Genomic DNA, 56,824 nt, shown 5'->3' on the forward strand with positions numbered 1-56,824 from the left:
GTACGCCGGCCGCTTCACACTGGCCAAGCTCGACGCCGACAAGGTGCCGCAGATCTCGACCCAGCTGTCGCAGATGTTCGGCGTGCGCAGCATCCCCTTCTGCGTGATGTTCGTCGGCGGCCAGCCGGTCGACGGCTTCGTCGGCGCGATTCCGGCCGAGAAGATCCGCGAATTCCTCGACAAGCACGTGCCGGCCGCCGAAGAACTCGAGGCCGCCGCCCAGGAAGAAGCCGCGCAGGAAGCGCTGGCCGAGGGCGACACCGAGGGCGCGCTCGAGAAACTCCAGCACGCCGTGGTCACCGACCCGGCCAACGACGATGCCCGCTTCGACTACGTCAAGCTGCTGCTGCAGCTGGGCCGCGGCGACGACGCCAAGGTGGCCTTCGCGCCGGTGATCGCCAAGGCGCCCGCGGTGCGCCGCTTCGACGCGCTGCAGCGCTGGATGAACGCGATCGACTTCGCCGCACCGGTCAACGGCCCGGCGCCGGTGCTGGCCGACTTCGACACCCGCATCGCGGCCGGCAAGCGCGACTTCGAGGCCCGCTTCGGCCGCGCGCAGCTGCTGATCGCCGAACAGCGCTGGACCGACGCGATGGACGAACTGCTGGAAATCCTGATGCGCGACAAGGCCTGGAGCGAGGACCTGGCGCGCAAGACGTACATTGCGATCCTCGAACTCATCGAGCCGCCCAAGCCCAAGGTGGCCGACGGACAGATCCCGCCCGACGATCCGACGGTGGCGACCTACCGCCGGCGCCTGAGCAGCGTCGTGCTGAGCTGAGGCCTTCCGCCCCCTCGTTGTTCCTGAAAGGACCTCCCATGCGCCCCTTCGTCCGGCCCACCGCCCTCACCGCACTGCTTCTGTCCGGTGCCGCCCTGCTGGCGGCCTGTGGCACCACGGTAAGCCTGGACGAACCGATCGAGTCGCGCACCTGGCGCCTGGTGAGCATCGGCAGCCAGCCGCTGCCGGTCGACTCCGATCCGCAGCGCGGCGCGCAGCTTCTGTTCGACGGCGCGCGCGTCACCGGATCGGGCGGCTGCAACCGCCTGACCGGCAGCTACCAGCGCACCGGGCATTCGCTGAAGATCGAACAGCTCGCCGCCACGCGCATGGCCTGCCTCGACAACACGCGCAGCATCATCGAGACCGACTTCCTGGCCGCCATCAAGGCCACGACCCAGTACAGCCTGGCCGGCGGCAGCCGGCTCACGCTGCTGGACCGCAGCGGCCGCACGACCGCGGTGCTCGAGAGCCGCTGAGCGCGGCTCGCTTCGACACTCAGCCGGCGGTCAGCCGGTCCAGCGCTTCGCGGTACTTGGCCGCGGTCTTCTCGGTCACTTCGGCCGGCAGGCGCGGCGCCGGGGGCGTCTTGTCCCAGGGCTTGCCGTTGACCTTGGTTGCCTCGAGCCAGTCGCGCACGAACTGCTTGTCGTAACTCGGCGGGTTGGTGCCGTTGCGCAGCGCCTCGTCGTAGCCCTCGACCGGCCAGTAGCGCGAGCTGTCGGGCGTGAGCACCTCGTCCATCAGCACCAGCGTGCCGGCCTCGTCGAGGCCGAACTCGAACTTGGTGTCGGCAATGATCATGCCCTTGGCCAGCGCGATCTGGGCCGCGGTCTCGTAGATCGCGATGCTGATGTCGCGGATCTGCTGGGCCAGCGTGGGGCCGACCATCTCGACCATGCGGTCGTAGCTGATGTTCTCGTCGTGCTCGCCCATCGCGGCCTTGGCCGCGGGCGTGAAGATCGGGCGCGCCAGCTTGCTGGCGTTGCGCAGGCCCTCGGGCAGCGGCACGCCGCAGACCGAGCGCGATTCCTGGTATTCCTTCCAGCCGCTGCCGGCCAGGTAGCCGCGCACCACGGCCTCGACCGGGATCGGCTTCAGGCGCTTGACCAGCATCGAGCGGTCCTTGACCTGCGGCACCTCGGCCTCGGTCACCACGCTCTCGGGCGCCTCGCCCGTGAGGTGGTTGGGGCACAGGTGGCCCAGGCGCTCGAACCACCACAGCGCCATCTGGGTGAGCAGCACGCCCTTGCCCGGGATGGGCTCGCCCATGATCACGTCGAAGGCCGAGAGCCGGTCGCTCGCGACCATCAGGATGCGATCGTTGCCGACGGCATAGTTGTCGCGCACCTTCCCGCGCGCGAGCAGGGGCAGGCTTTGGATGGAGGAAGTGTGGACGGTCGTCATGGCGGGAGCGTGATGGAAACAGGGGAAGGGTAAGCGGATTGTGCGCGCAGCAAAAAGCCACCGCGAACGGTGGCTCGTTGTCCGTCGCTTTCGCTCAGCGGACTTGTTGTGCGAGCTCTCCGTTGGCGTACTTGGCGGCCACGACCTGCAGCGTGTCGCCCTTGATCTTCGCGGCCTGGCCTTCGCAGCCGAACTCGATGTAGCGCTGCTTGCAGACCAGCTTGGCGGCCTCGCGCGCCGGCTTGAGCCATTCGCGGGCGTCGAACTTCTCGGGGTTCTCGAACAGGAACTTGCGCACCGCGCCGGTCATGGCCAGGCGGATGTCGGTGTCGATGTTGATCTTGCGCACGCCGTGCTTGATCGCTTCCTGGATTTCCTCGACCGGCACGCCGTAGGTTTCCTTGATCTGGCCGCCGTACTGGCGAATGATCGCCAGCAGTTCCTGCGGCACCGACGACGAGCCGTGCATCACCAGATGGGTGTTGGGAATGCGCTGGTGGATTTCCTTGATGCGGTCGATCGCGAGGATGTCGCCGGTGGGCTTGCGCGTGAACTTGAACGGGCCGTGGCTGGTGCCGATGGCGATGGCCAGTGCGTCGATCTGGGTCTGCTTGACGAAGTCGGCGGCCTGCTCGGGGTCGGTCAGCAGCTGTTCGCGCGTCATGGTCGCGTCGGTGCCGTGGCCGTCTTCCTTGTCGCCCTTCATGGTCTCGAGCGAGCCCAGGCAGCCCAGTTCGCCCTCGACCGTGACGCCGACGCGGTGCGCCAGCTGCGCGACCTTCTTCGTCACTTCGACGTTGTATTCGTAGCTGGCGATGGTCTTGCCGTCGGCCTCGAGCGAGCCGTCCATCATCACCGAGGAGAAGCCCAGGTCGATCGCGCCCTGGCACACGTCCGGGTTCTGGCCGTGGTCCTGGTGCATGACCAGCGGGATGTTCGGGTAGCTTTCGAGCGCGGCCTGGATCAGGTGCTTGATGAAGCCTTCACCCGCGTACTTGCGGGCGCCGGCGCTGGCCTGCAGGATGACCGGCGCACCGGTTTCCTTGGCCGCTTCCATCACGGCCTGGACCTGTTCGAGGTTGTTGACGTTGAAGGCCGGAATACCGTAGCCGTTGGCGGCTGCGTGATCCAGCAGTTCGCGCATCGAGACGAGAGCCATGGGAAATACCTCGCGGGAAGATTGGTGGGAAGACTGTAGAAAAACTGCCTCGATTCTACCGAGCGACCTTGTCGGACGGGTCCGACGGCAACCCCACGAACTGCAGGATGGGCGGCAGCACTGGCCCGCCGATCCAGCGGATCGGCGTGGCGAGGGCCCCGATCAGCGTCACATGGCTCAGGTTGTCGAAGGATCGGGTCTGCACTTCGACCCCGTCGGCACGCAGCTTCTGCACCATCTGGCCGGTGTTGCGCACCGGGTCGACCAGGGTGTCCTTGCTCGCGGCCATGAGCAGCGCGCGCGGCGAGGCGGCCGAGACATGGGCAATGGGCTGCGAACTGCGCGGCGTGTTCGGCCAGTCGAAGGCGCGCTGGGCGTCGGGGTCGCCCATTGGCAGGAAATCGTAGGGACCGGCCAGGCCGATCCAGCCGGCCAGCTGCCGCGGGCTCGCGCCCACCGCGCCCAGCCAGCGCGCGTCGAGCGCCAGCATGGCGGCGTTGTAGCCACCCGAACTGTGGCCCATCGCATAGACCTGCTTCGGGTCGGCGCCCAGCCGGGCCGCGTTGTCCAGGCCCCATTTCATGGCGCGGGCGCTGTCCTGCACGAACACCGGGTAGGTGACGCCCGGCGCCAGCCGGTAGTCGGGGATCACCACCACCGCACCGCGTGCCGCCAACGCCTCGCCGACGAAGCGGAAGCTGGCCCGCTCGCCGGTGGTCCAGGTGCCGCCGTAGAAGAAGACGACCAGCGGGCGCCGTCCCTCGGGTGGCGCGGTGGCCGGCAGCGGCCGGTAGACGTCGAGCTGCTGGCGCGGCGCGCTGCCGTAGGCGATGCCGGTTTCCGCCACATAGGTGTCGCTCGGCGTGAGCCGGTCGAGCAGCTTGATCGGGGAACAGGCGGACAGGGCCAGCGCGCCGGCGGCCAGCAGTGCGCTGCGGCGGCGGCGGAGGAAGTGGGAGAAAGGCATCCCCGCTGTACGCAGCCTGGGCGGATTTGGTTTTCCCCGGCTCGCCAGGACACGGCCGCAGCCTACGCCGCTGCGGCGAATCTGCGGCCCGTGCCGTACTAGGTCACGGTGACGCCACGCGCGATGAGTGCGGTGCGGGCGTCCGGGCCGAGAAATCCACCGATGTCGTCGACCAGGCGAAGCCGCGTGAAGGGCGCGAGGTCCTCGGCGGTGAGGCTCGTGATCGCGAAGGCGCCGTCTTCGCCGTCCCACTGCGGGATCAGCTGCAGATAGATGTCGTTGCCGCCGTCGAGCACCAGTGTCTCGACGTGCGCCGCGAGACGGGCCGGGATCGGGAGTTCGCCGAACCAGTCGCGCACCGCGGGAATGACTTCGTACCCGATCTCGTCTGGATCGAAGGATAGCGCGCCCTGATCCCGGGCGAAATCGTAGACATCGAAGCGCGGCATGAGAAGCGCCTGTTCGAACATCAGGTGCTGGATGATGGCCAGCCGGAACGGGAACGACGCGATCTCCAGCACCGACTCGGTCGCCGTGGGCACCTTCCATTTCCCGGAGGGTTTCTTCACCCGTTTCGGTGCGCGATGGCCGATCGCGACCTCGCGGAACGGGTGCGCGGCACCGCGCACGATATTCGCGAGTTCGTCGGTCTTGCTTTTCGCGAAGCGCTCGGCGAAGGCCATGGACCGGAGCTCGCCGCACGCCGTCTCATTGAGGGAGAAAGTGCTTTCCCACGGCCCGACCTTCATCTCGAGAAAAATATATGCCTTGCGCAGTTCTGCTTCGGGGATCGTCTCGAGAGGGTTCTGCCCGCCAACGGTCAAGGTTCCGGTGAAGACGCGGGTGGGACGAGCCTTGCGCGCATCGAGCGGCGTGGATCGCTCCCACGCGGGATCCTCGGCCAGGCGGATCGACAGTTCACTCACTTCGTCGCCGCCCTTGGTGTAGGCACGCACGCCCGCGTCGTCCCATATCACCAGTGTGCTGCGCACCAAGCCGCGTTCGTCCGGCGTCGGGTCCTCGGGTGGCACGACGCGCGGCACCCCGAGCAGGGCCGTGAGCGCCGACACCGTCAGCGCCTCCAGCAGTGTGTTGTCGATGCGGATGCCGGCCGCGGTGACATCGACCAGGTGTGCCGCACCCGTTGCTGGCAAGGAAGGCGATGACGAGCTGGCCGGATGCGCCTTGCTGTCGCGTCTGCGGAACCAGATCATTCGTTCTCCTCAGGGCTCGGCGGCAGCTGATCGCACAGCACCGCTGACGACGGGTTGGAAGCGATGTCGCCGCCAGCGCCGGCTCGCATCAGGAGGCCCGGCAGATCTTCAGCATGTTGGTGCCGCCCGGCGCGCCCATGGGCTCGCCGCAGGTGATCGCGTAGACGTCACCGCTCTGCACGATGCCGCGTTTCTTCAGATGGGCCTCGGCCTGCTCGAGCGCGGTATCGCGGTCGGTCTGCGAGTCCATCAGCAGCGGGCGCACGTTGCGGAACAGCGCCATCTTGCGCTGGGTCGACAGCCGCGAGGTCAGCGCGTAGACCGGGATGTGGGCCGAATGGCGGCTCATCCACAGCGGTGTCGAGCCCGATTCGGTCAGCGCCACGATGGCCTTGGCGCCCAGGTGGTGGGCGGTGAACAGCGCGCCCATGGCGATGGCCTGGTCGATGCGGGCGTAGGTGTGGCCGCTGAAGTCGGTGTCGCGCGCCGTGTCCTCGGCCTGCTCGGCGGCTTCGCAGATGCGGCTCATCTCCTGCACGGTCGCGAGCGGGTAGCGGCCCGAGGCGGTCTCGGCGCTCAGCATCACGGCGTCGGTGCCGTCGAGCACCGCGTTGGCCACGTCGCTCACCTCGGCGCGCGTGGGCACGGGGTTGGTGATCATCGACTCCATCATCTGGGTCGCGGTGATGACCACGCGGTCCATCTCGCGCGCCATGCGGATCATCTTCTTCTGCAGCGCCGGCACCGCGGCGTTGCCCACTTCCACGGCCAGGTCGCCGCGGGCCACCATGATGCCGTCGCTGGCGCGCAGGATCTCTTCCAGGTTGGGGATCGCTTCGACGCGCTCGATCTTGGCGATCATGCCCGGCCGGTGGCCGAACTCGGCCGCCGCCACGTTGCACAGCTGGCGCGCCATTTCCATGTCGGTCGCGTTCTTCGGGAAGCTCACCGCCACGTAGTCGGCCTGGAAGCTCATCGCGGTCTTGATGTCCTCCATGTCCTTGGCCGTCAGTGCAGGGGCCGTGAGACCGCCACCCTGCTTGTTGATGCCCTTGTTGTTCGACAGCTCGCCGCCCAGCACCACGGTGGTGTGCACGGCCTGGCCGCGCACCAGGTCCACCTTGAGCACGATCAGCCCGTCGTTGAGCAGCAGGCGGTCGCCGGCCTTCACGTCGCGCGGCAGGTCCTTGTAGTCGAGGCCGACGGCATCGACGTCGCCGAGCTCGGTGCGCGAGGCGTCGAGCACGAACTTGGCGTCGGGCTCGAGCCAGATCTTGCCCTGGGCGAACTTGCCGACCCGGATCTTCGGGCCCTGCAGGTCGGCCATGATCGCCACCTCGCGGCCGGCGCGGCGCGCGGCCTCGCGCACCATGGCGGCACGGTCGATGTGGTCCTGGGCGATGCCATGGCTGAAATTCAGCCGCACCACGCTGACCTTGTAGTGGATCAGTTGCTCGATCAGCTCGAGCGTGTTCGAGGCCGGACCGAGCGTCGCGACGATCTTGGTGGCATGGCGGGGAAGTCGGGTGGTGTCCACGGGGTTGCGTCTCCTGGGGGTATTCGGGCTTTTGGCACAATTCTCACATGCGGGGATGACCTCGCGCGATATGACACGGTTGCCCAGACAACCCTGGAGGGGCTTGATCTCCGTCATATCCCCTTCCGATGAATACGTTACGGTGCAGGACTGCGCCGTCGTCCTTCCTCTTTTTGCCCGTCTTATGCAGACCCCATCCGATCCCGTTGTCACGCCCTTGCCGCCGGAAGCGCCGCTGCCGCACCGCAAGATCATCCGTTCCTGGCTGATCCCGATCTCGCAGCGCACCACCGTGCGCGCGCTGGTCATGCTCGCCATCGACTACCTGCTGTTCGGCGCCCTGCTGACCGGCACGGTACTGCTCAAGCCGATCTGGCTCAAGCTCTTGGCCGCGCTGCTGGCGGGCTTCGTGATCGGCCGCCTGTTCATCATCGGCCACGACGGCTGCCACCAGAGCCTGACGCCGCACCGGCGCCTGAACAAGTGGCTGGGCCGGATCGCCTTCCTGCCCTCGCTCACCGCCTACAGCCTCTGGGACATGGGCCACAACGTGGTGCACCACGGCTTCACCAACCTCAAGGGCGTGGACTTCGTCTGGGCGCCGCTCACGCAGGCCGAGTACCGCGCGCTGTCGCCGATGCGCCGCGGGCTCGAGCGCATCTACCGCAGCGGCTGGGGCCCGGGCCTGTATTACATGATCGAGATCTGGTGGAAGAAGATGATGTTCCCCCGGCGCTCGGTGATGGGCAACAGCTACCGGCCGATCTTCGGCAAGGACTGCGCCCTGGTGACCGGCTTCGCCGCCCTCTGGATCGCGGCCCTCGCGGCCGCCGCGCTGGCCACCGGCCAATCGGTGCTGCTCACCTTGCTGATCGGCTTCGTGGTGCCGATGGCCTTCTGGTTCAACATGATGGGCTTCGTGATCTACGGCCACCACACGCACGTCAAGGTGCAGTGGCACGACGAGAAGGCGGCCTGGCAACGCGCCCAGCCCTTCGTATCGACCACCGTGCACCTGACCTTCCCGATGCAGGTCGGCGCGATGATGCACCACATCATGGAGCACACCGCGCACCACGTGGACATGAGCATCCCGCTGTACAAGCTCAAGGAAGCGCAGAAGATGCTCGAGCACCTGCTACCCGAACGCATCATCGTCCAGCCCTTCTCCTGGAAGTGGTACTTCTCGACCGCGCGCGCCTGCAAGCTCTACGACTTCTCGCGCCAGTGCTGGACCGACTTCCAGGGCCGCGCGACCAGCGCGATGCGGGCGCCGATGCCGACCGCGGCCTGATCCGCAGCGTCCCATTGAAAAAGCCCGCAATCGCGGGCTTTTTCGTTGGTGCCGGGGTCGATCAGCCGGCCGCGCGCTTCGTCAGGATCTCGAAAGCCGGCAGGGTCTTGCCCTCGAGGATCTCGAGGAAGGCGCCGCCGCCGGTGGAGATGTAGCCCACGTCCTTCTCGATGCCGTACTTGGCGATCGCGGCCAGCGTGTCGCCGCCGCCCGCGATCGAGAAGGCCTTGCTGTCGGCGATGGCGCGGGCGATGGCCTCGGTGCCGTGCGAGAAGGCCTCGAACTCGAACACGCCCACCGGGCCGTTCCAGACGATGGTGCCGGCCTCGCGCAGCTGCGCGGCCAGCAGTTCGGCGGTCTTGGGGCCGATGTCCAGGATCAGGTCGTCCTCGGCCACCGCATCGGCCGCCTTGACGGTGGCCGGCGCATCGGCCGAGAAGGTCTTGGCCGTCACCACGTCGACCGGGATCGGCACCGCGGCGCCACGCGCGCGCATGGCCTCGATCACGGCGGTGGCCTGGTCCAGCAGGTCGGGCTCGGCCAGCGACTTGCCGATCGACAGGCCCGCGGCCAGCATGAAGGTGTTGGCGATGCCGCCGCCGACGATCAGCTGGTCGACCTTCTCGGCCAGGCTCTTCAGGATGGTGAGCTTGGTGCTGACCTTGGAGCCGGCCACGATCGCCACCAGCGGGCGGGCGGGGTGCGCCAGCGCCTTGGTGATGGCGTCGATCTCGGCCGCCAGCAGCGGGCCGGCCGAGGCGATCTTCGCGAACTGCGCGATGCCGTAGGTGGTGGCCTCGGCGCGGTGCGCGGTGCCGAAGGCGTCGTTCACGTAGATGTCGCACAGCGCGGCCATCTTCTTCGCGAGCGTCTCGTCGTTCTTCTTCTCGCCCTTGTTCACGCGGCAGTTCTCGAGCAGCACGATCTGGCCCGGCTGCACGTCGACACCGTCGACCCAGTCGGCCACCAGGCGCACTTCGCGGCCCAGCAGCTCGGCCAGGCGCTCGGCCACGGGCGCGAGCGAGTCCTCGGGCTTGAACGCGCCCTCGGTCGGACGGCCCAGGTGCGAGGTCACCATCACCGCAGCGCCGGCGTCGAGCGCCAGCTGGATGCAGGGCACCGAGGCGCGCACGCGGGTGTCTTCGGTGATGCGGCCGGCATCGTCCTGCGGCACGTTGAGGTCGGCACGGATGAAGACGCGCTGGCCGGCAACCTTGCCTTGTGCACAGAGATCGGTGAAGCGGATGACGTTCATGGCGGGAGAAGAGGTGAGGTGAGAGGAAAGACGGAGGCGTCGGCCATTGTAGTTTTGGCCGTTTCAGGGGGATGCAGGGCCGAGCCCTGCGCGACCCTACCAGCCCAGGCCGAGGTGCAGCGGCAGGTAGACCGCCATGCCGACCACCATGGTGCCCAGCACGCCGCCGCGCCAGAAATAGTAGGCGGCGCCGGCCAGCGCCGCGTAGAGGCGCGCTTCCTGCCAGCTGCTCACCAGGTGGCCCTGGCTCATCACGATCTCGGGGATGACCACCGCCGACAGCGCGGCGATGGGCGCGTAGTGCAGCGCCCGGTGCGCCCATTCGGGCAGGCCCCAGGGGCGATCGAGGATGAAGAAGAAGCAGCGCGTGAGCACCGTCACGCCCGCCAGGCCGAGGATCACCACCAGGGTCCAGGGATCGGTATCTCCGCTCATCGGTCGGCCTCCGCCGGGTTGCGTACGAACTGCTTCTCGAGCCAGAAACACAGCAGCACCGCGACCCCGATGCCGGTCACGATGTTGAGCTTGAGCGGCAGCGCATAGGCGGCCACGGCGGTGGCGCCCGCGATCAGCGCCGACAGCACGCGCAGCCGCGTGGTCGCCATCGAGCACAGGATGCCGACCAGGCTCAGCACGCCCGCGAAGCCCAGGCCCCAGGCCTGCGGGATGAAGTTGGCCAGCGCGATGCCGACCGCGCTCATGCCCATCCAGGCGCACCAGGTGATGAAGTAGCCGCCGGTCAGGTAGGCCTCCTGGGCCTGCTGCTCGGCCGCGTCGACCGGCGGGATCGGATAGCGGTTCGTGAAGACCGCGTAGCTCAGGTCGGCGGTGAGGTAGCCGTGCAGCATGCGGCGCCAGCGCGGCATGTGCATCAGGTAGGGCCGCAGGTGCAGGCTGAACACCACGAAGCGCAGGTTCACGCAGAAGCCCGTGGCCAGCACCACCCAGGCCGGCGCGCCGGCCACCAGCAGCGGAATCGCCGCGAGCTGCGAGCTGCCGGCGTAGACCAGCAGCGTCATCGCCACCGCCTCGAACACGCTCATGCCCGACTTGACCATCGCCACGCCGGTCATCAGGCCCCAGGCGCCGATGCCCAGCGCCATCGGCGCCATGGTGACCACGCCTTCGCGGAACGTGGGCTGGCGGCGAAGCTCCGCGCTCAGGAACATCAGCCGAACACCTGGCCGGGCTTGACGTCGAAGCCGTGCAGAAAGTCGGCCGCGGCCAGGCGCTTGCCGCCGGGGCGCTGCAGTTCGGTCAGGCGGACTGCGCCGCCGTGCACGGCCACGTCGATGCCCGCGGGCGACACGGCGAGCACCGTGCCGGGGGCCTCCGTGGCACCTCCGCCCTGCACCTCGGCCGACCAGCACTTGACGGCCACGCCGTCGAGCACGCTGCTGGCGCCGGGAAAGGGGTCGAAGGCGCGCACGCGGCGCACCAGCGTCGCGGCATCCTGCTGCCAGTCGATGGCGGCCTCGTGCTTCTCGATCTTGTGGGCGTAGGTCACGCCCTCGGCCGGCTGCGCCACCGGCTGCAGCGTGCCGGCCTCGGCCCGGTGCAGCGCGTCGACGATGAGCCGGCCGCCCATGGCCGCAAGCTTGTCGTGCAGGCGCGCGGTGCTGTCGTCGCCGATGGGCAGCGACTCGCGCAGCAGCATCGCGCCGGTGTCGAGGCCCGCGTCCATCTGCATGATGGTCACGCCGGTCTCGGTGTCGCCGGCCTCGATGGCGCGATGGATCGGCGCGGCGCCGCGCCAGCGCGGCAGCAGGCTCGCATGGATGTTGAGGCAGCCCAGCCGGGGCGCATCGAGCACCCACTGCGGCAGGATCAGGCCGTAGGCCGCGACCACCAGCACGTCGAGCCCGGCCGCGACGAGGGTGTCGCGTGCCGCGGCGGCTTCGTCGGGGTACTTGCCGTCGAGCCGCAGGCTGCGCGGCTGCGACACGGGCCAGTCGTGCTGCAGCGCGAACTGCTTGACCGGCGAGGCCTGCAGCTTCATGCCGCGGCCGGCCGGGCGGTCGGGCTGGCTCAACACCAGACAGACGTCGAAACCGGCCGCATGCAGGGTTTCCAGGGCGACACGGGCGAACTCGGGCGTGCCGGCAAAGCCGATCTTCAAACTCAAGGGAAACCTCTCACCAGCGCACGTCGTCGCGCATCACGTCATCGGCGGTGTGGTAGCGCACCACCTCGCCGGTCGGGGCGATGTAGATGTGCAGCAGGCGCGGCGCATTCATCGACTTGAAGCGCCAGGTCCAGACCACGCCGTCGAAGGAGCCCACGCGCGCGACCTCGTAGGGCCGGCCATAGGTGCGCAGCACGTCAGCCTCGCGCCAGAGGCCGGCCTGGATGGTGCGGTCGAACAGCGACTCCTGCAGTTCCTGGCGGGTCGACACGACCCGGCCCTGCGCGTCGACGTCGACGTTGTTCACTTCATGGCCCATCGGGCCGCGGGAGTACTGGAGCCGCTCGCCGCCGCCGGACAGCGGATAGACACCGGTCGGCGTGCCGAGCCGTTGCAGGGCTTCGGCGCGCGTGACGCCCAACGGCAAGCGGGTGGGCTCGCTGGCGCAGCCGACCAGGGCCAGGAGCGCCAGCGCGGCACAGGCCAGGGACGGGCGCCGGCGCGCGGTCACCGGCGGGCGTCCTGTGCGTCGCGCTGCTCTTCGCGTTGCAGCTTGAGCAGCTTGCTCTTGATCCGGTTGCGCTTGAGCGGCGACAGGTACTCGACGAAGACCTTGCCCAACAGGTGATCGAGCTCGTGCTGGATGCACACGGCAAGCAGGCCGTCGGCCTCGATCGACTGCATGTTGCCGTCGGCATCCAGGGCATTCACGCGCACCGAGGTCGAGCGCATCACGCCGTCGTAGATGCCGGGCACCGAGAGGCAGCCCTCTTCGTTGAGCACCTTCTCGTCGCTGGCCCAGACGATCTCGGGGTTGATCAGCACCAGCGGCGCATCGTGCTCCTCGGACACGTCGATGACGACCACGCGCTGGTGCACATCGATCTGGGTCGCGGCCAGGCCGATGCCCTTGGCGTCGTACATGGTCTCGAGCATGTCGGTGACCAGCGTGCGGGTCTGCGCGTCGATGCCCTGCACCGGCTTGGCCACCGTGTGCAGGCGCGGATCGGGAAAGCTCAGGATGGTTCTTTTGGCCATGAAGTCGGAGGGAAATTGTGGCTATTTTCGCCAATTCCAGAGACGCCCGGAGATGCCTGGCGCGATAAGCGTTGCCCTATCAAGGGCTTCAGCGCAAAATTCGTAGCAAATTGTGAGGATTCGTACGCCCGGTGCGGCCTCTGCGTGGACATCGATTCAATCATGAAAAAAACCTGCCTCTCGCGCCAGCGTTCGACCGTCCTCACCGCGCTGGCGACCGTGGCCGCACTCGGTTTCAGCATGAGCGCCGCGGCGCAGAACTATCCGGTGACCTCCCAGCAGCGCGCCACGGCCCAGCAAGCCGCGCAGACCGGTGTGCCGCTCAGCGAGCTGGCGCCCGGCGCGCCCGACGAATACACCGTCAAGTCCGGCGACACGCTGTGGGCCATCTCGCGGCTCTACCTGCGCGGCCCCTGGCGCTGGCCCGAGCTCTGGGGCATGAACCTCGACGACATCGCCAACCCGCACCGGATCTACCCGGGCCAGGTGCTGTACCTGGACAAGACCGGCGGCCGCGCGCGGCTGAGCACCCGGCGCGGCGCGGGCGGCACGGGTGACGGCGGCACGATCAGGCTGTCGCCGCGCACGCGTTCCGAGTCGCTCTCCGGCCTGGCTCTGCCCACGCTCAACCCCAGCCTGATCGAACCCTTCCTCAGCGAACCGATCGTGGTCGACGAAGGCACGCTGCTGGCCGCACCGCGCATCGTCGCCGGCAACGACAGCCGCGTGCTGCTGGCGCGCGGCGACCGGGCCTATGCCCGCGGGGAGCCGAGTACGCCGCTGGTCGATGCCGGTGGACCGCAGAAGACCTTCCGCGTGTTCCGCAACGCCACGCCGCTCAAGGACCCCGGCACCGGCGAGATCCTGGGCTACGAGGCGCAGTACCTGGGCAAGGCCCTGCTGCAGCGCGGCGAGTCGGTCGCCCAATCGCTGGACGACGGCAAGCCCGTGTCGACCGTGGTGCCGGCCACCGTCGACATCGTGGCGGCGCGCGAGGAAATCCGCGCCGGCGACCGGCTGCTGCCCGAGCCGGCGCGCCAGCTCCTGAGCTACGTGCCGCGCGCACCGACGCAACCCTTCGCCGGCCGCATCGTCTCCGTCTACGGCAACGCGGTGCAGTTCGCGGCCCAGAACCAGGTCGTCGCGATCAACAAGGGCTTGCGCGACGGCATCGAGAACGGCCACGTGCTGGCCATCCTCAAGAATGGCGAGACCATCGTCGACCGCACCGGCGGCGTCAAGGAAACGCTCAAGCTGCCCAACGAACGCATCGGCCTGCTGATGGTGTTCCGTCCCTTCGAGAAGGTCTCGTACGCGCTGGTGCTCGAGATCAACGACACGCCGCGCGTGGGCGACCTGCTGGTCAATCCCTGACCCTTCCGCACGGGCCGTCGGCGTGGAACGTGACGAACTCGCCGACTGGCTGCGGCTCGCGCTGACGCCGGGCATCGGCGACACCACGGCGCGCAAGCTGCTCGCCGCCTTCGGCCTGCCGGGCGCCGTGTTCACGCAATCGCCCGCGGCCCTGCGCGACGTCGTCATGCCGGCCCAGGCGGCCGCGCTGCAGGTGCGGCCCGCGCGCCTCGACACACAGCTCGCCCAGACCTGGGACTGGCTGCAGACTGTAGAAGCCGATGGCGCCAGGCGACGGCTGGTGACGCTGGGCGATCCGGGCTATCCCGCGGCCTTGCTCGAAACGGCCGATCCACCCCTGATGCTCTACCTGCTGGGCGCCCCCGCGTTCGACCTGACGCAACTGGATCGCAGCGTGGCCATCGTCGGCAGCCGCAACCCGACGCCGCAGGGCGAACTGAATGCGCGGGCCTTTGCACGCGCGCTGGGCGAGGTCGGCGTGACCGTGGTGTCGGGCCTGGCGCTGGGCGTCGACGGGGCGGCCCACCAGGGCGCCCTGGACGCGGTGGAGGCCGCACAGGGCAGTCCCCGGCTCGCGACAGTCGCGGTGGTCGGCACCGGCCTCGACCGCGTCTACCCGGCCCGGCACCGCGCGCTGGCCCACCGCATCGCATCGAACGGTCTGATCGTCAGCGAGTTCGCGCTCGGCACGCCGCCGCTGCACCCGAATTTCCCCAAGCGCAACCGGATCATTGCGGGGCTCTCACGCGGTACGCTGGTGATCGAGGCGGCACTGGCCTCCGGCTCGCTGATCACCGCCCGGCTGGCGGTGGAACAGGGCCGCGAGGTGTTCGCGATTCCCGGCTCGATCCATTCGCCCCAATCGCGCGGCTGCCATGCGCTGATCCGCCAAGGCGCCAAGCTGGTCGAGTCGGTGCAGGACGTGCTGGAAGAGCTGTCCTTCGACACGCCCGTCTCCGCGCCGCGCGCGGCAGAGGAAGCACAGGCCCCCGTGCGCGCCGATGCGGCCGCACTGCTGCAGGCGCTGGGCTTCGATCCGGCGGGCCTCGATGCCCTGTGTGCGCGCACCGGCCATGGTGCCGCCGTGCTGCAGGGCCTGCTGCTGGAGCTCGAACTGGACGGGCGCGTGGCGCGCCTGCCGGGCGGCCTGTTCCAGCGCGTCGCGCACGGCTGAGCGAACAGCGAAAGATCGACCCCGCCGGCAGGCAGCGCGTGGGCTATATTGAGCCCATGTTTGAAGTGCTTGTGTTCGTCTACGAAAACTACTGGCGCGGCAACGCGTGTCCCGAACCCGAGCAGCTGGGCCGCAAGCTCAGCGCCCACGGTTTCGAGGACGAGGAAATCCGCGCCGCACTGCAATGGCTCGACGAACTGAGCTTCGCGACCCAGGGCGTTCCACTGGAACACCAGGCCGATGCATCGAGCGCGACCGTTCTTGCGCGCACGCCCGGCGAAGCGGCGCTGGCGCCGGCCGCCGACTCGATGCGCATCTATTCCGCCGCCGAACAGGATCACCTGGGCGCGGCCTGCCTGGGCTTCGTGCACTTTCTCGAAGCGGCCGGCGTGCTCGACGGCGGCCTGCGCGAGATCGTGATCGAGCGCGCCATGGCGACCGCAGGCCAGCCGGTGGCGCTCGAGGAACTTAAGATCATCGTGCTGATGGTGCACTGGAGCACCGGCATCGAGCCCGATGCGCTGGTGCTCGACGAGCTGTGCGACGGCCGCCGGGACCGCATCGCGCATTGAGACGCTGACGGTGCGCGGCGCCTGGGCCTTCAGTTCAACAGGCGCTCGGGATTCGCGTCCAGCTTGGCCAGCGCCTCGCGCGTGGCGCGCACGGTGAGCGTCTCTTCCTCGGCGGGTACCAGCAGCCCGGCCTGCAGGTAGGACGCCAGCCGCCCGGCCTGGATCAGGAAGCTGCGGCCGTCGGCCGAGGCGAACAGATGCAGCTGCTTGCGCTCGCTGCGCCAGACGAACTGCACCTGGCTGGCCCGGTTGTTGTGGTCGAGCATGAACCAGTTGCCGACCTGGAGTTCGCGTGCCCACTGCAGCATGTCGTCGTCGATCTTGGCGCCGCGGGTGTCGGGCACGACCTCGATCGACGCGGCGTCCACGCCCAGCAGCAGTTCGATGCTGGCGGCGTCCAGCGGCAGTTCGGCCGTGCCCTCGTCGCTCACGAAGTCCTCGAGGTTGGCCAGCCGGGAGGCCATCGCCTCGATCTTGGCCTGGGGAATCGCCTCGGTCTTCGACATGAAGGCATCGGACAGCGTCACGCCGATGGTCTTGATCTGCGCTTCCTGCGGCTCGCCAACGATGCCCAGCAGCGCCATGCCGGCGCGCAGCCGCTGCAGCAGCTTGGGCAGGTCCTGGATGACGCGGGTGCGATCGTTGCGGTTGGGCTTGGCACTGGCGGCCCAGACCAGCTCGGAGGCCGCGCGCTTGAGCGTGACGGTCTGCTCGTCCTGCGCACCGTACTTGAGCGCGGCGATGGCCAGCACCTCGGCCCAGATCTTGAACAGGAACTCGCGGATCTCCTCGCGCACCGGCATGTCGTTGAGCATCTTGCGCAACTCGATGGTGTACTGGATCGCCATCGTTTCCTTCTGCTCGACCTGCTGCGCCACGCTCATCACGCGCTGCGTGCTGTCGCTCTGCGTCAGGTACTTGTTGAGGAAGGCGACGAATTCGTCGAACACCAGCTTGAACACGCGCTGGCCGGTCTCGGGGTATTGCTCGATGACCTGCACCACGCGGCGGATCTCGCCCTCGAGCGCGCTGCCGGAGATGGCGGCCGCATCGAAGCCCATGACGACCGAGCCCATGCGGTCGATCAGCATGCGCGCGGGATGCTGCAGCGTGCCGAAGAACTCGGGCTCGGCGATCGCCACACGCAGCACCGGCATCTGCAGCCGCGCGAACCAGACGCGGGCCGAAAAGGGAATGCGCTCCTCGGCCAGGATGGCCTGGAACATCAGCGCCACGATTTCCACCGTGGCCTTGTCGGCGGTGGTGGGCGCCCGGCGCTTGAGCTCGGTGGCGCGCCGGCGCAGTTCGGCCGCGCTGTGCTGGAGGGCCGCGACTTCATCGCCGACCACGTACTGCGACGACGCCAATTGGTAGGCCGCGCCGGCATCGGAGATCGCAGCGGCAAAGCCGCCGGCCGGCACGCCCGTGCCGGGACCGATGCCTGCCCCGCCAACCCCACCGCTGCGGATGAAGCCGCCTTCACCAGCGCCGCCCGCAATGCGTTGGGTCATGTCGCCGCCGATGCGCGCCGTGACGAAGCGCTTGAGATTGATCAGCACGCCCTGGGCGCGCTGGCGCGCCATGGACAGCGGCGACCCACCGGTCGCGACCAGGGTGTCGTTCGATACGCCCATCGAATGCATAGCGCCCATCGCGCCGGCACCGCCGGCCTGGTAGCCCATGCTCTCGGGCGTCGTCGGCCGGCCCGCACCGGAGGCGCCACCACCCAGCGGCATCACCCCGGAATTGCCGGATCCGGTGCGCCGCACGAAACTCTTGAGGTCGATCTCCGGCATCACGCCCTGTCGGATCAGGTGACTGTTCGCCTCGGCATAGGCCTTGGCCGTCGCCTTGAGCACGGCCCGCTCGATCACGTCCTGCACGCGCGTCCAGAGCACGCGCGTGAGCCCGACGGCCAGCCACTGCTCGACCATGACCCGCGCCAGTGCCTCGGGCTTGAGCACGTCCTTGGCCGCGAGCTCTTCGGTGCCCTCCAGAGACTGGATGCGCAGACGCAGGTCGTTGATCTCGAAATTGGACTTGCCCTGCACCGCCTGGCCCAGCCGGGACGAGAGGATCTGGGTCTCGACCACGTCGTCGCCCATCAGCTCCAGGTTCGACAGCGAATGGGTGTCGACCCCGGCGGCCGTCACTTCCAGTGCCTTGCGCCACGCCTCCTGGGTCTGGGCCACCCAGCGGTTGCCCAGCGACTGGAAGGCCAGCAGGTCGTCGCGCCAGTCCTGCATGTCGCGCGCATTGCCCATCTGGTCGGCCGACGCCATCAGCCGATCGCGGATCGCCTGCGCCAGCGGCTCGATCACCACCTGCGTCGCCGCGATGAAGCGCTGTCGCGTCTCACGCGCGAGTTGCGGGGACAGGGCCTGGGGACGCGCGGTGCTCATGGGAGGGTTTCAGGACGGCGGAAAAACATCATCGGACCCTGCGAGCTTGCCCGGGACGGGGCCGACGCACAAGGGCATCCGATGCTCCCCAACCCGAAGCCGCCGGGCTCCGCATCAAGTCATCGGAACTGAAGGTCAGACCGTGGCGCCGGCGTTGGGATCGTCCGGATCGCCTTCGTGCTTGACGGGGGTCTTGACCAGGTCCTCGCGCTTGACGCCCAGCCACATCGCGATGGCCGCGGCCACGAAACACGACGAGTAGATGCCGAAGCAGATGCCGATGGTCAGCGCCAGTGCGAAGTAATGCAGCGTCGGTCCACCGAAGAAGAACATCGAGAGCACCACCAGCTGCGTCGAGCCGTGGGTGATGATGGTCCGGCTGATGGTCGACGTGATCGCGTTGTCGATGGTCTCGACCGTGCTCATCTTGCGGTAGCGCCGGAAGTTCTCGCGGATCCGGTCGAAGATCACGACCGACTCGTTGACCGAATACCCCAGCACCGCCAGCACCGCCGCCAGCACCGCCAGCGAGAACTCCCACTGGAAGAAGGCGAAGAAGCCCAGGATGATGACCACGTCGTGCAGGTTGGCCAGCACGGTCGACAGGGCGAACTTCCACTCGAAGCGGAAGCCCAGGTAGATCATGATGCCCACCACCACCATGGCCAGCGCCTTGATGCCGTTGGTGGTCAGCTCTTCGCCGACCTGCGGGCCGACGAACTCGTTGCCGCGCAACACGGCCGTCGGCTCGACCGCCTTCAGCGCGTCCATCACCTGCGCGCTCTGCTGCGCCGAGGTCTGGCCCTTCTGCACCGGCAGGCGGATCTGCACGTCGCGCGAGGTGCCGTAGTTCTGCACCTGCACGTCGGGATAGCCGAGCTTGCCGATGGTCTCGCGGACCTTGCCGACGTCGACCGACTGCTGGTAGGCGACCTCCATCACCGTGCCGCCGGTGAATTCGACCGACAGATGCAGTCCGCGATGGAACAGGAAGAACACCGCCAGCGCGAAGGTCGCGATGGAGATGAAGTTCAGCACCTTCGCATGGCGCATGAACGGGATGGTCTTGTGGATGCGGAAGAACTCCATGGCATCGATCCTTTAGTTGGCTTCGACCGCGGTCGTGCCGTCGGTCTTGGGGCGCCAGACGGTGCCGATCGAGACGCTCTTGAGTTTCTTCTTGCCGCCGTACCACAAGTTCACGAGGCCGCGCGAGAAGAACACGGCCGAGAACATCGAGGTCACGATGCCGATGCAATGCACCACCGCGAAGCCGCGCACCGGACCCGATCCGAAGGCCAGCAGCGCGATGCCCGCGATCAGCGTGGTCACGTTGGAGTCCAGGATGGTGCCCCAGGCACGGTCGTAGCCGGTGTGGATCGCGGCCTGCGGCGAGGCGCCGTTGCGCAGTTCCTCGCGGATGCGCTCGTTGATCAGCACGTTGGAGTCGATCGCCACGCCGATGGCGAGCGCCATGGCGGCGATGCCCGGCAGCGTGAGCGTGGCCTGAAGCATCGACAGGATCGCGATCAGCAGCAGCAGGTTGACCGCCAGCGCGATCGACGAGAACACGCCGAACAGCGCGTAGTACAGGCACATGAAGACCATGATGGCGATGAAGCCGTACATCACGCTCTTGAAGCCCTTGTCGATGTTGTCCGCGCCCAGGCTCGGGCCGATGGTGCGTTCCTGGATGATTTCCATGGGCGCGGCCAGCGAGCCGGCACGCAGCAGCAGCGCGAGGTCGTTGGCCTCGACCACGTTCATCGACCCGGAGATCTGGAAGCGGTTGCCCAGCTCGCCGTTGATCGACGGGGCGGTGAGCACTTCGCCCTTGCCCTTCTCGAAAATCAGCATCGCCATGCGCTTGCGGTAGTTGTCGCGGCTCACGTCGCGCATGATCCGGCCGCCCTTGGCGTCCATCGTCAGGTCGACCTTGGGCTGCTGCGTCTGCGAGTCGAAGCCGGGTTGCGCATCGGTCAGGTTCTCACCGGTGACCAGCACCTGCTTCTTGACGATGACCGGGCGACCTTCACGGTCGAGGAAGCGCTCCGAGCCGAAAGGCACCGGGCCGGTGCCGAGTTCGGCGGCACGGCCTTCGGTGGTCTCGTCGACCAGGCGCATCTCGAGTGTCGCGGTGCGGCCCAGGATGTCCTTGGCCTTGGCCGTGTCCTGCACGCCCGGCAACTGGACCACGATGCGGTCCAGGCCCTGCTGCTGGATCACCGGCTCGGCCACGCCGAGCTCGTTGATCCGGTTGTGCAGCGTGGTGATGTTCTGCTTGAGCGCCGCGTCCTGCAGCAGGCGCGCGGCTTCGGGCTTGATGGAGGCGGTCAGCTTCCATTCGGCGCCCTCCTGGCTGTCGACCGTCGAGAGGTCGGCGAACTGGTCCTGCACCAGGCGCTTGGCCGCCTCGAGGCTGGCCGCATCGCGGAAACGCACCTCGACCGACTGGCCGTTGCGGCTGACCGCACTGCCGCGGATGCCCTTGTCGCGCAAGGCGGTGCGCAGGTCGCCGGCGAAGGACTCGGCCTTCTTGTCGATCGCGCCCTTCATGTCGACCTGCAGCAGGAAGTCGACGCCGCCGCGCAGGTCGAGGCCGAGGTACATCGGGAAGGCGTGCAAGGCCGTGAGCCAGGTCGGCGAACGCGAGACCAGATTGAGCGCGACCACGTAGGACGGGTCGGCCGCGTCGGGTACCAGCGCGCGCTGGAGCACGTCGCGGGCCTTGAGCTGGTCGTCGGTGCTGAGGAAACGGGCACGCACCGAAGTGGCGTCCAGGGTCATCACGTCGGGCGTGAGCCCGCCGGCCTTGAGCGCCTCGGTCACGCGGGCCTGCGTGGCCGCGTCGACCTTGACGGTCGACTTGGCGGCAGACACCTGCACGGCCGGCGCCTCGCCGAAGAAATTGGGCAGGGCGTAGATCAGCCCCACCAGCAGCACGACCACCAGGATCGCGTACTTCCAGACCGGGTAACGGTTCATATGAGAAGAGATTCAGCGTTGGGCGTTGCGCGCGAACCGGACAGGCCGGAGAGAAGGGAGCACCGGCCGCTCAGCGTCCGGCGTCCGGCCTCATCACTTGATCGCGCCCTTGGGCAGCACCTGGACCACCGCCGAGCGCTGGACCTTGATCTCGACGCCGTTGGCGATCTCGAGGCCGAGGTACTGCTCGCCGAGCGAGGTGATGCGGCCGAGCACGCCGCCGGCGGTGGCGACTTCGTCGCCCTTGGCCAGCGCCTCGATCATGGCGCGGGCTTCCTTCTGACGCTTCATCTGGGGCCGGATCATGACGAAATACAGCACCACGAACATCAGCACCAAAGGCAGCATGCTGCCGAGCGAGGACAACATGTCGCCGCCCGCGGCTGCGGGTGCGGTCTGGGCGAAAGCAGAGGAAATGAACAAGAGAGTCTCCAGCAGAAGTGCGGGTGGGAGCGCGCCGCCTGGGGCGGCGCTGCCGTGGTCACGGATTGCGACCATGGGGCGCGGCAGGGGCCGCGCAGCACCCGGCATTGTATTCGGCGCGCCGAACCGAGGGGTGGCGCGTTATCCGGCGCGGGATCGGGGTCTTGGTGGGAGGCGAAGCTGCAGCCGAAGGGCACGCCCCGGACGGACCGGCGGTGCGCAGCACGGGAGAGATACAAAAATGTTGCGAGGCGCCCCGACGCGAAGGAGGAGGAGGGAGGAGGAGGAGGGTCGCCCCGGGATTTCAGTCCAGACTGACGCCTGGAAGGCCTCGCAACATAAAAACATTTGTCATCGTTCGATCACGATGCGATGGATTTATGAGCGCGCCGCCAGCGGCCCGGTTCCCCACGGATTCGGTCCAGATTGTCACCAAATGCTTCGTCCGGGCGAGGTCGCGTCCGACCCTGCGACGCGGAGGGTGGATGCGCTCGTCTCGCGCCAAAGCGGCTTAGGCTGGCGTTCTCCACACGGCGCATCTCGCGGGGAGACACAGTCTTTAACATGCCACCCTAAAATCCGCCGGCCGACGAAGGACGCACATGCTTTATCCCGAACTGTTCAGACAACTCGAATCCGTCCGCTGGGACATGGATCGCGACATCCCTTGGCAATCCTTCGAGGGCACGAAACTGTCCGACGAGCAGGCGCAGACCATCAAGATGAACGCCATCACCGAGTGGGCGGCACTGCCGGCCACCGAGATGTTCCTGCGCGACAACCGGCACGACAGCGATTTTTCGGCCTTCATGTCGATCTGGTTCTTCGAGGAGCAAAAGCACTCGCTGGTGCTGATGGAATACCTCAAGCGCTTCAGCCCCCAGCACGCACCGACCGAGCAGGAGCTGCACGACATCCGCTTCGACTTCGATCCGGCGCCGCCGCTGGAGACGCTGATGCTGCATTTCTGCGGCGAGATCCGGCTCAACCACTGGTACCGGCGCGCGGCCGAGTGGCACACCGAGCCGGTGATCAAGCACATCTACACCACGCTGAGCCAGGACGAGGCCCGCCACGGCGGTGCCTACCTGCGCTACATGAAGCGCGCCATGGAGAAGTTCGGCGACGAGGCTCGCGTGGCCTTCACCAAGGTCGGCGTGCTGATGGCGAGCGCGCGCCGCACGGCCCAGGCGCTGCACCCGACCAACCTCCACGTGAGCAAGGCGCTGTTCCCCAACGACACCATCCAGAGCCGCATGCCCGACCCGGACTGGCTCGAGCACTGGCTGGACAACCAGATCAAGTTCGATGCGGTCTGGGAGAACAAGGTCGGCGAGCGCATCCTGCACAACCTGAGCCTCTTGATGAACCGCAGCTTCAAGTCGGTGCAGGAGCTCAACCGCTACCGCAAGGAGCTCACCTTATCGCTCGGCCCGAAGCCGGAATACCAGGGCGCCTGACGGTTGCTCGCCCCTAGTCTGGCCCTCGTGTCGCGGCGCCTTGCCCCTAGTGGGGGCGGGCCGGCCGCGCGCGGCGGCCTCCTGGAGAATTCAGTCGCCTTCTGAGGGATCGTCACAAACGCAAAGTGTCATCCGTCTTCGAACCATGGACGACGCCACCCTCACCTTCGACCGCCTGCGCCCCCGGCTGCAGGGCATCGCCTACCGCATGCTGGGCTCGCTGGCCGAGGCCGAGGATGTGGTGCAGGACGCCTGGCTGCGCTGGAACGCCGCCGTGCACGGGACCCTCGACAACGCCGAAGCCTGGCTGGTCACCGTGACCACGCGACTGGCCATCGACCGGCTGCGCGCCGCCAAGCTGCAGCGCACCCACTATGTGGGCACCTGGCTGCCCGAGCCGCTGATCGACGACGGCCCGGCCACGCCCGAGCAATTGCTCGAACGCGCCGACGACCTGTCGATGGCCTTCCTCACGCTGCTCGAGCGGCTCGCGCCCGAAGCCCGGGCCGCCTTCCTGCTGCGTGAGGTGTTCGATGCCGGGTACGGCGAAATCGCCCATACGCTGGGCAAGAGCGAGGCCGCGTGCCGGCAGCTGGTGCACCGCGCCCGGACCCAGGTGCGCGAGGGCGAACGCCCGCGCCAGCCGGTGACGCGCGACACGCACCTGCGACTGCTGCGCGGCTTTGCCGAGGCGGCGCAGAAGGGCGACCTGCACGGCCTCAAGGCGCTGCTGGCCGAGGACGTGGCGATCATCGGCGACGGCGGCGGCAAGGTACCGTCCTTCGGCAAGCCCGTCGTCGGCGCCCAGCGCGTGGCGCAGATCTACTTCGCGGTCGCGCGCCGCTTCCCGGGCGCGGTGCGCATCGAGATCGCCGAGGTCAACGGCGCGCCGGGGCTGGTGCGCTACGTCGACGGCGCGCTCGAGTCGGTGCAGGGCATCGAATGGGACGGCGAGCAGATCGTGCGCATCCACGCGCAGCGCAATCCGGACAAGCTGGCGCATCTCTCGGCGACTTTCGGCCCTTAATGTCACAAGCGCCGGGGCCCGCGCGTCTTCTGGGGGTATCCAGTGACTTTCATACAAGGAAAACCGTCATGAACACCCCCCGCCTCCCCTGGTTCAAGATCGCGCCCAAGGCCTACCAGGCCATGCTCGGCGTCAACGGCGCGCTGGCCCAACACACGCTGGGCCAGCGCCTGTTCGAGATCGTCCAGACCCGCGTCTCGCAGCTCAACGGCTGCGCCTTCTGCCTCGACATGCACGTGCGCGACCTGCGCAAGCTCGAGGTCGACTGGCAGCACGTCAACAGCATCGCAACCTGGCGCGAGGTCGGCTTCTACGACGCGCGCGAACGGGCCGCGCTCCACTGGGCCGAGAGCCTGACGCGCCTGGTCGAGCACCACGGCGACCGAGACGCCGACTTCGCGCAGCTGCAGGCCGTCTTCAGCGACGCCGAGATCGTCGACCTCACGGTGGCGATCGCGCAGATCAACGCGTGGAACCGGCTCGGCGTGGGCATGCGCCTGCCGGTCGCCGAGAAGACCATCGCCTGAAGCGGCTCAGCGCCGTTCGACCACGATCGGCGCGATGCGCAGCTCCTCGCGCACCTGCGACACGGTCGCGGCCGCGGCGTCGCGGGTGGCGAAAGGCCCGGCCTGGAGCCGGTGCGTGCCGTCCTCGCTGAACACGCGCAGCTGCGGCGCCAGCGCCGGCAGCCCGCGCGCCGCCTGGGTGCGCAGCCCTTCGGCGCCGTCGCGCTCGCGGAAGGCGCCCAGTTGCAGCCAGTAACCAGCGGCCGGTACCTCGGTCGTCGATGACGGCAGGGGCGCAGCCGGTGCTGCCGCTGCCGATGCCGCGATGGGCGTCAAGGGCGGCAGTTCGGTCACCACCATCGCCGATGGCACGGGTGCCGCGGAAGGCTGCGCGGGCAGCGCGGCCGTGTCGGCCGGCGCCGCCGCGGCGTTCGCGGTCCAGGCCGCGGGCACGGGCACGGCTGCCGGGGCCACGGCCCTGGGGGGACGTGGCGGTGGCGGTGGCGGTGGCGGTGGCGGTGGCGGTGGCGGTGGCGGTGGCGGTGGCGGTGGCGATGGCGGCGGCGGCGGCGGCGGCGGTGGCGATGGCGGCGGCGGCGGCGGCGGCGGTGGCGATGGCGGCGGCGGCGGCGGCGGCGGCGCAGCTGACGCCAGCATCGTCTCGCCGCCGCGGCGCCAGGCGCCGGTGCGGATGTCCTCGTTGGTGATGCGCTCGATCTCCACCGGCCCCACACCGCGCAGCAGGTCCAGCTTGAGCGCGGCGGTGTAGCTCAGGTCGATGATGCGGCCGTCGTGGAAGGGGCCGCGGTCGTTGACCCGCACCACCGCCTCGCGGCCGTTCGCCGGATTGCGCACGCGCACGTAGCTCGGCAGCGGCAACGTCTTGTGCGCCGCGGTCATGGCGTACATGTCGTAGGGCTCGCCGCTGGCCGTGGACTGGCCGTGGAACTTGTTGCCGTACCAGGAAGCGATGCCGCTCTCGCGCAGCGGCCGGTCGTCTGTGATCGGCACGTAGGAGCGACCCAGCACGGTGTAGGGCTTGCTGGTGCCGCCGCTGCTGCGGATCGATTCGACCCGCGGCTCGGCGTCGGGCACGCGGCTCAGGTTCGACGGCGGATTGGCACCCGGGCCGTCGCGCCCGCTGCGGCCCTCGCCGCCCTTGGGACCGCTCGCGCAGCCCGCCAGCACCAACGCCGCTGCGAGCGCCGACCAGGCCGCGCCGCGCGGCCCCGCGAGGCGGTCAGCCAAAGACCGCATGCCACAGCGCCAGCATGGCTTCGCGTTCGGCCGCCAGGGCCGGCAGCGGCACCTGCGTGGGTTCTTCGTTGAGACGTGCGCGATGCTGCACGCGGCGCAGTTCACGGTAGGCCGCCGCGGCCCGCCGGCCCACGCCCTCGGGCAGGAGTCCGGCGGCCTCGGCGCGCTGCAGCAACGCGATGTTGCCCACGTTGGGCACCAGCTCGGTGTGGCCGCAGGCCTGCGACAGCACCAGGAACTGCACCGCGAATTCGGCGTCGACCATGCCGCCCGGGCTGTGCTTGACGTCGAAACGCCCCGCCTTGACCGGGTGCGCGGCGCGGACCTTGTTGCGCATCGCGAAGATCTCGGCGCGCAGCGCCTCGTGGTCGCGCGGCGCGCAGATCACCGCATTGCGGATGCCGTCGAAACGCTCGCCCAGCGCCGGATCGCCCAGCACGAAGCGCGCCCGGGTCATGGCCTGGTGCTCCCAGGTCCAGGCGGTGTTGCTGCCTCGGCCCAGCTGGTACTTCTCGTAGGCCGCGAAGGTGGTGGTGAGCAGGCCCGAACTGCCGTTGGGCCGCAGCGCGGTATCGATCTCGAACAGGTCGCCTTCACGCGTCTTCACCGTCAGCCAGTTGATGAGCCGGCGAACGTAGGCCGCGTAGACCTCGCCCGCGCGCTCGTCGTCGTCCTCGTAGACGAACACGATGTCGAGGTCGCTGCCGTAGCCCAGTTCCTTGCCACCCAGCTTGCCGTAGCCGATGACCGCGAACTGCGGCGCCTCGCGGTGCGTGTTGCGCACGTGCTGCCAGCACCAGCGGGCGGTGATGCGCAGCACGGTGTCGGCCATGGCGCTCAGGTCGTCGGCCACCTGCTCGACCGTGATCCGGCCTTCCACGTCGCGCGCCAGCGTGCGGAACACCTCGGCATGGTGCGCGTGGCGCAGCAGGTTGAGCAGGCGCTCCTCGTCGTCCTCGCCGGTGCGGCGCAGCGAATCCAGCCGCGACCCGAGCTCGCGCTCGAATTCGGCGGCGATGAAGCGGCCGCCCAGCATCTCGTCGCTGGCCAGCTCGTCGATCACGCCCGGATGCTGCATCAGGTAGCGCGCCGGCCAGCGGGCCGAACCGAACAGCCGCAGCAGCCGCTCCTGCACGGCCGGCCGCTCGACCAGCAGCGCCAGATAGCTCTCGCGCCGCAGCAGCGGCTCGATCCAGTCCGCCCAGCGCAGCGCGGCTTCGGTGCGTTGCGTCCTGACTTCGTCGGACGCGTCCTCGGCCACCCCGTCGATCCATTGGCCGGTGCGGCGCACGAGTTGGCGCAGCCGGGCACGCGTTTCGTCGCGCAGCGCCAGGATGCGCGGGCTCTCGCGCCAGCGCTCGACGCGCGCGGCAAAGGCCGCAGGCAGTTGCGCGATCAGGTCGTTGAGGTCGGCCGGCGGCTCGGCCTTGGCCTTGCCGTTGCAACCGGTGCAGGTCTTCTCGCCGCCCAGCAGCTTGTCGAACTCCTGCGCGACGAATTCGCGGTGGGTGTCGAGCTCGGCCAGGAAGGCGCAGCAGTCGGGCAGCCCCATCGACTGCGCGATCCAGCGCACGTCCTCGTCGTTGACCGGCAGCACATGGGTCTGCTGGTCGTCCAGGTACTGGATGCGGTGCTCGACGCGGCGCAGGAACTCGTAGGCCACGGCCAGCGCGTCGGCGGTGTCCTGCGGCATCAGGCCGGCGCGCGCCAGCCGCTGCAGCGCGTCGAGCGTGGGCCGGGTGCGCAACTCGGGGAACTGGCCGCCGCGCACCACCTGCAGCAGTTGCACGGTGAACTCGATCTCGCGGATGCCGCCGCGCGACAGCTTGACGTCGTTGGCGCGCTCGGGCCGGCCCGCGCTGCGGCGCGCCGCCTGCTCGCGGATCTGCCGGTGCAGCGTGCGCAGCGAATCGAACACGCTGTAGTCGAGGTAGCGGCGGAACACGAAGGGCAGCACCACGCCGCGCAACGCCTGCGCCGAGCCGTCGGCCACCACCGCGGCGGGCGCCACCACCCGGCTCTTCATCCAGGCGAAGCGTTCCCACTCGCGGCCCTGCACCTGCAGGTACTCCTCGAGCGCATCGAGCGAGACCACCGGCGGGCCCGAGTTGCCGTTGGGCCGCAGCGCCAGGTCGACTCGGAACACGAAGCCGTGTTCGGTGGTGTCGCCCACCAGCGCATAGATGCGCTTGACGGCCAGCGCGAAGTACTCGTGGTTCGAGATCCGGCCGCGGCCGTCGGCGTCGCCCGCGGTGTCGCCGTCCTGGTCGTAGAGGTAGATCAGGTCGATGTCGCTCGACACGTTGAGCTCGCGTGCGCCGAGCTTGCCCATGCCCACCACCCAGAACTGGGCGCGCCGGCCGTCGGCCCCGATGGGGGCACCGTGGCGTGCGTCGAGCTCGATCGCGCTTTCGGCGCAGGCGATGTCGAGCGCGAACTCGGCCAGCTGGGTGACGGCGGTGGTGACCACCGCCAGCGGGGCCTGGCGGTCGCAGTCGAGCGTGACCAGACGTTCCATGACCAGCTGGCGCACGATGCGCAGCGCATCGGCGGCGCTGTCGCCGCGGGCACGCAACTGGTCGTAAGCCTGGCGCATCTGCGGGCGCAGCGGCTCGCCTTCGGGCAGCAGCGCCAGCTCGCCGGCATAGCGGCGACGCAGCCGCTGCACGAAGCGCGAATGGGCGGACAGGGGCGGCAATGCCGCCGCAATGGATGGATGCACGATGGCATCGGTGGGAGCGGAACCCGTCGAGAGGCTGGGGGTCATAATTCCTGCACAGCGCGATCCTCAATGAACGACACGGCGTCCCATCCTTCTAAGCTGCTCAAGTTCACCGCTGTCATGGCGAGATGGCTGCTGGGTCTGTTGATTGCCGCCTGGTCGTTGTTCGCCTTGGCGGTCGTTGTCCTACACGGCTGGATTGTGCCGCGAATCGGCGACTACCGTGAAGCCATCGAGGCGCAGGCCTCCCGTGCCGTCGGGGTACCGGTGCGCATCGGCCAGATCAGCGCGCGGTCCGGCACCCTGTTCCCCGTGCTCGAGCTGCGCGACGTGGTGCTGCTCGACGCCCGGCAGCGTGAAGCGCTGCGGCTGGTCCGGGTGGTGGCCAGCGTCTCGCCACGCTCGCTGTGGCGCCTCAATTTCGAACAGGTCTACATCGAGAACCCTCAGCTCGAGGTGCGACTCGACGCGCTCGGCAAGCTGCACGTGGCCGGCCTCGACATGTCGACCGACACCAGCGGAGAGACCCGCGGCGCCGACTGGTTTTTCGCCCAGCGCGAGTTCGTGATCGAAGGCGGCACGGTGCGCTGGACCGACGAACGTCGGCAGGCCGAACCCCTGACGCTGACCGACGTGCGCTTCGTCGCGCGCAACGCCGGACGCCGCCACGCGCTGCGCCTGGACGCCACGCCGCCCGAGGGCTGGGGCGAGCGCTTCACGTTGCGCGGCCAGTTCCGCCAGCCGCTGCTGTCGGTGCGCCGCGGCAACTGGCACAGCTGGAGCGGTCAGATGTACGCCGAGCTGCCGCACATCGACGTGCGCCGGCTCGGCCGCTACGTGTCGATCGACGCCCGCATCCGCGAAGGCAGCGGCGGTCTGCGCGCCTGGGCCGACGTGCGCAACGGAGAGATCGTCGGCGGCGCCACCGACCTCGCGCTCGACCAGATCGACGCCTCGCTCGACACCGGCCTCGAGCCGCTGGTGCTGCGCGGCGTGACCGGCCGCCTCGCAGGCCAGCTCAACGACAAGACGCTCGAGTTCTCGACCACCGCGCTGCAGTTCACCGCCGCCGATGGCCTGCGCTGGCCCGGCGGCAACCTGTGGTTCCAGCACACGCCCACCCAGGGCCGCAGCCCCGAACGCGGCGCCTTCAAGGCCGATGCGCTCGACCTGGCCGCGCTGGCGCTGATCGCCGGCCGGCTGCCGCTCGGCGACGCGACGCACCAGGCCCTCGCCACCTACGCGCCACGCGGCATGGTGGAGCGCCTCGACCTCGGCTGGCAGGGCTCGCTCGACGCACCGCACCACTACCGCGCCACCGGCAGCGTGAGCGGACTCGGCCTGGCGTCGCAGCCGGCCAAGCCAGCGGCCGATGCCAAGCCGCAGGCCGCCGCGGTGCCGCATCCGGGCACGCCCGGCCTGAGCGGCGCCCGCATCGAATTCGACGCCACCCAGGACGGCGGCAAGGCCACGCTGTCGATCGCGAAGGGTGCGCTCGAATTCCCCGGCGTGTTCGAGGAGCCCCTGATCCCGATCGACCGGCTTTCCGCGCAGCTGCAATGGAAGCTCGACGGCGACAAGGCGCAGCTGCAGGTGAGCGACCTGCGCTTCGCCAACGCCGACGCCACGGGCGAGGCGCGCGCCAGCTGGCGCACCAGCGATCCGGCGGTGTCGCGCGCGCGTTCACGCTATCCCGGCGTGCTCGATCTGCAGGGCCAGCTGACCAATGCCGACGGCACGCGGGTGTTCCGCTACCTGCCGCTCGAGATCCCCAAGCACACGCGCGACTATGTGCAGCAGAGCGTGACCAAGGGCCGCGCCAGCACGGTCGATTTCAAGGTCCGCGGCGACCTCTGGGACGTGCCCTTCAACGACCCGCGCGACGGCGAATTCCGCATCGCTGCCAAGGTGTCGGGCGTCGACTACGCCTACGCGCCGGCCTCTGTCGCCCCCGCGGGCAAGGCGCTGCCCTGGCCCGCGCTCACCGGCGTGGCGGGCGACCTGGTCTTCGAGCGCTCCGGCATGCGGGTGCGCAACGCGCACGGACGCATCGCCGGCGCGCCAGGCATCGAAGTGACCCAGGCCGACGTGCAGATCGCCGACATGTCGCACCATGCGCCGCTGCTCGAAGTCGATGCCCAGGCCCGCGGGCCGCTGGCCGAACTGCTCAAGGTCGGCGCGCCGCTGACCGGCGAGGCCACCGAGCCGATCGCCAGGGTGCGCGCCACCGGCAATGCCGATTACCGTTTCAAGCTCGACCTGCCGCTGGAGAACATGGACAAGGCCAAGGTGCAGTCCACCGTGGTGCTGGCCGGCAACGACCTGCAACTCGCGCCTGAAGCCCCGACCCTGTCGCAGGTCCGCGGCACGCTGGGCTTCACCGAATCCGGCTTCACACTGAGCGGCATCCAAGGCCGGCTGGCCGGCGGCGACACGCGCATCGAAGGCCGTGGCCGCTACGCCGGTGCCAGCCCCGAAATGAATTTCCGCGCGCAGGGCAACGTGACGGCCGAGGGCCTGCGCGCCGTGCGCGAGCTCGAATGGCTGCCGCGGGTGGCGGCCAAGGCCAGCGGCGGCACCAGCTACGGTGCGACGCTGTCCGTGCGCGACGGCACGCCGGAGTTCTCGGTCAGCAGCAGTCTCCAGGGCCTGGCCCTGGCCCTGCCCGCGCCGCTGGCCAAGAACGCCGACGAGGCGATGCCGCTGCAGATCGAGAAGAAGGTGGTGCTGCGCGAGGCCCGCGCAGGTGCGGCGTCGCTGCTGCACGACCGCATCGCGCTGGGCCTGGGCCGCGTCGCATCGGCCCACTACGTGCGCGACATCTCGGGCGCCGAAGCGCGCGTGCTGCAAGGCGCGATCGGCGTCGGACTGCCCGAAGGCGAGACCGCCAGCGCGCCCGACCATGGCGTGCTGGCCACGCTGCACCTCGCGCAGTTCGACCTGCCGGCCTGGCAGGCGCTGTTCGGCGAAGCGACGGGCAACGCGGTCGACACCGGCGCGGGCGGCAGCGCCCCCTCGGCCTACCTGCCGACGGCCATCGCGGTGCGTGCGCAGGCGCTGGGCATCGGCGGCGGCCGCACGCTGCACGACGTGGTGCTGGGCGGCTCGCGCGAGGGCGCGCTGTGGCGGGCCAACGTCGACGCGACCGAACTGAGCGGCTACGCCGAATACAACCAATCGCAGAACGGCCGCATCTATGCGCGGCTGTCGCGGCTGAAGATCGCGGCCAGCGAGGCCAAGGACGTCGAGTCGCTGCTCGACGAGCAGCCGGGCACGCTGCCGGCACTGGACATCGTGGTCGACGACTTCGAGCTGCTGGGCCGGCACCTGGGCCGCGCCGAGATCGACGCGGTCAACCGCGGCGGCGCGCGGCGCGAGTGGCGGCTCAACAAGCTGGCCTTCACCATGCCCGAGGCCAGCTTCACCGCACAGGGCACCTGGGCCGGCAACGACGCGGCGCGGCGCCGCACCGCGATGAACTTCAAGCTCGAGATGGCCGACGCCGGCGCGCTGCTCGCGCGCTTCAACATGAAGGACGTGATCCGGCGCGGTCGCGGCAGGCTCGAAGGCGAGGTCGACTGGCAGGGCTCGCCGCTGTCGCTCGACTACCCGAGCCTCAACGGCCAGCTGCACATCGACGTGGGCACCGGCCAGTTCCTCAAGGCCGACCCCGGTTTGGCGAAACTGCTGGGCGTGCTCAGCCTGCAGGCGTTGCCGCGCCGGCTCACGCTCGACTTCCGCGACGTGTTCAGCGAGGGCTTCGCCTTCGACTTCGTGCGCGGCGACGCGAAGATCGTGCGCGGCGTGGCCAGCACCAACAACCTGCAGATGAAGGGTGTGAACGCCGCGGCGCTGATGGACGGCTCGGCCGACCTCGCGCGCGAGACCCAGAGCCTGCGCGTGGTGGTGGTGCCCGAGATCAACGCCGGCACCGCGGCCCTGGTCGCCACGGCGATCAACCCGGTGATCGGCCTGAGCACCTTCCTCGCGCAGATGCTGTTGAGCAAGCCGCTCGCGGCCGCCGCGACCCAGGAGTTCGAAATCGAAGGCACCTGGGCCGACCCCAAGATCACCAAGGTGCCACGCCGCAGCGCGCCCGTGAACGAAGCACTGAAGGAGAACCGGCCATGAAAGTCGCAGCGATCCAGATGGTGTCGGCCATCGCCCGCGAAGCCAACCTGGCCCGCGCCCACGACCTGCTCGCCGAGGCCGCGGCCGCCGGTGCCGAACTGGCCGTGCTGCCCGAATATTTCTGCGTGATGGGCGCGAAGGACACCGACAAGCTCGCCTTGCGCGAGCGGCCCGGCGACGGCACGGTGCAGGGCTTCCTGGCCGACGCGGCACGCGAGTTCGGCCTGTGGATCGTCGGCGGCACCTTGCCGATCGAGACCGCCGACGACCAGCACGTGTTCAACAGCTCGCTCGCCTACGCCCCCGACGGCACGTGCGTGGCGCGCTACGACAAGATCCATCTGTTCTTCTTCGACAACGGTAGTGAACACTACGACGAGCGCCGCGTGGTGGCGTCCGGTCACACGCCGGTCAGCTTCGACCTGCCCTCGCGCGACGGACACCGCTGGCGCATCGGGCTGTCGGTCTGCTACGACCTGCGCTTCCCCGAGCTCTACCGCGCGCTGTCGCAGGGCGGCGCCGAACTGCTGCTGGTGCCCAGTGCCTTCACCCACACCACCGGCGCGGCGCACTGGGAAGTGCTGCTGCGCGCCCGCGCCATCGAGAACCTGGCCTGGGTCGTGGCGCCCGCGCAGGGCGGCACGCACGAGAACGGCCGCCGGACCTGGGGCCAGTCGATGATCGTCGACCCCTGGGGCACGGTCGTCGCACAGCACGCGCAGGACGAAGGCGTGGTGCTGTTCGAGCTCGACGCAACGCGCACCGCCGCGGCGCGCGCCCAACTCCCCGCACTCTCCCACCGTGTCCTCCCCACCGCTTGACACGGGGCAGGCGGCGCCGCGCGAGAACCTCGCCACGCGTCTTGCCGTCCGCTTTGGCGGGCAGGCCTTCCTGAGCCTGCGCTCGGTATGGCAGCGCTGGTTCCTCTGGGTGCTGCTGGCGCTCCTGGTGCTGGCGCTGCTGGGCACCGTGGTCTGGCTGGCCGGCCGGCACGAAGCCGAGCAGGTGCAGGCGGCACTCGACCGCGACACCGCCGATGCGGCGGCCGACCTGCGCGCCGGCCTGCAGCGCAATGTGCAGGGGCTGCATGCACTCGCCGCGGGCGGACTCGACCGCGCGCGCTGGACCGCCGAGTCGGCCGCACTGATGCGCGGGCACCGCGAGTGGCTGCGGCTCGAATGGCGCGACGGTGCGCTGCGCACGCTGGCCGAGGCCGATACGCCCTACCGCATCACGCTGTTCGACGAGGCCGCGCGCCGGTCGGCACAGACCGACGTGTCGCAGGCCTGCACCTCCGCGCACAAGCTCGAAGGCGCCGCCTATTCGCCCAGCCACTACGTCGCGCTGCCCGAGAGCGGCGGCCTCGAGGTGATGGAGCTGTGCGTACCGCTCGAGGCCGGCGGCTACCTGATCGCCACCTACGCGCTGCGCGACATGCTGATCGAGCTGGTCGCCCCCACGCTGCGGCGCGGCCAGGAGGTCTCGCTGACCGAGCCCGACGGCACGCGGCTCGCATCGGTCGGCACGGCGCGGCGCATCGGCAGCCGCGTGTTCAGCACGCAGCAGCTGATCGACCTGCCCGGCACGGCGCTGGTGCTGCGGGTCGACGGCTGGCGCGCCGCGCCCGATGTGTTTCCCAACCTGCTGACCGCCCTGGTCACCGCCATCTCGATCGCGCTGGTCTCGGTGCTGGTGCTGCTGGCGCGCGACACGCGCCGCCGGCTGCGCGCCGAGAGCGAACTGGCCGACACGCTGGCCTTCCGCAAGGCGATGGAGGATTCGGTCGTCACCGGCCTGCGCGCGCGCGACCTGCAAGGCCGCATCACCTACGTCAACCCGGCCTTCTGCGAAATGGTGGGCTTCAGCGCCGAGGAACTGGTCGCCGCGGGTTTCGGCGAAGCGCCCTATTGGCCGACCGAACTGGCGCACGAATACCAGAAGCGCCAGACCCTGCGGCTGGCCGGCGGCCTGCCGCCGCGCGAGGGCTTCGAATCGGTCTTCATGCGCAAGAACGGGGCCCGCTTCCCGGTGCTGATCTTCGAGGCCCCGCTGATCAACGCCCACGGTGTGCAGACCGGCTGGATGAGCGCCTTCATCGACATCAGCGAACAGCGCCGCGTGGAAGAACTCTCACGCGCCAGCCAGGAGCGGCTGCAGGCCAGTGCCCGGCTCGCGACCGTGGGCGAGATGGCCTCGCTGCTGAGCCACGAGCTGACCCAGCCGCTGGCCGCCATCGCCAGCTATGCGACCGGCTCGCTCAACCTGCTGCAGGACGCCGAGGGCGAGAACGCCGAGGTCGCGATGGCGGTGCGGCGCATCGCCGAGCAGGCCGATCGCGCAGGCCAGGTGATCCGCAGCGTGCACGACTTCGTGCGCCGACGCGACCGCACCCGCGAGCCCGTGGCACCGCAGGCGCTGCTGGACGCGGTGCTGCCGCTGGTGCGGCTGCAGGCGCGCAAGCTCGACGTGCGCGTCGAGGTGGTGCTCGAGGACGGACTGCCGTCGGTGCAGTGCGACCGCACGCTGGTCGAGCAGGTGCTGCTGAACCTGGCGCGCAACGCGATGCAGGCCATGGACATGCCGGAGCTGCGCGAACGCGTGCTGCTGCTGCGCGTGGCCCGTGCGGGCAGCCTGCGGGTGGAGGGCGCGCCGGCCGACATGCGCCATTGGCTGGTGTTCACGGTGGTCGATGTCGGCAGCGGCATCAGCGACGAGGTGGCCAAGCGCCTGTTCACGCCCTTCTTCACCACGCGACCCGATGGCATGGGCCTGGGTTTGAGCCTCTGCCGCACCGTGGTCGAACAACACGGCGGCGTGCTGATGTTCGAGCCCAACCGGCCGCGTGGCACCGTTTTCCGATTCACACTGCCGATGGCCTCATGAAGCCCGCCCCGATGCGCCTTCGGCCTGGAGAAAAATGAGATGCAACCCCTGATCGATGGCCTGGTCTTCATCGTCGACGACGATGCGAGCGTGCGCGATGCGCTGGCCTGGCTGCTGCGTTCGCGCCGGCTGGCCAGCGAGCCCTTCGCCTCGGCCGATGCCTTCGAGGCCTACATCACCAGCATGCCGCCGCTGCCGCAGCCGCACTGCCTGCTGCTGGACGTGCGCATGCCGGGCACCAGCGGCCTGGTGCTGTTCGACCGCCTGGCCGAGCGCGGTCTGCTGGATTCGATGCCGGTGATCTTTCTGACCGGCCATGCCGATGTGCCGACCGCGGTCGACCTGGTCAAGCGCGGGGCCTTCGACTTCTGCGAGAAGCCGTTCTCGGACAACGCGCTGGTGGACCGCATCGAGAAGGCGCTGGGCGCCTCGCTGCAGGCGGTGCAAGCGCAGGCTGTGCGTCAGGCCTTGCGCGGCCGCATCGGCGAGCTCACCGATCGAGAGCGCGACGTGATGCGGCTGGTGGTCGAAGGATTGCCCAACAAGCTGATCGCCGATCAGCTGTCCATCAGCGTGCGCACGGTAGAGGTCCACCGTGCGCGCCTGTTCGAGAAGATGGACGTCAAGTCGGCCGTGGAACTGGCCAACCTGCTGCGCGGGATTTAGCCCTGACGTTCGCCGACGTAGATCTCGACGCGGCGGTTCTGCGCGCGGCCCGCATCGCTGTTGTTGTCGGCGACCGGTTCGCGCGAACCACGGCCTTCGATGCGGAAGGCGCTCGACGGCACGCCGCGGGCGATCAGGTAATCACGCGTGCTGGCGGCACGGTCGACCGACAGCGGGTTGTTGATGGTGTCGCTGCCCGTGCTGTCGGTGTGGCCGATGATGCGGACTTCGGCGTTCGGGTTGTTGCGCAGGCCGTTGGCGAACTGGTTGAGCACCGGTGCGAAGTTGGACTTGATGGCCGAGCGGCCGGTGTCGAAGGACACGTCGCTCGGGATCGCGAGCTTGAGCTCGTTGTTGGCCGTCTGCGTCACGCCGATGCCGGTGCCGCGGGTGGCGGCTTCCATCTCGCGCTTCTGGTTTTCCATGCGCTGCGACCACAGGTAGCCGCCCAGTGCGCCCACGCCGGCACCGATGGCCGCGCCCGTGCCGGCGCGACCGCCGGTGACGGAACCGATCGCGGCTCCGCCCAGAGCGCCGACGCCGGCGCCGATGCCGGTGTTGCGTTGCGTGTCACTCATGCCGGCGCAGCCGGTCAGGACGACGGCGAGTGCGGCAGTGGCGAGTACGAGTTTTTTCATGGCGGATTCCTTCGATCGAAGTTAAGAGACGCCGCAGCATGATCTGCCGCGGGATGCCGGTCAATTATCCCGACGAAAGCAGGGCTGAAATGTCGGCGCGCAGGCCGCGGCATGTCACGATCCGGGGTCCATATCCTCTTGAAAACCATCAAGGCAAAGGCCTCACAGCTATCAAATGAATAGCAATATCGCTGTTACCCCACGATACGATGCGGCCTCGCCCGACAGGGAAAGCGTGACATTCAGCCGCGGGGCGGCGTGTCTTCCGGCGCGTCGGCCTTGTGCACCGGGTCGATTTCGCCACCCTTGCGGCCGGAGAACATGGTCCACCACACGATGAAGACGAGCAGCACGAGGGCGCCGAGCGCTTCAAGCAAAATCAGACCCATGACAAAAGGACTCCGGTGGCTGGTGGTGACGGCCATCGTAACAATGCTCGCAGCCTGCTCGACCGGCACGCGCATCCCGCCCACGCCTTCGCCGCCCATCGGCAGCAGCCCCCCGCCAGTGCTGGGCCCGCTCACCGGGTCGCTCGCGCACCCCAAGAGCCGCTGGGTGCCGGTGGCCTGGTCCGAACTGCCGGGCTTCAACGACGATGCCACGCACGAAGGCTGGGATGCGATGGTGTCGAATTGCGCGCGCCCCAACGCCGCCTTCGCGCCCTTGTGCCAGGACGTGCGGCGCCTCGCGATCGCGGATGCCGACGCACAACGCCGGTGGATGACCGAGCGCCTGCAGCCCTACCGCGTGGAATCGCTGACGGGCCAGAGCGAGGGCCAGCTCACCAGCTATTACGAGCCGGTCTACGAGGCCTCGCGCCAGCAGACCGCGCAGTTCAACGTGCCGGTTCACGCCACGCCCGTCGGCCTGGTGCCCAAGCGGCCCTGGTTCACGCGCGAGCAGATCGAAACCCTGCCCGAGGCGCAGGCCGCGCTGCGCGGCCGCGTGATCGCCTGGATGGCCGACCCGGTCGACGCGATGATGCTGCACATCCAGGGCTCGGGCCGGCTGCGCCTGACAGAGCCCGACGGCCGGCAGCACACCGTGCGCGTGGCCTTCGCCGCCACCAACGAGCAGCCCTACCGCAGCATCCAGCAGTGGCTGATCAACCAGGGCGCGGGGCGCGTGAGCCGCTGGCCCGACGACACCAAGGCCTGGGTCGCGCAGAATCCGCAGCGCGTGTCGCAGCTCATGTGGAGCAACCCGCGCTACGTGTTCTTCCGTGAAGAGACACTGACCGAGGTCGATGCCGCCTTCGGCCCGCGCGGTGCGCAGGGCGTGCCGCTGACCGCCGGCCGCTCGATCGCGGTCGACCGCGACAGCATCCCCTACGGCACGCCGGTCTGGCTGACCACGCCCGGTCCGTCCGTGCAGCTGCAGAAGCTGGTGGTGGCGCAGGACACGGGCAGCGCCATTCTCGGCGCCGTGCGCGCCGACTACTTCGCCGGTACCGGCGCGGAAGCCGGCAAGCTCGCAGCGACGGTGAACCAGCCGCTGCGACTCTGGGCGCTCTGGCCTAAATAAAGCCCACCCCCGAAGGGCTTGCCCACTGCGTGTGGCTGCGCCCCTCCCCCTCGAGGGGGCGACACCGGCGGCCCGGCAGAGCCGGCTCCGCGGTGTCCCTGGCCCACCCCGAAGCGCCTGCGGCCCTCCCCCTCAAGGGGGCGACACCGGCGGCCCGCCAGAGCCGGTTCCGCGCTGTCCCTGGCCCACCCCCGAAGCGCCTGCGGCGCTCCCCCTTGAGGGGGGCGACACCGGCGGCCCGGCGAAGCCGGTTCCGCGGTGTCACTGGACCACCCCCGATGCGCCTGCGGCGCTCCCCCTCAAGGGGGCGACACCGGCGGCCCGGCGAAGCCGGTTCCGCGGTGTCCCTGGCCTTGATACGAATGGCGTGGTCACCGCACAGCGCCCGACTTTCATCGAACTGACACACGATTTTCTCTGCACTGTCATCGCGGCTGCCTATGGTCGCGGGCTGAACCCGTTCAACCCACGAAAGACAGTGCACATGAATGCCAAGACCCTGACTGCGGCGCCTTCGCTCGATCCCGACGACATCGGCCACAACACGACGAAGAACCCCGAGTTCAACGATCTGATCGCCGCGCGCCTGAGCCGTCGCAAACTCTTCGGCCTGGGCGTGGGCACGGCCGGCGCGGCCCTGCTGACCGCTTGCGGCGGCGGCAGCGACAGTTCTGCCGCCCCGGCACCTGCGCCCGCTCCGGCCCCGGCACCCGCGCCGGCGCCCGCACCGGCCGCCCCCAAGCTCGGCTTCAACCCCGTGGCCAAGAGCCTCGCGGACGCGGTCGTCGTGCCCGCCGGCTACACCGCCAGCGTGCTCTACCGCCTGGGCGACCCGATCGCCACGGGCGTGCCGGCGTACAAGAACGACGGCACCGATGCCGCCGCCACCTATGACCGCCGCGCCGGCGACCATCACGACGGCATGACCTTCTTCGGCGTCGACGCCGCCGGCAAGTGGAGCCACAGCGCGGCCGACCGCGGCCTGCTGGTGATGAACCACGAAGCCATCACGCCGCTGTTCCTGCACCCCACGGGCCAGACCATCAATGCGGGCGTCCGCACCGTCGCCGAAGAGGTGCTGCGCGAGTTCTACCTGCACGGCGTGAGCGTGATCGAGGTCAGCAAGAGCGCCAACAAGTGGAGCTACAAGCAGGCTTCGGGCTTCAATCGCCGCGTGCACACGCTGACCGAAATGGCCTTCTCCGGCCCGGTCGCCAAGACCGACTACCTGAAGACCAAGTACTCGACCGACGGCAGCATGACGCGCGGCACGGTCAACAACTGCGCCAACGGCACCACGCCCTGGGGCACCTACCTCGCCTGCGAAGAGAACTGGGCCGGCTACTTCCGCCGTATCGCCGACACCGACAGGCCCAACCGCAGCGCCAAGGAACTCGCATCGTTCGCACGCTATGGCGTCGCCGGCGCCGGCCGCGAACTGTGGGCCACCGTCACGCCCGACACCAGCGACGACCTGTACGGCCGCTGGAACACCGAAGTGCGCGGCGCCAACGCCCTCGCCGACTACCGCAACGGCGCCAACACCTACGGCTGGGTCGTCGAGATCGACCCCTTCGATGCGCTGTCCACGCCAAAGAAGCGCACCGCGCTCGGCCGCTTCGGCCACGAAGGCGCATGCCTGGGCCCGGTCGTGGTCGGCAAGCCGCTGGTCTGGTACATGGGTGACGACTCGCGCGGCGAGTACATCTACAAGTTCGTCTCGACCGCCCTCTGGGACGCGGCCGACGCGACGCGCGGCCTGGCCGCCGGCGACAAGTACATGGACGCAGGCCGCCTCTACGTGGCCAAGTTCGCTGCCGACGGCACCGGCCAGTGGGTGGAACTGGCCTTCGGCGTGAACGGCATCACGGCGAGCAACAGCGCCTATGCCTTCGCCGACGCCGCCGACGTGGCCGTCAACACGCGCCTGGCCGCCGACGTGGTGGGCGCCACCAAGATGGACCGTCCGGAATGGACCGCGGTCAACCCGAAGACCGGCGAGGTGTATGTCACGCTGACCAACACCAATGCCAGCGCACGTCCGATCGACAAGACCGATGCGGCCAACCCGCGCTTCTACACCGACCCGAAGGGCGGCTCGGGCAACCCGAACGGCCACATCGTGCGCTTCGCCGACACCAACGGCGACCCGGCTGCGCTGACCTTCAAGTGGGACGTGTACCTCTTCGGCGCGCGCTCGGTCGCGGCACCCGACGTCAACGTGTCGCAACTCAGCGCAGACAACGACTTTTCCAGCCCCGACGGCATGTGGTTCAGCGAGGCCGCACCGGGCCTGCTGTGGCTGCAGACCGACGACGGCGCCTACACCGACGTGACCAATTGCATGCTGCTGGCGGCCATCCCAGGCCGTGTCGGGGACGGTGCGGCCAAGACCATCACGAACACCAGCGCCAACGGCACCATCACGCGCACGCAGGACACCTTCGTCGGCAAGGCGCCGGGCAGCGATGGCCTGCGCCGCTTCCTGGTCGGCCCGAAGGACTGCGAACTCACCGGCATCGCCGAATCGGGCGACGGTCGCGCGCTGTTCGTGAACATCCAGCACCCGGGTGAAACCCCACCGTCGACCGGTACCGACGACTCAAGCAAGTTTGGCAGCCACTGGCCGGACGGCGGCATGTCGCGCCCGCGCTCGGCCACGCTGGTGATCACCCGTGACGACGGCGGCCTGATCGGCCTCTGATCACGGCCCGGTGCAACGCCGGGCCTCCTCGTGAAGACCCCGCGCTGCCGCTGCCTCAACCCCGAGGCAGCGGCAGCGCCGTTTTGTAGCGCACCTGCTTGAGCGCGAAGCTCGAGCGGATCTTCTCGATGCCGGGGATCGGCGTGAGCTGTTCCATGATGAACTTCTCGAGCGCCGCCATGTCGGCCACCGCGACGCGGATCAGGTAGTCGCGGTCGCCGGTCATGAGGTAGCACTCCATCACCTCGTCGTGCTCGGCGATGCGCCGCTCGAAGTCGGCCAGCGACTCCTTGCCCTGCGTGCGCAGGCTGATCGAGATGAACACGTTGAGCCCCAGGCCCAGCGCCTGCGCGCTGGCCAGCGCCACGTAGCGGTCGATCACGCCGGCCGCCTCCAGCGCCTTCACGCGCGCCAGGCAAGGCGAGGGCGAGAGGTGCACGCGCCGCGCCAGTTCGACGTTGGACAGCGCACCGTCGCGCTGCAGTTCGTCGAGGATGCGCAGATCCATGGGATCGAGTTTCATGAAATGCCGCCGGAGATTGCTTTTTCGGCATTTTATGCGGCACAAAGGGCAAAAATCGGCCCTTCACGGCAGCTCATGCGGCGCGTAGCATCCTAAAGTGCCTGCTATGAATGCACCGATTTCCGCCTCGCAGCTGCACGCCCTCATGACCCCCGACGCCCACGATCCCGACCCGCAGGAAACCGCCGAATGGCGCGATGCGCTGACCGCGCTGGCCCAGACGCAGGGGCCCGAGCGCGCACGCCAGATGCTCGACGCGCTGGCCCAGGTCGCGAGCCAGCAGCGCATCGGCTGGAAGCCGGAACTCTCGACGCCCTACGTCAACACCATCGGCGTCGACACGCAGCCCGCCTTCCCCGGCGACCTCGCGATCGAGGAGCGGCTCGGCTCGCTGATGCGCTGGAACGCGCTGGCGATGGTGGTGCGCGCCAACCAGGCCTACGGCGAGCTCGGCGGCCACATCGCGAGCTATGCGAGCGCGGCCGACCTGTTCGAAGTCGGCTTCAACCATTTCTTCCATGCGCGCAACGAGCGGCATGGCGGCGACCTGGTGTTCTTCCAGCCGCACAGCGCGCCGGGCGTCTATGCGCGGGCCTACCTCGAAGGCCGCTTGAGCGAAGGCGACCTGCTGCACTACCGCCAGGAACTCACCGCCCCCGCCTTCACCCAGGGCAGCGGCGCGCGCGGCCTGTCGAGCTACCCGCACCCCTACCTGATGCCGGACTTCTGGCAGTTCCCCACGGGCTCGATGGGGATCGGTCCGATCAGCTCGATCTACCACGCGCGCTTCATGCGCTACCTGAGCGACCGCCAGTTGCAGGACTGCAGCCAGCGCAAGGTCTGGGGCGTGTTCGGCGACGGCGAGATGGACGAGCCCGAATCGATGAGCGCGCTCACGCTGGCCGCGCGCGAGAAGCTTGACAACCTGGTGTGGGTGGTCAACTGCAACCTGCAGCGCCTGGATGGCCCGGTGCGCGGCAACGGCCGCATCGTCGACGAGCTGGAAAAGCTGTTCGCGGGCGCGGGCTGGAACGTGATCAAGCTGGTCTGGGGCAGCGACTGGGACGGCCTGTTCGCGCGCGACACCACCGGCGCGCTGGCGCGTGCCTTCGCGCACACGGTCGACGGCCAGATGCAGACCTTCGCCGCCAAGGACGGCCGCTTCAACCGCGACTCCTTCTTCGGCCAGAACGAGGAGTTGAAGAAGCTCGCGCAGGGCATGACCGACGAGCAGATCGACCGCCTGAAGCGCGGCGGCCACGACCTGGTGAAGATCCATGCGGCCTATGCCGCGGCGGCCGCACACCAAGGCCAGCCGACCGTCATCCTGGCCCACACCAAGAAGGGCTACGGCATGGGCGCCGCGGGCCAGGGCAAGATGACCACGCACTCGCACAAGAAGTTCGAGAGCGCGGACCTGATCGGCTTCCGCAACCGCTTCGACCTGCCGCTGTCCGACGGCCAGGCCACCTCGCTGACCTTCTACAAGCCGGCCGAGGACAGCGCCGAGATGCGCTACCTGAAAGCGCACCGAGAGGCACTGGGCGGCTCGATGCCGCGGCGCGAGACCGACTGCGCGGTCGTGCCCAAGCCCGAACTCGCGGCCTATGCGCAGTTCGCGCTGGCGGCCGGTGGCAAGGAGATGAGCACCACCATGGCCTTCGTGCGCATGCTGGGCAATCTGTTGAAGGACAAGGCGCTGGGCCCGCGCGTGGTGCCCATCGTGGCCGACGAGGCGCGCACCTTCGGCATGGCCAACCTGTTCAAGCAGGTCGGCATCTATTCGAGCGTGGGCCAGCGCTATGCGCCCGAGGACATCGACTCGATCCTGAGCTACCGCGAGGCCACCGACGGCCAGATCCTGGAAGAGGGCATCAGCGAGGCCGGCGCCATCGCGAGCTGGACCGCCGCGGCCACCAGCTACAGCGTGCACGGGCTGGCGATGCTGCCGTTCTACATCTACTACTCGATGTTCGGCTTCCAGCGCGTGGGCGATGCGATCTGGGCCGCGGCCGACCAGCGCGCGCGCGGCTTCCTGCTGGGTGCGACCTCGGGCCGCACCACGCTGGGCGGCGAAGGCCTGCAGCACCAGGACGGCACCAGCCACCTGGTGGCCGCGACCATTCCCAACTGCAAGGCCTACGACCCGGGCTTCGCGGGCGAGATGGCGGTGATCGTCGATGCCGGCATCCAGGAAATGATGGTCGCGCAGCGCGACGTCTTCTACTACGTCACGCTGATGAACGAGAACTACGCGCAGCCCGACGTGCCCGCCGAGGCCGCGGCCGACATCCTGCGCGGCTGCTGGCGTTATGAAGGTTGGCGCGATGCGTCGTCGAAGGCCACCAAGCCCCAGGTCACGCTGCTGGGCTCGGGCGCGATCCTGACCGAGGTGGTCAAGGCCGCACAGCAGCTCGAAGCCGAGGGCATCGCGGCCGAGGTGATCAGCGTCACCAGCTGGAGCGAACTCGCGCGCGACGGCGCGGCCTGCCAGGCACGGGCCTTGAACGGCGAAGAGGCCGGCACCGCCTTCATCGCGCAGCAACTGGGCAAGGGCAAGACGCCGATCGTGGCCGCCACCGACTATGTGCGCGCCGTGCCCGAGAGCGTGCGCGCCTTCCTGCCCGAAGGCCGGCGCTACCTCACGCTGGGCACCGACGGCTTCGGCCGCAGCGACACGCGCGCCGCGCTGCGCGACTTCTTCGGCGTCGATGCGGCCAGCATCGTGCGCGCGGCGAAGCACGCGCTCCGCTGACCCCCTCGCCCACGGGCTTGTCCCGTTGGTGCGCGCGCAGCCTCGGGGTATGGTCGGGCCCTCCTGAACCAGCACGCCTGCGGGCATCGCAATGAACACAGTCGGATTGATCGGCCTGGGCGCCATGGGCCTCGGCATCGCGCAGACGCTGCGCAGCAACGGATACGAAGTGCACGTCTGCGACGTGCGGCCCGGCGCGGCCGCGGCCTTCGCCGAGGGCGGCGGCGTCGCGCATGCCACGCCGGCCGACGTCGGCGCGGCCTGCGACATCGTCGTGAGCGTGGTGGTCAACGCCGCGCAGACCGAGGCCGTGCTCTTCGGCGAGCACGGCGCCGCGGCCACGATGCGGGCCGGCAGCACTTTCGTCATGTGCTCGACCGTCGACCCGAATTGGTCGGTGGCGCTGGAACAGCGCTTGAACGCCACCGGCCTGCACTACATCGACGCGCCGATCTCCGGCGGCGCGGCCAAAGCCGCGAGCGGCCAGATGACCGTGATGTCGGCCGCCAAGCCCGAGGCCTATGCCCGGGCCGGTGCGGTGCTCGACGCGATGGCGGGCAAGGTCTACCGGCTGGGGGACAGCGCGGGCGCGGGCAGCAAGGTCAAGATCATCAACCAGCTGCTGGCCGGCGTGCACATCGCCGCGGCGGCCGAGGCCATGGCGCTGGGGCTGCGCGAAGGCGTGGACGCGGCGGCGCTGTACGAGGTCATCACGCACAGCGCGGGCAACAGCTGGATGTTCGAGAACCGCATGGCCCACGTGCTCGCGGCCGACTACACGCCGCTGTCGGCGGTCGACATCTTCGTGAAGGACCTGGGCCTGGTGCTCGACACGGCGCGCGCGAGCAAGTTTCCGCTGCCGCTGGCCTCGACCGCGCACCAGATGTTCATGCAGGCCTCGACCGCCGGCTTCGCCAAGGAAGACGACAGCGCGGTGATCAAGATCTTCCCGGGCATCACGCTGCCCGGCGCGACGAAGCAGTGAAGCACACGCGCGCCGCGAAGCCCGCGGCCGCCCTGCCGGACACGGTGCCCGGCCGGGTGCACTTCGACCTGACCACGGTGCGGCTGTTCATCGCCACGGCCGAGTCGGGCAGCATCACGCGCGCCGCCGAGCGCATCGCGCTGGCGCCGGCCGCGGCCTCGCGCCGCATGAAGGAGCTCGAGGCGCAGTTCGGCGTGCCGCTGTTCCAGCGCCTGCCGCACGGCATGGCGCTGACCGACGCGGGCCGCACCTTGCTGGCCCACGCGCGCAGCGTGGCGCACGCGGTGGCGCGCATGCAGGACGACGCGCAGGCCTTCCGCCACGGCGACAAGGGCGTGGTGCGCATCGCGGCCTGCACCTCGGCCGTGCTGCAGTTCATGCCGCAGGACCTGCAGCGCTGCCACGCGGCCTACCCCGGCATCAAGATCGACCTGCAGGAGATCAACAGCCAGGGCGTGCTGCAGGCCGTGAGCCGCGGTGTCGTCGACCTGGGCATCTACGAGAGCACGCAGGGCGGCCTGGCGCTGCCGGCCATGCACTACCACGAGGACCGGCTGGTGCTGGTGGTGCACGCCAGCCACGCGCTGGCCGCGCGGCGCAGCGTGCGGCTGGAGGATTTCCTGCCCTACGACGTGATCGGCCTCACGCAAGGCTCGGCCATCTCGACCACGCTCGCGCGCATGGCCTCGGAGGCGCAGCACATGCTGCGCATGCGCATCCACGTGGGCAGCTTCGACAGCATGACGGCCATGATCGCGCAGGGCATCGGCATCGGCCTGATGCCGCAGGCCGTGGCGCAGAGCTTCGCGGGCGGCAAGGCCTTCCGCCGGCTGCACATCGACGACGACTGGGCCGCGCGGCGCTTCACGCTGTGCCACCAGCCGGCCGCGGCGATGTCCTCGGCCGCACTCACGGTCGCGGCCATGCTGTGCCCGGGTGAATTCGCGAACCGCGAATCCTGAGTCGCGCAATGAGCGATGGCCGCGGCGCGCGGCCTCTCCTACAGTCCGCGCACAACAGGAGACATCCCCCATGACCCACGCCTTTGCACGCGCGCTCGCGGTTCTCGCGCTCGCCGCTGCCGCCCCGCTCGCGGCGCATGCCCAACCTGCGGCCTTTCCCGGCAAGCCGCTGCGCATCAACGTCGGCGCCTCGGCCGGCGGCGGCACCGACGTGGTGGCCCGCATCTTTTCCGAGAAGATGGGCCAGGGCCTGGGCCAATCGATCATCGTGGACAACCGGCCCGGCGCTGCCAACACCATCGCGGCCGACCTGACCGCGAAGGCGCCGGCCGACGGCTACACGCTGCTGATGGCGACCAATTCGCCGCAGGTGATTGCGCCGCATTTGATGAAGCTGGGCTTCGATCCGCTGAAGCAGCTCACGCCGATCGGCATGGTGGTGACGGTGCCGCACGTGCTCATCGTCAATGCGCAGAACCCGGCCAAGGATTTCCGCGCGCTGCTGGCCGACATCAAGGCCAAGCCCGACAAGCTGAGCTATGCGTCTTCGGGCATCGGCAGCGTGCAGCACATCGCGGGCGAACTGTTCATGGCCGCGAGCGACACCCGCATGGTGCACGTGCCCTACAAGGGCAGCTCGCAGGCGCATTCGGACATCCTTGCCGGCCAGGTCGACCTGATGCTCGACACCACCTCCTCGGCCATGGCGCTGATCAAGGCCGGCAAGTTCCGCGCGCTGGCGGTGACCACGCCGCAGCGCTCGAGCGAACTGCCCGACGTGCCGACGCTGGCCGAGCTGGGTCTGAAGAACGCCGAGATGAGCACCTGGTACGCGATGTACACGCCGACCGAGACGCCCGCGCCGGCGCTCGACCGGCTGGTGACCGAGTTCAACAAGTCGCTGCAGCTGCCCGAGGTGCAGACCAAGCTGCGCGCGCTGGGCGGCACGCCGTCGACGCTGACGCGCGAGCAGTTCGTGCAGCTGCAGGCCGCCGACTACCAGCGCTTCGGCGCCCTGATCAAGCAACGCAACATCAAGCTGGACTGAGCCCCCCATGACACTCCCACGCATCGCACTGGCCATCGGCGACCCTGCCGGCATCGGCCCCGAAATCGTCGCACGCCTGCTGGCCGACCCAGCCACCGCGGCCAAGGCCGACATCCAGCTCATCGCCAGCCGCGAGGCGCTCGAAGCCGGCGCGCGCGCGGCCGGCGTGCCGCTGCCCGTGGCCGGCGAGCGCCTGCGCTTCGTCGAATGGGCCGGCCAGGATGCGCGCTTCGCGCCCTCGGTCGCGAGCGCCGACAACGGCCGCTTCATCCTCGACAGCCTGACGCTGGGCACGCGCCTGGTCACCGACGGGCAGGCCGACGCGCTGTGCTTCGCGCCGCTCAACAAGGGCGCGATGCGCATGGGCGGCATGCACGAGGAAGACGAGATGCGCTGGTTCGCCAAGCTGCTCGACTACAGCGGCCCCTGCGGTGAGTTCAACGTGCTGGGCCCGATGTGGACCGCGCGCGTGACCTCGCACGTGGCGCTCAAGGAAGTCTCGTCGCTGCTCACGCCCGAAGGCGTGGCCGGCGCCATCCGCATGCTGACCGACGCACTGCGCGCGGCCGGCACCGCCCAGCCGCGCATCGGTGTGTGCGGCCTCAATCCGCACAACGGCGACAACGGCAACTACGGCAGCGAAGAGGCCGAGGTGATCGAGCCCGGCATCCTGCTCGCAGCCTCGCAGGGCTTTCCCGCGCTGGGGCCTTACCCGGCCGACACCATCTTCGTGCGCGCGCGCCGCGGCGACCTCGACGGCATCGTCACGATGTACCACGACCAGGGCCAGATCGCGACCAAGCTGCTGGGCTTCGACATCGGCGTGACGGTCGAGGGCGGCCTGCCGATCCCGGTCACCACGCCCGCGCACGGCACGGCCTACGACATCGTCGGCCAGGGCACGGCGCAGGCCACGGCCATGACCAGCGCCTTCGATCTGGCCTGCCGGATGGGCACGAGCCACCGGGCACGCACCGGCGCCTGAGCAACCACGAACGCCTGGCGCGACGCACCGATGCCGCGCCAGGCCAGGGTTTTCCCACGGCCAGCCTGCGCGAATCAACGTATACATTAATCCATACGTTAATCGCCGATCGCCTTCCATGCCCAGCCCCAAGCTCCAGCCCACCGAAGCACGCAGTGCCGCGCAATCCGCCCGGAACGCCGCGTCGCCCTCGTCGTCACGCAAGGACGTCGCCTACGAAGGCCTGCGCCGCCGCATCCTCGACAACGTCTGGCCGCCCGGCCACCAGGCGCTCGAACAGGAGATCGCGCTGGAACTCGGCCTGAGCCGCACGCCGGTGCGCGAGGCGCTGATCCGGCTCGAGCGCGAAGGCCTGGTGCAGGTGATCCCGCGCCACGGCATGCGCGTGCTGCCGATGTCGGCGACCGACATGCGCGAGATCTACGAGATCCTCACGGCGCTCGAGAGCCTGGCCGTCGAGTTGGTCGCGACGCGCCGCCCTTCGGACGCCGAGCTCGCGCCGCTGGTGCAGGCGACGCAGGCGATGGAGCGCGCGCTGGCCAGGGACGATCTCGATGCCTGGGCCCGCGCCGACGAGACCTTCCATGCGCAGCTGGTCACGATGGCCGGCAACCGCCTGCTGACCGACGCGGTCTTCAGCCACTGGGACCGCGCGCACCGCGCCCGCATGTTCACGCTGCGGCTGCGGCCCAAGCCGGTCAACTCGACGCAGGAGCACACCGCCCTCGTGGAATGCCTGCGTGCCGGCGATTCGGCCGGCGCGTCGGCGGTGAACCGCGCGCACCGCCAGCGCGCGAGTCGCGAGCTGCTGGCGCTGTTCGAGCGCTACCGGCTGCAGCAGATGTAGGCCGCGCCGCTTCGCCCTTTTTCCTCCCGATTTCAAGTCACACACGAGCGCCCATCCCATGGAAAAGAACTACCGCATCGCCGTCCTGCCCGGAGACGGCATCGGCACCGAAGTCATGCACGCGGCCGAGGCCGTGCTGCAGGCCGTGCAGCCGCGCATCGGCCGCGCGCTGGCATTGGAGTGGCTGCCCGCGGGCGCACAGCACTACCTCGACAGCGGCGTCGCGCTGCCCGAGGCCACGCTGCGCAGCTGCGAGGCCGCCGACGCCATCCTGTTCGGCGCGATGGGCCTGCCGCACGTGCGCGGTGCCGACGGCACCGAGATCATTCCGCAGCTCGACCTGCGCATGCACTTCGACCTCTACGCCGGCGTGCGCCCGATCCGCACCTTCCGTGGCCTGCCCACGCCGCTGTCGCATCCGAAGGCCGAGCACATCGACCTGGTGCTGGTGCGCGAAAGCACCGAAGGCCTGTTCTATGCGCGCGGCCGCGGCGACGTGCGCGGCGACGAGGAGGTGTTCGACACCATGCGCATCACGCGCCACGGCACCACGCGCATCTGCGAATTCGCCTTCCGCCTGGCCGCCCGCCGCGCCGAGCGGCTGGGACGTGCGGGCCGCGTGACCAACGTGGACAAGGCCAACGTCTTCGCTTCGATGGCCTTCTTCCGCAAGGTGTTCGAGGAAGTCGCGGCGCGCCATCCGGCGGTCGCGGCCGACAGCGGCTACGTTGACGCGATGGCGCTCAACCTCGTGATGAAGCCCTGGACCTACGACGTGCTGGTGACCGAGAACATGTTCGGCGACATCCTGTCGGACCTGATCGCTGCGCTGGTCGGTGGCATGGGCATGGCGCCCTCGGGCGACATCGGTGACAAGCACGCGTTGTTCCAGCCCGCGCACGGCACCGCGCCCGACATCACCGGTCAGGGCAAGGCCAACCCGACCGCGATGCTGCTGTCGGCGGCCATGATGCTCGAGTGGCTGGCCGATCGCAACGGCGACAGCGCGCTGGCCGACGGTGCCGCGCTGATCGAGCGCGCGGTCGAGCAGGTGTTCGCCTCCGGCCAGGTGCGACCGATGGAGTTCGGCGGCACGCACGGCACGGCCGACATCACGCGCGCGGTGGTCGCCGCGCTGCGCCCCATGTAGGCAGGGCAACGCGGTGCGCCATGCGCGTCGCCGGCGGGCATCGCCCGCCGTCCCGTTTTTCAAACCACAGTGACGGAGACAAAAGATGAAAAGCTTCCTGAAAGCCACCCTGCTCGCGGCCGCCACCTTGAGCGCACCCTGGACCGCGCAAGCCCAGGCACCGGCCTGGCCGACCAAGCCGGTGAAGATCGTCGTGCCCTCTCCGCCCGGCGGCAGCACCGACCAGATCGCACGCGCCATCGGCCAGAAGCTCTCGGAGGCCTGGGGCCAGCCGGTGGTGGTGGAGAACCGGCCCGGCGCCGGCCTCACGCTCGGCGCCGACTACGTGGCCAAGTCGCAGCCCGACGGCTACACGCTGCTGATGGGCGCGGTGCACCACTCGATCGCGCAGTCGGTCTACAAGAAGCTGCCCTACGACTTCGGCAAGGACCTGGCGCCGATCACGGTGCTGGCCATCGTGCCCAACGTGCTGATCGTCTCCACCGCCAACCCCGCGAAGAACGTGACCGAGCTCATCGCGCAGGCCAAGGCGCAGCCCGGCAGGCTCAGCTACGGCAGCACCGGCGCGGGCACGGCGCACCACCTGATCGGCGAGCAGTTCAACGACATGGCCGGCACCGACATCCTGCATGTCGCCTACAAGGGCAGCAGCCCGGCGCTGGTCGACCTGATGGGCGGCCAGACCACGATGATGTTCGACACCGTGGCCTCCTGCCTGCCGCTGATCAAGGGCGGCAAGCTGCGCCCGCTGGCGGTGGCCACGGCCAAGCGCTCGTCGGCGCTGCCCGACGTGCCGACCTTGTCGGAAGCGGGTCTGACCGGCTTCGACATCGCGACCTGGTTCGGCCTGATGGCGCCGGCCGGCACGCCGAAGGCGGTGATCGACAAGGTCTACGCCGATTCGGCCCGCATCCTCGCCACGCCCGAGATGAAGAAGCAATGGCTGGAGATGGGCGCCGAGCCGGTCGGCAACACGCCCGAACAAATGAGCGCCCAGATCAAGTCCGAGATGGGAAAATTCGCCACACTGGCCACCAAGGCCAAGCTGAGCCTGGACTGAACCACACACACGCATCCATGACCCACGCACTGCTCGTCGACTTCCAGATCCAACCCGCGCAGGCCGAAGCCTTCGCCGAGGCCATCGCGCACAACGCGCAGCGTTCGCTCGGCGACGAGCCGGGCTGCAGCCGCTTCGACGTGTGCCGCGACCCGCAGGACCCGGGTGCCTTCTTCCTCTACGAGCTGTACGACGACCTGGCCGCCATCCAGGCACACCTGGCCTCGCCGCACTTCCTCGCCTTCGATGCGTTGACGCGCGACTGGGTCGTGCGCAAGGCGGTGCGCACGCATGTGCTGGCGGTGCCGCAATGAGCGGCAGCGTCTTGAAGCTCGGCTGCATCGCCGACGATTTCACCGGAGCCACCGACCTCGCCAACAACCTGGTGCGCGCGGGCATGCGCGTGGTGCAGGTGATCGGCGTGCCCGAAGGGCCGTTGCTGGCCGAGGTCGATGCGGTCGTGGTCGCGCTCAAGTCGCGCACCATCCCCGCGCAGCAGGCCATCGACCAGTCGCTGGCCGCGCTGCGCTGGCTGCAGGCGCAGGGCGCGCAGCAGATCTACTTCAAGTACTGCTCGACCTTCGACAGCACGCCGGCCGGCAACATCGGGCCGGTGACCGAGGCGCTGATGGACGCACTCGACACCGCCTTCACCATCGCCACGCCGGCCTTCCCCGACAACGGCCGCACGGTGTTCAAGGGCCATCTGTTCGTGGGCGAGCTGCTGCTCAGCGACAGCGGCATGAAGGACCATCCGCTCACGCCCATGACCGACGCCAACCTGGTGCGCGTGATGCAGGCACAAACGCGCCGCAAGGTCGGGCTGATCGACCATCGCACCGTGGCGCAGGGCGACGCGGCCATCCGCGAACGCATCGCCGTGCTGCGCGCCGACGGCGTGGGCGTGGCCATCGTCGATTCGGTCACCAACGACGACCTGCTGCGGCTCGGCCCGGCGCTGGCCGGCATGCCGCTGGTCACGGCGGGCTCGGGCGTGGCGATCGGTCTGCCGGCCAACTTCGGGCTCGCACCGTCGGCGGGTGCCAGCGCGTTGCCGCCCGCGGGCGGCCTGCAGGCCGTGGTGTCGGGCAGCTGCTCGGTCGCGACCAACCAGCAGGTGCAGCACTTCATCGACGGCGGCGGCCCGGCCTTCGCGATCGATCCGCTGCGGCTCATGGCCGGCGACGACGTGGTCGCGCAGGCGTTGGCCTGGGCCGCGCCGCTGTTGGCCCAGGGTCCGGTGCTGGTCTATTCGACCGCCGAGCCCTCGGCCGTGAAGGCGGTGCAGGCGAAGCTGGGCGTCGACGAAGCCGGTGCGATGGTCGAGCGCGCGCTCGCGGCCATCGCACGCGGCCTGGTCGCGCAGCACGGCGTGCGCCAGCTGCTGGTGGCCGGCGGCGAGACCTCGGGTGCCTGCGTGCAGGCGCTGGGCATCGCGCAACTGCAGATCGGCGCGCAAATCGATCCGGGCGTGCCGTGGTGCCATGCGGTGGCCGAAGCCGCGCCGCTGCACATCGCGCTCAAGTCGGGCAACTTCGGCAGCGCAGACTTCTTCACCAAGGCCTTCAGGGCCCTGACATGACGGAGAACCAGGCGCGCGACGAGATCTGCCGTGTCGGCCGCAGCCTCTTCGAGCGCGGCTACGTGCACGCCACCGCGGGCAACATCAGCGTGCGGCTCGACGACGGCTTCCTGATCACGCCCACCGACGCCTGCCTGGGTTTCCTCGACCCCGCGCGGCTGGCCCGGCTCGACGCGCAGGGCGTGCAGACCGGCGGCGACCGCGCGAGCAAGACGATCGCGCTGCACCGTCGCATCTACGTGGCCGCCACGCGCTTCGACGCCCAGACACGCTGCGTGATCCACACCCACAGCACGCACTGCGTGGCGCTCACGCTGCAGCCGCGCACCGACGCAGAGCTGCTGCCCGCGCTCACGCCCTACTTCGTGATGAAGGTGGGCCACGTGCCGGTCATTCCCTACCACCGACCCGGCGCCGAGGAGGCCGCCGAAGCCGTGGCGCGGGCGATCGAACAGCGCGGCGCGCAGGGCACGCCGATCCGCGCCGTGATGCTCGAACGGCTCGGCCCCAACGTCTGGCACGACACGCCGGCCGCTGCGATGGCCACGCTTGAAGAATTGGAAGAAACGGCGAAACTCTGGCTGTCCGCTGCAGAGAAACCGGCGCCGCTCACGGCCGGACAGATCGACGAACTGCGCCGCCACTTCGGTGCGCGCTGGTAACCCCTTCCAAACCAAGAGACACGCCATGCCCCGCTTCGCCGCCAACCTCTCGATGCTTTACCCGGAGCTCGATTTCCTCGACCGCTTCGAAGCCGCCGCGAAGGACGGCTTCCGGGGCGTCGAGTACCTGTTCCCCTATGCCCATCCCGCGGCCGAGATCGCTGCGCGGCTCCAGGCCAACGGGCTGCAGCAGGTGCTGTTCAATGCGCCACCCGGCGACTGGGAAGCCGGCGAGCGCGGCCTGGCCTGCCTGCCCGGCCGCGAGGCCGAGTTCCGCGAAGGCATCGCACGCGCACTCGACTACGCCGCGGCACTCGACTGCCCGCGCGTGCACGTGATGGCCGGCCTGCTGCCCGCGGGCATGGCGCGCGAGACCGCCAAGACGACCTATGTCGAGAACCTGCGCTGGGCCGCGGCCGAGGCCGAAAAGGCGGGCCGCGACCTGCTCATGGAACCGATCAACACCCGCGACATCCCGGGCTTCTTCCTCAACCGGCAGGACGAGGCGCACGCCATCGTCGAGGCCGTCGGCTCGCCCCGGCTCAAGGTGCAGTTCGACCTGTACCACTGCCAGATCGTCGAAGGCGACGTGGCGATGAAGATTCGCCAGTACCTGCCCACGGGCCGCGTCGGCCACCTGCAGATCGCGGGCGTGCCCGAGCGCCACGAGCCCGATGTGGGCGAGATGAATTACGGCTACCTGTTCGGCGTGATCGACGCGGTGTCGGCCCAGAGCGGCTGGGACGGCTGGGTCGGCTGCGAGTACCGGCCCGCGCGCGGTGCCGTGGCCGGCGGCACCTCGGCCGGCCTCGGATGGCTGCGCAGCCTGCCGAACGGCGGTGCCAAGGCGTGAGGCTCGAGGCCGTCCGCATCCCGCCGCGCCTGTGCGGCTTCGATCCCGCTGAGGCCCGCGTCTTCGACGTGGTGCTCGAGGGCGCGCGCGTGGCCTCGGTCACGCCCACGCCCGGCCAGCCGGCCGCGCGCGGCACGCTGATCAGCGCACCGGTCGACGCGCATGTGCACCTGGACAAGAACTACACGGTGCAGGAGGTCGGTGCCGCGCAGGGCGACCTGTTCACCGCCATCCGCCGCATGAACGCGCACCGCGCGGGCTGGACCGCCGAGACCCTGCGCCCGCGCATGGAACGCGCGCTGCAGGAAGCCTGGCGCTCGGGCACGCGCGCGCTGCGCACGCACCTCGACTGGGTCGAGCCCGAGGCGCCGGTCGCACTGGGCGTGGTCGAGGCCTTGCGCGAAGCATGGCAGGACCGCGTCGCGCTGCAGTTCGTCTCGCTCACGCCGCTCGACGTGTTCGCCGATGCCGCGGCGGGCGAGCGCATCGCGCAGGACGTGAAGCGCGCCGGCGGCGTGCTCGGTGCCTTCGTCTACCGCAACGAGAACCTGGCCCCCACACTCGGCCGCGTGTTCGAACTCGCGCAAAGGCACGGCCTGGCGCTCGACTTCCATGTCGACGAAGGGCTGGACGTCGAGGCCACGGGGCTGCGCACCATCGCCGAATTGGCGATCCAGCAGGGTGGCGGCCTGCCGGTCGTCTGCGGCCATGCGTGCTCGCTCGCGATGCAATCCGATGCGGACGCGGCCCACACGCTCGCGCTGTGCACGCAGGCGGGCCTGCACCTGATCGCGCTGCCGACCACCAACCTCTATCTGCAGGGTGCCTGGGACCGCACGCCGGTGGCGCGCGGCATCACGCGCATCCGCGAGGCGGCCACGCATGGCGTGCGCGCCAGCCTCGCGACCGACAACGTGCAGGACGCCTTCTATCCCTACGGCGGCTACGACCTGCTCGAGACCTTCGGCCTGGGCGTGCAGGTCGCGCACCTGGCGCCCGCGCTCGACTGGCTCGACACGATCACCCTCAACCCGGCACGGGCGCTCGGCCTGGCCTGGGACGGCCGCATCGCCGCGGGCTGCCCGGCCGACCTGCTGCTGCTCGCGGCCACCGACGAACACGAACTGCTGGACCCCCGCGGCCGACGCCGCACCGTCATCCGCGCGGGCCGCACACTGGAGAACATGGCATGAGCATGGGCAAACCGATGGCCAACTACGCGGCCGCCAAGCGCGTCGGCGACTTCGTCTTCATGAGCGGCGTGGTCGCGGTCGATCCGTCGATCCGCCGCGCGGTCGCGGGATACGACGACATCCCCGCTTCGGCGCGCGAGGCGCTGGGCACGCTGGGCTACGCCACCGGCCAGATGTCGGTCGACGTGTTCGAGGCCGCGATCGTGGCGCAGAGCTGGTTCGTGCTGGAGCGCATCCGCCAGCTCGCGGCCGAGCACGGCGGCACGATGGACGACGTGGTGAAGCTGGTGCAGTACTTCCGCCACTTGCCGCACTACGCCTTCTACAACCGCGTGCGCGGCCTGTTCTATCCGGGCGCGCCGCCGGTCAGCACGGTGGTCGAGGTGTCGCGCTTTCTGCCGGGCGACGAGGTGCTGGTCGAGGTGGAAGCCACGATGTACTTCCCCGCGCGCGCTACCTGACGCCGGCGCCCTTCAACAGGAAGGCCAGCACCTGCGCGCTCAGGTAGCGCTGGTCCTTCTCGTCGTCCTGCGGCGCCACGCCGCGGTAGTAGGCGATCTGGGTCGCATGGTCGGCGTAGAACTGCGTCACGGCCCAGATGTGGCACAGCACCAGCAGCGGGTCGGACTTGTCCATCAGCCCCTGGTTCATCCAGTTCTGGATCACGGCGGCGGCCTGCTCGGTGCGCTGCTTGCTCGTGTCCATCAGCGCGTTGAGCACCGGTGCGCCGCGCATCATCTCGGCGGTGAAGATCCGCGAGCGCAGCGGGTGCCGGAACGAGAACACCATCTTGCGCTGGATCAGGTCGCCCAGCACCTTGCGCGGGCCGAAGGCCTCGTCGGCAAAGCCGAACACGCCGATCCAGTCGGTCAGGATGTCCTGCAGCACCTGGCGGTAGAGCGCTTCCTTGCTCTCGATGTAGTAGTGCAGCTGGGCCTTCGACAGCCCCGCCTTGTCGGCGATGGCCTGGGTCGAGGCGCCGGTCAGCCCCTCG

The 56,824-nt window shown here is 69.4% G+C and carries 50 protein-coding genes (2 of these 50 only partly in view); 29 read left to right on the forward strand and 21 right to left on the reverse strand.

What is annotated here, in order from left to right:
* Window positions 1-781, forward strand: partial view of a tetratricopeptide repeat protein gene (locus ACSFBC_RS18640; RefSeq protein ID WP_435511842.1) — the 3' portion only. It extends 140 nt beyond the left edge of the window; the window shows 781 of its 921 coding nt (coding positions 141-921); its start codon lies off the left edge, out of view; it ends in the stop codon at window positions 779-781.
* A gap of 38 nt (window positions 782-819) precedes the next feature.
* Entirely contained in the window at window positions 820-1,260 is a 441-nt protein-coding gene (locus ACSFBC_RS18645; RefSeq protein ID WP_435511843.1) for an META domain-containing protein, read from the forward strand.
* Window positions 1,261-1,279: 19 nt separating this feature from the next.
* On the opposite strand, the gene ACSFBC_RS18650 is transcribed toward ACSFBC_RS18645, so the two are convergent.
* The 5 genes from ACSFBC_RS18650 to pyk all read right to left on the reverse strand — a co-directional run bounded on the left by ACSFBC_RS18650 (window position 1,280) and on the right by pyk (window position 7,065).
* A complete protein-coding gene (locus tag ACSFBC_RS18650) occupies window positions 1,280-2,188 on the reverse strand; it encodes a phosphoribosylaminoimidazolesuccinocarboxamide synthase (RefSeq protein ID WP_435511844.1) in 909 nt (302 codons plus the stop codon).
* A 94-nt stretch (window positions 2,189-2,282) separates the two neighbouring features.
* The gene (gene fba, locus ACSFBC_RS18655) at window positions 2,283-3,347 is read right to left on the reverse strand and encodes a class II fructose-bisphosphate aldolase (protein ID WP_183025260.1); all 1,065 of its coding nucleotides are present in this window, start codon (window positions 3,345-3,347) and stop codon (window positions 2,283-2,285) included.
* Window positions 3,348-3,402: 55 nt separating this feature from the next.
* On the reverse strand, window positions 3,403-4,314 hold the full coding sequence (locus ACSFBC_RS18660; protein ID WP_435511845.1) for an alpha/beta hydrolase: 912 nt from the start codon (window positions 4,312-4,314) through the stop codon (window positions 3,403-3,405).
* A gap of 98 nt (window positions 4,315-4,412) precedes the next feature.
* A complete protein-coding gene (locus ACSFBC_RS18665; protein ID WP_435511846.1) occupies window positions 4,413-5,528 on the reverse strand; it encodes a DUF6892 domain-containing protein in 1,116 nt (371 codons plus the stop codon).
* A gap of 88 nt (window positions 5,529-5,616) precedes the next feature.
* A complete protein-coding gene (gene pyk / locus ACSFBC_RS18670) occupies window positions 5,617-7,065 on the reverse strand; it encodes a pyruvate kinase (RefSeq protein ID WP_183025262.1) in 1,449 nt (482 codons plus the stop codon).
* A gap of 184 nt (window positions 7,066-7,249) precedes the next feature.
* Here pyk and ACSFBC_RS18675 point away from each other — a divergent pair, with 184 nt between their 5' ends.
* Window positions 7,250-8,359, forward strand: coding sequence for a fatty acid desaturase (locus ACSFBC_RS18675; protein ID WP_435511847.1), 1,110 nt, complete (start codon window positions 7,250-7,252; stop codon window positions 8,357-8,359).
* Window positions 8,360-8,420: 61 nt separating this feature from the next.
* Here the strand turns inward: ACSFBC_RS18675 and ACSFBC_RS18680 are convergent, their stop codons facing one another.
* The 6 genes from ACSFBC_RS18680 to def all read right to left on the reverse strand — a co-directional run bounded on the left by ACSFBC_RS18680 (window position 8,421) and on the right by def (window position 12,777).
* Window positions 8,421-9,614 carry a phosphoglycerate kinase gene (locus ACSFBC_RS18680; protein WP_435511848.1) on the reverse strand — a complete coding sequence of 398 codons (1,194 nt, stop codon included), beginning with the start codon at window positions 9,612-9,614 and terminating at the stop codon, window positions 8,421-8,423.
* Between the two features lie 96 nt (window positions 9,615-9,710).
* Window positions 9,711-10,049: an AzlD domain-containing protein gene (locus tag ACSFBC_RS18685; RefSeq protein ID WP_435511849.1), complete on the reverse strand. Its 339-nt coding sequence runs from the start codon at window positions 10,047-10,049 to the stop codon at window positions 9,711-9,713.
* Window positions 10,046-10,783 carry an AzlC family ABC transporter permease gene (locus ACSFBC_RS18690; protein ID WP_435511850.1) on the reverse strand — a complete coding sequence of 246 codons (738 nt, stop codon included), beginning with the start codon at window positions 10,781-10,783 and terminating at the stop codon, window positions 10,046-10,048. The genes ACSFBC_RS18685 and ACSFBC_RS18690 overlap by 4 nt, the downstream gene beginning before the upstream one ends.
* A complete protein-coding gene (gene fmt, locus ACSFBC_RS18695) occupies window positions 10,783-11,733 on the reverse strand; it encodes a methionyl-tRNA formyltransferase (protein WP_435512240.1) in 951 nt (316 codons plus the stop codon). The genes ACSFBC_RS18690 and fmt overlap by 1 nt, the downstream gene beginning before the upstream one ends.
* 16 nt (window positions 11,734-11,749) lie before the next feature.
* Window positions 11,750-12,250 (reverse strand): hypothetical protein, encoded by a 501-nt coding sequence (locus tag ACSFBC_RS18700; RefSeq protein WP_435511851.1) that lies wholly within the window; start codon window positions 12,248-12,250, stop codon window positions 11,750-11,752.
* Window positions 12,247-12,777: a peptide deformylase gene (def, locus tag ACSFBC_RS18705; protein WP_435511852.1), complete on the reverse strand. Its 531-nt coding sequence runs from the start codon at window positions 12,775-12,777 to the stop codon at window positions 12,247-12,249. The genes ACSFBC_RS18700 and def overlap by 4 nt, the downstream gene beginning before the upstream one ends.
* Before the next feature lie 162 nt (window positions 12,778-12,939).
* Here def and ACSFBC_RS18710 point away from each other — a divergent pair, with 162 nt between their 5' ends.
* The 3 genes from ACSFBC_RS18710 to ACSFBC_RS18720 are packed head-to-tail and all read left to right on the forward strand — an operon-like array spanning window position 12,940 to window position 15,897.
* On the forward strand, window positions 12,940-14,151 hold the full coding sequence (locus tag ACSFBC_RS18710) for a LysM peptidoglycan-binding domain-containing protein (RefSeq protein WP_435511853.1): 1,212 nt from the start codon (window positions 12,940-12,942) through the stop codon (window positions 14,149-14,151).
* Between the two features lie 22 nt (window positions 14,152-14,173).
* Window positions 14,174-15,325 carry a DNA-processing protein DprA gene (gene dprA / locus ACSFBC_RS18715; RefSeq protein WP_435511854.1) on the forward strand — a complete coding sequence of 384 codons (1,152 nt, stop codon included), beginning with the start codon at window positions 14,174-14,176 and terminating at the stop codon, window positions 15,323-15,325.
* A gap of 56 nt (window positions 15,326-15,381) precedes the next feature.
* Window positions 15,382-15,897 carry a Smg family protein gene (locus ACSFBC_RS18720; protein ID WP_435511855.1) on the forward strand — a complete coding sequence of 172 codons (516 nt, stop codon included), beginning with the start codon at window positions 15,382-15,384 and terminating at the stop codon, window positions 15,895-15,897.
* 29 nt (window positions 15,898-15,926) lie between these two features.
* On the opposite strand, the gene ACSFBC_RS18725 is transcribed toward ACSFBC_RS18720, so the two are convergent.
* From ACSFBC_RS18725 to yajC, 4 genes are all read right to left on the reverse strand, one after another.
* Window positions 15,927-18,299 (reverse strand): DUF1631 family protein, encoded by a 2,373-nt coding sequence (locus tag ACSFBC_RS18725; RefSeq protein WP_435511856.1) that lies wholly within the window; start codon window positions 18,297-18,299, stop codon window positions 15,927-15,929.
* A gap of 135 nt (window positions 18,300-18,434) precedes the next feature.
* Entirely contained in the window at window positions 18,435-19,388 is a 954-nt protein-coding gene (gene secF / locus ACSFBC_RS18730) for a protein translocase subunit SecF (protein WP_435511857.1), read from the reverse strand.
* 12 nt (window positions 19,389-19,400) lie between these two features.
* Entirely contained in the window at window positions 19,401-21,284 is a 1,884-nt protein-coding gene (gene secD / locus ACSFBC_RS18735) for a protein translocase subunit SecD (protein WP_435511858.1), read from the reverse strand.
* Window positions 21,285-21,377: 93 nt separating this feature from the next.
* The gene (gene yajC, locus ACSFBC_RS18740) at window positions 21,378-21,707 is read right to left on the reverse strand and encodes a preprotein translocase subunit YajC (RefSeq protein ID WP_183025275.1); all 330 of its coding nucleotides are present in this window, start codon (window positions 21,705-21,707) and stop codon (window positions 21,378-21,380) included.
* A gap of 602 nt (window positions 21,708-22,309) precedes the next feature.
* On the opposite strand from yajC, the gene ACSFBC_RS18745 reads away from it, so the two are divergent.
* From ACSFBC_RS18745 to ACSFBC_RS18755, 3 genes are all read left to right on the forward strand, one after another.
* Window positions 22,310-23,167, forward strand: a complete 858-nt coding sequence (locus tag ACSFBC_RS18745; RefSeq protein ID WP_435511859.1) for a ferritin family protein — start codon at window positions 22,310-22,312, stop codon at window positions 23,165-23,167.
* Window positions 23,168-23,312: 145 nt separating this feature from the next.
* Entirely contained in the window at window positions 23,313-24,194 is an 882-nt protein-coding gene (locus tag ACSFBC_RS18750) for an RNA polymerase sigma-70 factor (RefSeq protein WP_435511860.1), read from the forward strand.
* A gap of 68 nt (window positions 24,195-24,262) precedes the next feature.
* On the forward strand, window positions 24,263-24,721 hold the full coding sequence (locus ACSFBC_RS18755) for a carboxymuconolactone decarboxylase family protein (RefSeq protein ID WP_435511861.1): 459 nt from the start codon (window positions 24,263-24,265) through the stop codon (window positions 24,719-24,721).
* 6 nt (window positions 24,722-24,727) lie between these two features.
* Here ACSFBC_RS18755 and ACSFBC_RS18760 read toward each other — a convergent pair whose 3' ends face one another.
* Both ACSFBC_RS18760 and glnE read right to left on the reverse strand, forming a co-directional pair.
* On the reverse strand, window positions 24,728-25,957 hold the full coding sequence (locus tag ACSFBC_RS18760) for a septal ring lytic transglycosylase RlpA family protein (RefSeq protein ID WP_435511862.1): 1,230 nt from the start codon (window positions 25,955-25,957) through the stop codon (window positions 24,728-24,730).
* Entirely contained in the window at window positions 25,941-28,724 is a 2,784-nt protein-coding gene (gene glnE / locus ACSFBC_RS18765; protein ID WP_435511863.1) for a bifunctional [glutamate--ammonia ligase]-adenylyl-L-tyrosine phosphorylase/[glutamate--ammonia-ligase] adenylyltransferase, read from the reverse strand. The genes ACSFBC_RS18760 and glnE overlap by 17 nt, the downstream gene beginning before the upstream one ends.
* A gap of 24 nt (window positions 28,725-28,748) precedes the next feature.
* On the opposite strand from glnE, the gene ACSFBC_RS18770 reads away from it, so the two are divergent.
* The 4 genes from ACSFBC_RS18770 to ACSFBC_RS18785 all read left to right on the forward strand — a co-directional run bounded on the left by ACSFBC_RS18770 (window position 28,749) and on the right by ACSFBC_RS18785 (window position 36,359).
* Window positions 28,749-32,810, forward strand: coding sequence for a YhdP family protein (locus tag ACSFBC_RS18770; RefSeq protein WP_435511864.1), 4,062 nt, complete (start codon window positions 28,749-28,751; stop codon window positions 32,808-32,810).
* Window positions 32,807-33,631 carry a carbon-nitrogen hydrolase family protein gene (locus ACSFBC_RS18775; protein ID WP_435511865.1) on the forward strand — a complete coding sequence of 275 codons (825 nt, stop codon included), beginning with the start codon at window positions 32,807-32,809 and terminating at the stop codon, window positions 33,629-33,631. Before ACSFBC_RS18770 ends, ACSFBC_RS18775 begins: the two co-directional genes overlap by 4 nt.
* A gap of 70 nt (window positions 33,632-33,701) precedes the next feature.
* Entirely contained in the window at window positions 33,702-35,693 is a 1,992-nt protein-coding gene (locus ACSFBC_RS18780; protein ID WP_435512241.1) for a two-component system sensor histidine kinase NtrB, read from the forward strand.
* Between the two features lie 39 nt (window positions 35,694-35,732).
* Window positions 35,733-36,359, forward strand: coding sequence for a response regulator transcription factor (locus ACSFBC_RS18785; protein ID WP_435511866.1), 627 nt, complete (start codon window positions 35,733-35,735; stop codon window positions 36,357-36,359).
* On the opposite strand, the gene ACSFBC_RS18790 is transcribed toward ACSFBC_RS18785, so the two are convergent.
* Both ACSFBC_RS18790 and ACSFBC_RS18795 read right to left on the reverse strand, forming a co-directional pair.
* A complete protein-coding gene (locus tag ACSFBC_RS18790) occupies window positions 36,356-36,997 on the reverse strand; it encodes a YiaD family glycine zipper/OmpA-like lipoprotein (protein ID WP_435511867.1) in 642 nt (213 codons plus the stop codon). The genes ACSFBC_RS18785 and ACSFBC_RS18790 overlap by 4 nt on opposite strands.
* 242 nt (window positions 36,998-37,239) lie before the next feature.
* The gene (locus tag ACSFBC_RS18795; protein WP_286555475.1) at window positions 37,240-37,386 is read right to left on the reverse strand and encodes a hypothetical protein; all 147 of its coding nucleotides are present in this window, start codon (window positions 37,384-37,386) and stop codon (window positions 37,240-37,242) included.
* On the opposite strand from ACSFBC_RS18795, the gene mltA reads away from it, so the two are divergent.
* Window positions 37,385-38,521, forward strand: a complete 1,137-nt coding sequence (gene mltA, locus ACSFBC_RS18800; protein WP_435511868.1) for a murein transglycosylase A — start codon at window positions 37,385-37,387, stop codon at window positions 38,519-38,521. The two genes, ACSFBC_RS18795 and mltA, sit on opposite strands and share 2 nt — an antisense overlap.
* 484 nt (window positions 38,522-39,005) lie before the next feature.
* Window positions 39,006-41,225, forward strand: a complete 2,220-nt coding sequence (locus ACSFBC_RS18805) for a PhoX family protein (protein ID WP_435511869.1) — start codon at window positions 39,006-39,008, stop codon at window positions 41,223-41,225.
* A 55-nt stretch (window positions 41,226-41,280) separates the two neighbouring features.
* On the opposite strand, the gene ACSFBC_RS18810 is transcribed toward ACSFBC_RS18805, so the two are convergent.
* A complete protein-coding gene (locus ACSFBC_RS18810; RefSeq protein ID WP_435511870.1) occupies window positions 41,281-41,748 on the reverse strand; it encodes an Lrp/AsnC family transcriptional regulator in 468 nt (155 codons plus the stop codon).
* A gap of 106 nt (window positions 41,749-41,854) precedes the next feature.
* Here ACSFBC_RS18810 and mdeB point away from each other — a divergent pair, with 106 nt between their 5' ends.
* From mdeB to ACSFBC_RS18880, 14 genes are all read left to right on the forward strand, one after another.
* Window positions 41,855-44,503 (forward strand): alpha-ketoglutarate dehydrogenase, encoded by a 2,649-nt coding sequence (gene mdeB / locus ACSFBC_RS18815; RefSeq protein ID WP_435511871.1) that lies wholly within the window; start codon window positions 41,855-41,857, stop codon window positions 44,501-44,503.
* A 91-nt stretch (window positions 44,504-44,594) separates the two neighbouring features.
* Window positions 44,595-45,488, forward strand: a complete 894-nt coding sequence (gene ltnD / locus ACSFBC_RS18820; RefSeq protein WP_435511872.1) for an L-threonate dehydrogenase — start codon at window positions 44,595-44,597, stop codon at window positions 45,486-45,488.
* Window positions 45,485-46,450: a LysR family transcriptional regulator gene (locus ACSFBC_RS18825; RefSeq protein ID WP_435511873.1), complete on the forward strand. Its 966-nt coding sequence runs from the start codon at window positions 45,485-45,487 to the stop codon at window positions 46,448-46,450. Before ltnD ends, ACSFBC_RS18825 begins: the two co-directional genes overlap by 4 nt.
* A 70-nt stretch (window positions 46,451-46,520) precedes the next feature.
* Entirely contained in the window at window positions 46,521-47,498 is a 978-nt protein-coding gene (locus ACSFBC_RS18830) for a Bug family tripartite tricarboxylate transporter substrate binding protein (RefSeq protein ID WP_435511874.1), read from the forward strand.
* 7 nt (window positions 47,499-47,505) lie between these two features.
* Complete coding sequence (locus ACSFBC_RS18835) at window positions 47,506-48,483, forward strand: 4-hydroxythreonine-4-phosphate dehydrogenase PdxA (RefSeq protein ID WP_435511875.1); 978 nt, start codon at window positions 47,506-47,508, stop codon at window positions 48,481-48,483.
* A 118-nt stretch (window positions 48,484-48,601) separates the two neighbouring features.
* The gene (locus tag ACSFBC_RS18840) at window positions 48,602-49,330 is read left to right on the forward strand and encodes a GntR family transcriptional regulator (RefSeq protein WP_435511876.1); all 729 of its coding nucleotides are present in this window, start codon (window positions 48,602-48,604) and stop codon (window positions 49,328-49,330) included.
* A gap of 58 nt (window positions 49,331-49,388) precedes the next feature.
* Window positions 49,389-50,480, forward strand: a complete 1,092-nt coding sequence (locus tag ACSFBC_RS18845; protein WP_435511877.1) for an isocitrate/isopropylmalate dehydrogenase family protein — start codon at window positions 49,389-49,391, stop codon at window positions 50,478-50,480.
* Between the two features lie 85 nt (window positions 50,481-50,565).
* A complete protein-coding gene (locus tag ACSFBC_RS18850) occupies window positions 50,566-51,540 on the forward strand; it encodes a Bug family tripartite tricarboxylate transporter substrate binding protein (RefSeq protein ID WP_435511878.1) in 975 nt (324 codons plus the stop codon).
* Between the two features lie 17 nt (window positions 51,541-51,557).
* Entirely contained in the window at window positions 51,558-51,854 is a 297-nt protein-coding gene (locus tag ACSFBC_RS18855; RefSeq protein ID WP_435511879.1) for a putative quinol monooxygenase, read from the forward strand.
* A complete protein-coding gene (gene otnK, locus ACSFBC_RS18860) occupies window positions 51,851-53,122 on the forward strand; it encodes a 3-oxo-tetronate kinase (protein WP_435511880.1) in 1,272 nt (423 codons plus the stop codon). Before ACSFBC_RS18855 ends, otnK begins: the two co-directional genes overlap by 4 nt.
* Window positions 53,119-53,784 carry a class II aldolase/adducin family protein gene (locus ACSFBC_RS18865; RefSeq protein WP_435511881.1) on the forward strand — a complete coding sequence of 222 codons (666 nt, stop codon included), beginning with the start codon at window positions 53,119-53,121 and terminating at the stop codon, window positions 53,782-53,784. The genes otnK and ACSFBC_RS18865 overlap by 4 nt, the downstream gene beginning before the upstream one ends.
* A gap of 25 nt (window positions 53,785-53,809) precedes the next feature.
* Window positions 53,810-54,637, forward strand: coding sequence for a 2-oxo-tetronate isomerase (gene otnI / locus ACSFBC_RS18870; RefSeq protein ID WP_435511882.1), 828 nt, complete (start codon window positions 53,810-53,812; stop codon window positions 54,635-54,637).
* Window positions 54,634-55,830 (forward strand): amidohydrolase family protein, encoded by a 1,197-nt coding sequence (locus ACSFBC_RS18875; protein ID WP_435511883.1) that lies wholly within the window; start codon window positions 54,634-54,636, stop codon window positions 55,828-55,830. The genes otnI and ACSFBC_RS18875 overlap by 4 nt, the downstream gene beginning before the upstream one ends.
* On the forward strand, window positions 55,827-56,291 hold the full coding sequence (locus ACSFBC_RS18880; protein WP_435511884.1) for a RidA family protein: 465 nt from the start codon (window positions 55,827-55,829) through the stop codon (window positions 56,289-56,291). The genes ACSFBC_RS18875 and ACSFBC_RS18880 overlap by 4 nt, the downstream gene beginning before the upstream one ends.
* Here the strand turns inward: ACSFBC_RS18880 and ACSFBC_RS18885 are convergent.
* Window positions 56,284-56,824: the 3' portion of a TetR family transcriptional regulator C-terminal domain-containing protein gene (locus ACSFBC_RS18885; protein WP_435511885.1), read on the reverse strand. 146 nt of this gene lie beyond the right edge of the window; the window shows 541 of its 687 coding nt (coding positions 147-687); its start codon lies beyond the right edge, outside the window; it ends in the stop codon at window positions 56,284-56,286. The two genes, ACSFBC_RS18880 and ACSFBC_RS18885, sit on opposite strands and share 8 nt — an antisense overlap.

The sequence above is a fragment of the Variovorax frigidus genome, assembly GCF_051216515.1.
Classification (GTDB): Bacteria; Pseudomonadota; Gammaproteobacteria; order Burkholderiales; family Burkholderiaceae_C; genus Variovorax.

Bases quoted from the DNA above. Each gene is read 5' to 3' on its own strand.
- ACSFBC_RS18675 (WP_435511847.1), top strand. From the start codon at position 7,250: ATGCAGACCCCATCCGATCCCGTTGTCACGCCCTTGCCGCCGGAAGCG.
- ACSFBC_RS18880 (WP_435511884.1), top strand. From the start codon at position 55,827: ATGAGCATGGGCAAACCGATGGCCAACTACGCGGCCGCCAAGCGCGTC.
- mdeB (WP_435511871.1), top strand. From the start codon at position 41,855: ATGAATGCACCGATTTCCGCCTCGCAGCTGCACGCCCTCATGACCCCC.
- ACSFBC_RS18725 (WP_435511856.1), bottom strand. From the start codon at position 18,299: ATGAGCACCGCGCGTCCCCAGGCCCTGTCCCCGCAACTCGCGCGTGAG.
- ACSFBC_RS18690 (WP_435511850.1), bottom strand. From the start codon at position 10,783: ATGTTCCTGAGCGCGGAGCTTCGCCGCCAGCCCACGTTCCGCGAAGGC.
- glnE (WP_435511863.1), bottom strand. From the start codon at position 28,724: ATGACCCCCAGCCTCTCGACGGGTTCCGCTCCCACCGATGCCATCGTG.
- ACSFBC_RS18840 (WP_435511876.1), top strand. From the start codon at position 48,602: ATGCCCAGCCCCAAGCTCCAGCCCACCGAAGCACGCAGTGCCGCGCAA.
- mltA (WP_435511868.1), top strand. From the start codon at position 37,385: ATGACAAAAGGACTCCGGTGGCTGGTGGTGACGGCCATCGTAACAATG.
- secF (WP_435511857.1), bottom strand. From the start codon at position 19,388: ATGGAGTTCTTCCGCATCCACAAGACCATCCCGTTCATGCGCCATGCG.
- ACSFBC_RS18835 (WP_435511875.1), top strand. From the start codon at position 47,506: ATGACACTCCCACGCATCGCACTGGCCATCGGCGACCCTGCCGGCATC.
- otnK (WP_435511880.1), top strand. From the start codon at position 51,851: ATGAGCGGCAGCGTCTTGAAGCTCGGCTGCATCGCCGACGATTTCACC.
- ACSFBC_RS18775 (WP_435511865.1), top strand. From the start codon at position 32,807: ATGAAAGTCGCAGCGATCCAGATGGTGTCGGCCATCGCCCGCGAAGCC.
- ltnD (WP_435511872.1), top strand. From the start codon at position 44,595: ATGAACACAGTCGGATTGATCGGCCTGGGCGCCATGGGCCTCGGCATC.
- ACSFBC_RS18785 (WP_435511866.1), top strand. From the start codon at position 35,733: ATGCAACCCCTGATCGATGGCCTGGTCTTCATCGTCGACGACGATGCG.
- ACSFBC_RS18710 (WP_435511853.1), top strand. From the start codon at position 12,940: ATGAAAAAAACCTGCCTCTCGCGCCAGCGTTCGACCGTCCTCACCGCG.
- def (WP_435511852.1), bottom strand. From the start codon at position 12,777: ATGGCCAAAAGAACCATCCTGAGCTTTCCCGATCCGCGCCTGCACACG.
- ACSFBC_RS18865 (WP_435511881.1), top strand. From the start codon at position 53,119: ATGACGGAGAACCAGGCGCGCGACGAGATCTGCCGTGTCGGCCGCAGC.
- ACSFBC_RS18685 (WP_435511849.1), bottom strand. From the start codon at position 10,049: ATGAGCGGAGATACCGATCCCTGGACCCTGGTGGTGATCCTCGGCCTG.
- ACSFBC_RS18750 (WP_435511860.1), top strand. From the start codon at position 23,313: ATGGACGACGCCACCCTCACCTTCGACCGCCTGCGCCCCCGGCTGCAG.
- fba (WP_183025260.1), bottom strand. From the start codon at position 3,347: ATGGCTCTCGTCTCGATGCGCGAACTGCTGGATCACGCAGCCGCCAAC.
- ACSFBC_RS18805 (WP_435511869.1), top strand. From the start codon at position 39,006: ATGAATGCCAAGACCCTGACTGCGGCGCCTTCGCTCGATCCCGACGAC.
- ACSFBC_RS18755 (WP_435511861.1), top strand. From the start codon at position 24,263: ATGAACACCCCCCGCCTCCCCTGGTTCAAGATCGCGCCCAAGGCCTAC.
- ACSFBC_RS18850 (WP_435511878.1), top strand. From the start codon at position 50,566: ATGAAAAGCTTCCTGAAAGCCACCCTGCTCGCGGCCGCCACCTTGAGC.
- ACSFBC_RS18770 (WP_435511864.1), top strand. From the start codon at position 28,749: ATGAACGACACGGCGTCCCATCCTTCTAAGCTGCTCAAGTTCACCGCT.
- ACSFBC_RS18680 (WP_435511848.1), bottom strand. From the start codon at position 9,614: ATGAACGTCATCCGCTTCACCGATCTCTGTGCACAAGGCAAGGTTGCC.
- otnI (WP_435511882.1), top strand. From the start codon at position 53,810: ATGCCCCGCTTCGCCGCCAACCTCTCGATGCTTTACCCGGAGCTCGAT.
- ACSFBC_RS18665 (WP_435511846.1), bottom strand. From the start codon at position 5,528: ATGATCTGGTTCCGCAGACGCGACAGCAAGGCGCATCCGGCCAGCTCG.
- ACSFBC_RS18855 (WP_435511879.1), top strand. From the start codon at position 51,558: ATGACCCACGCACTGCTCGTCGACTTCCAGATCCAACCCGCGCAGGCC.
- ACSFBC_RS18795 (WP_286555475.1), bottom strand. From the start codon at position 37,386: ATGGGTCTGATTTTGCTTGAAGCGCTCGGCGCCCTCGTGCTGCTCGTC.
- ACSFBC_RS18790 (WP_435511867.1), bottom strand. From the start codon at position 36,997: ATGAAAAAACTCGTACTCGCCACTGCCGCACTCGCCGTCGTCCTGACC.
- ACSFBC_RS18760 (WP_435511862.1), bottom strand. From the start codon at position 25,957: ATGCGGTCTTTGGCTGACCGCCTCGCGGGGCCGCGCGGCGCGGCCTGG.
- ACSFBC_RS18830 (WP_435511874.1), top strand. From the start codon at position 46,521: ATGACCCACGCCTTTGCACGCGCGCTCGCGGTTCTCGCGCTCGCCGCT.
- ACSFBC_RS18650 (WP_435511844.1), bottom strand. From the start codon at position 2,188: ATGACGACCGTCCACACTTCCTCCATCCAAAGCCTGCCCCTGCTCGCG.
- ACSFBC_RS18745 (WP_435511859.1), top strand. From the start codon at position 22,310: ATGCTTTATCCCGAACTGTTCAGACAACTCGAATCCGTCCGCTGGGAC.
- ACSFBC_RS18660 (WP_435511845.1), bottom strand. From the start codon at position 4,314: ATGCCTTTCTCCCACTTCCTCCGCCGCCGCCGCAGCGCACTGCTGGCC.
- ACSFBC_RS18720 (WP_435511855.1), top strand. From the start codon at position 15,382: ATGTTTGAAGTGCTTGTGTTCGTCTACGAAAACTACTGGCGCGGCAAC.
- ACSFBC_RS18645 (WP_435511843.1), top strand. From the start codon at position 820: ATGCGCCCCTTCGTCCGGCCCACCGCCCTCACCGCACTGCTTCTGTCC.
- secD (WP_435511858.1), bottom strand. From the start codon at position 21,284: ATGAACCGTTACCCGGTCTGGAAGTACGCGATCCTGGTGGTCGTGCTG.
- ACSFBC_RS18810 (WP_435511870.1), bottom strand. From the start codon at position 41,748: ATGAAACTCGATCCCATGGATCTGCGCATCCTCGACGAACTGCAGCGC.
- ACSFBC_RS18845 (WP_435511877.1), top strand. From the start codon at position 49,389: ATGGAAAAGAACTACCGCATCGCCGTCCTGCCCGGAGACGGCATCGGC.